The organism is Pantoea sp. Morm (assembly GCF_016643525.1).
In the GTDB taxonomy this organism is placed as follows: domain Bacteria; phylum Pseudomonadota; class Gammaproteobacteria; order Enterobacterales; family Enterobacteriaceae; genus Pantoea; species Pantoea dispersa.
Genome location: NZ_VOQX01000013.1, coordinates 1 through 56,677 on the forward strand (window position 1 = coordinate 1; position 56,677 = coordinate 56,677).

Sequence of the window (56,677 nt, forward strand, 5' to 3'; positions counted from 1 at the left end):
CGAGTGCGGTAAAACCTGAGCGGGTCCAGTCACCATAGAAGTGTGAGTAAACAAACAGTTCACACGACGGCATAGAGTTCCTCCTTAGTTATCAGCAGGTGAATAAGTCAGCCGATAATAGTGGCGGTGTGCGGCTTTTTCCAGCGATTTGTATCAACGTTGGTATAGTATGGCGTCAGAGTCTGATTGATGTCACAGGAGATTGAATATGTTGATTTATGACGTTTTTGGCCGGCACATAGGCGTTCTGCGCAAGGAGGATGGCTGGCAGGTATTTCGCGCCGACGTGACAGAAAGGAAATTTTCGCGAATGTTCGATATCGCTATTCCAGATGATATGCCAGAAGACGAAATTGCAGGCTGGCTGGGTGATATCTTTCATGAAGCTGCAACTGAGCATCATCTTGATGTGAAACGCATCGAATGAAAACCTGATTGTGTTGGGTTGTTTGCCTTTGGCATAAAGCGGACGGTGCACAAGTCCATGTCCGCTTTGAGCAAAAGCGGACATTGACCAGTCAGTTAATTCCCGTCGGGTTTGAAATGCGTATCCGCCAGCCCTTATCCGCCCCTTGTTCCATCACCTGTGTGGCGACGCCGCAATCATCTCTTTGAGTGCCGTCTTCTAATGTCGTAGTCAGCGACCATTTAATGATGGCAAGAATAAGGTCACCTGAAGGGATAAGAGTATGGATCTGGTTTCTGATAATTGGCCTTGATGCTATCAACGTGGTAAAAGCCATACGCAATGCATAAGGATCAGTTTCGATGACAACATTGCTGGGCATTCTCATCGAGGCACGGTTACTGAAAACAGACATCAATGCGTCAATATTTCCGGCATTAAATGCTTCATCAAATGCAGCAATGGTTTCAGCTGGCGATCGATGGACAGTATCGCTCCTCTCAACCGAAGCTGCGAAATTGGAAATGTATCCTGCAATTTCTTGAGGTGATTCCAGCGGCGAAAGATGTCCTGTGCCATGAACAATCATCATTGCTGCGTGAGGAATGCGAGGCAGCAGCTCTCTTTGCAACGTTTCCGGGGTATCGACCCGGTCCAGCTCTCCTGATATGACTCTTACGGGAACATTAATGGAGGCAACTGCACTTGTAATGTCTTCGCGCATGGCGATGTCGGGCCAGGCAGCCTTCGCTTCAGTTCCGGCGCTCAGACTGTCTTCAATGACCTGCTCACGGAGCGCCGGGCTAAGCGGCCTCGACGTCAGAACATTGTCGATAACAAACTCGACTGATTCACGGCTGCTATATGCACTGGTAAGCCTGTCGCGATCTTCTTTAGAAAGCATCATGGGCGAAGGAGGAGAGGGTGCAATCAGCATTAGCCCTTCAAGGCCTTGAGGCCGACGGGATGCCATCAATTGGGCAACTTTTCCTCCCATTGAGTGGCCAATCAGGATATATCGCTTTAGCTTGAGCGCGGCAATGACGCCTTCAGCATCACTTGCAAGGTCCGCAATCCGGTATCCGGACTTCGGCGCATCTGATAATCCCCAGCCACGGTGATCGATAGCTACCGTGCGATAGTGATCAGGTAACTGTGATATCACGCTCTGCCACGTTCGGGATGATCCGCCATAGTAATGCAGGAACACCAGTGCAAGCTCACCGCGACCATGTTGCTGTACATTAATACCTGTATTGTTCACTGTAATTTTCATTATTTCATTCTCCTCATGGTTTAAAATAATGTTAATTACAGTTCTTATAAATGATAATTGGCTGAATAGTGTTTACAGTCGATAACCATATTATCGAATGGTGTGCGTAATGGACAAGTTTACCAGTATGCGAATTTTTATTGCGGCAGTTGAGGAAGGCAGTTTTGCTGCGGCCGCAAGACGTTTTAAACTTTCATCAGCCATGGCAGGAAAACATGTCAGTGCTTTAGAATCCGATTTACACGTGCGGCTTATTCAGCGCTCTACACGCCGACTGAGCCTTACGGATGTTGGTCAGCGATATTATGACCGCTGCAAAGTGATTATCGAGGCTCTGGATGACGCAGACAGGGAAGCCAGTGACATTCAGGCCACTCCCCGGGGATTGTTACGCATCGCCGCCCCTCTTGCCTTCGGCGAAATGCATCTGGGGAAGATTGTGTCACGCTACCTTGAGCAATTTCCGGAAGTCAGTGCAGGTGTTGTCCTTGAGGATAAGTATATTGATTTGCTTGAGGAACGGATAGATGTAGCCATACGCATAGGACATCTGGACGATCCGACGCTTGTCACCCGACGTCTGGCACCCTGTAAAATGGTTTTATGCGCATCAACAGACTTTCCGAAAAAATACGGCATGCCTGAAACGCCAGATGATCTCTCGCGTATGCCGCGCATGGCTTTCAGCCAGGCAATTTCTGCCGGAGACTGGACAATCTATGACACAGATAACAGGCCACACACTATTGAAAGCCGTTGCCGGCTCACATCAAACAATATCCATTTGTTAATGGAAGCGGCCTTGGGCGGTACAGGGATTGTATATGGCCCCTGTTTTGTTTTTCGAGAGCACATAAGGCAGGGCCAACTGATTGAGCTGCTGCCAGATTACCGGACATCAGAGCTTACCATTCAGGCAGTGTACCCGAGTGCGATGCGCATTCCATTTAAGGTTCGCACTTTCGTTGATTTTATTGCTGATGCTTTGAAAGCGAAGCCGCTTTAAGAGTGCGGGTACTTGAACAAACATAGAATGATGCCCGCTTTTAGCACAACGCGAACGTTATTGTTCCAACATTACGTCTTTACCTTGGCTTTACAAAGCTTATTCTACCTTCAAAATAGCAACTGCCATGCGTCTGTTCAGTCAATGGCGCAGGAAAGCTATCAGACCTGAGCTGGTAGCAGTGGACAAAGCCCCCCTGTTAAGTCGGGTGATAAAATGAAGGTGGCTGGCCGGTAATCCGACGGAACATCGTCGCGAAGGATGAACCATTGTCATAGCCGAGCGACAACGCGACTTCGTTTACCGGTGTTCCCGTTAGCAGCATTGCCAGCGCGCTGACCACACAGGCTCGCTGACGCCAGGCTGAAAACGACATGCCGGTTTGCTGCTGAAAATGGCGACGAAATGTGCTGCCGCTCATAAACAGCGCGCTGGCCCAGCGTTCTGCCGGATCGTGAATGGCTGGCGCAAGTAAAAAAGCCTGACATAGCCTCAACAGCGCGGGCTGCTGCGGCAAAGGGATCTCGAGCGCGCACACTGGCATTGCCGCCACTTCAAGCAGCATTAAATCTATCAGCGCCCGATCGCGTACGCTGTCATAGCACGGCGGCAAATCCACCGCCTCCAGTAGTAGCTGCCGCAACAGCGGCGATACGGCAATCACTTCGCAGCGGCTGATGTTACGCAATCTGGACGCGCATGCGGGTTCGATATACAGGCTACGCGTCGTTACGCCTGTAAACTTGACGGCATGCAGGATTTCGGGGGGGATCCATACCGCATGCTGGGGCGGCACCACCCATTCCCCGTCACGGGTTGAAACGTGCATCAGGCCGGTTGCGCCATACAGAAGCTGCGCACGGCGGTGCTGATGTTGCGGCAGGAAAAATCCCTGCGCATAGTCGTTGCCGAGCGCTACAACATCGCGATTCAGCCGATCGAAGCCGTCAATTTTCTCGTTTCGCATATCCGTCCCCATCTGACCAGTTTGCAAGGGTAATTGAGCGCTGCGCAAATGGGAAGCGGGCCGCTGGCGCGATATGCTGCTGCCTCACTTGTAAACGGGACACCTCCTTGAACGAATTGCTGATAATAGTACTTGCCGGCTTTACTACCGGCATAACCACGGTCCTTTTTGGCTTCGGCGGCGGCTTTGTTGTCGTGCCATTTATTTATCAGTTGCTGATGCGGCAGCCGCTGCTGGCAGGAAATGCGATGCATATTGCCGTGGCCACCTCGACAGCGGTGATGATTTTCAACGCAGGCTGGGTTAGTTACCAAAACTGGCAAGCGGGCAGGCTTTCTTCAACCGTCTTGTTTCCGCTGCTGTGGTTTATCGCCACAGGCGCGGTAGTCGGTTCGTGGTTAGCGGGAATGATGAGCGAGGCGCTGATTCGCGCGCTTTTTATCCTTTATATGCTGTCGACGATTGGGGATTGTCTGTTACGCAAAGGCTTCTTCAGCGGCAGCGCGCCGCGTCGTTTATCACTTTTGACGGTTGCCGGTGGCGGTATGCTAATCGGCATGATTGCTGCACTGCTGGGCGTTGGCGGCAGCGTAATGACGGTGCCACTGTTACGACGACACGGCCATGCAATGCGCGCGTGTATTAGTGCGGCCAACCCGCTTTCCCTGCCGGTAGCGCTGTGCGGTGCGATGACATATGCGATAAGCGGCTGGCATAAAATTCAGGCAGGCGGATTTTTGGGATTTATCAGCCTGAAAATATTGGGCTTGCTCCTGGTGACCGGCTGGGCGGGTATTGCTTTCAGCCGCCGGGCTATCCCCGCCGTCCCCGATGTCTGGCACGCGCGAATCTACGTGATGCTGCTGTGCATGGTTCTGGTAGTAATAGTGCTTTAGACAAACCTTGTTTTGCTGATTTGGCTGCTGTTACAGAAGCAATAATTGTATGAACATCCGTCACTGGCACAAAGCGGACGTTCACAGCACTTCCAGCTGTCCAGAGGCATTTGACACTGACAGGCAGTATGCAGCCAGTACATTGTGTGCCATGTATTGGAATGCGTAGGTTGAGCATACTTACCGGCGGCGGCGCATTAGAGAATAGGTTTGCTACTGGCCTTTGGCGGCGCCAGCCTGCTGCTGACGCTTAGAGAGTGACTTAAACCGTACATGACGGGGAAGTAACTGACACGCTGGCCCAAACATGCATTTACCCGGCAACAGGCTAGCGAATTAAGCGCCGGTTACCGTCGGCTGATGAATCTTCATCGAATCATGCTTGCCTGGATTGCACTCCTGAGTGGTACCAGGGAGATAAAATTTTCCGTCCGCATCAGGATCGGTGCCGCCGGGACATCCCGGCCTGCCGGCAGAGCCATCAGTATTACCTCCATCTGAACCGTTTCCACCGTCAGCGCCGGATTCTCCCGCATAGCCGCCATTTCCTCCCTGACCTCCGGCTCCTCCCTGTCCAGCGCTGACAGAGCATGCAAACAGTGCCAAAAAGCAGGCCAGAAAATACTTACTCATTGTTAGCCTCTCGATTCGTAACGGGCAGCTCAGGCTGCCGCGGCGGGTAATACTCACGAAGAGATACACTACCATCCGTTTTATCTCTGCTGACTTAACAGATCATCAACACCCGTTTTTCAATAAGAAACTAAGGCCGTCAATTTACGCAGTGCCTGCTGCTGACTTCACTCTGCTTATTGCGAGGGTAATCACTGACGCCCGCGCGGGAGTCACTGGCGCTGCACCTCTTATCGTGACTGGTTCACCCAAATCAGTTGATCGGTTGCGAAGCCCAGTCGCTGGGCATAGGCGAGATAGCGTTGTTTGACTTCAGCCGGAATGGTGGGCTGACGCGACAGAATCCACAGATACCCCCGGTTCGGCCCGGCGACCAGTGCATACTGATAATCTTCATCCAGCGCAATCACGTTATAACCGCCATAAAAAGGCCCGAAGAACGAGACCTTTAGCGCGGCGACGTCAGGTTTGCCGGTGAAGTAAGCTTTGCCTTCGCTCTCGCTCCACGCTTTTTTCTCCGGATCGTAACCGCGATTCAGCACGCTGATACCGCCGTCGCTGCGTTTGCTGTAGGTGGCGGTCACATGATCTTTACCGCGTTCGAAACGGTGATCGAGGCGGGCAATTTCATACCAGGTGCCGAGATAGCGATCGGCATTAAAGTGGGTGATGGGCTGCACCCCTTTAGGTGGCGTCGGGGATTTACAGGCGACCAGAGTAACAGACAGCGCCGTGATGGCGACTAACGGCCAGATTTTCATCGCAACTCCTTTATATCTCTCAAAATCCTGTCTGAAGTATAGATAAGGATAGCGAAACCGGCGCGGTTCAAAACCTTACGCCGCGCCGGTCTGTCGATTAACGGCGTTTCTCAACCTCATCTTCTGGCGGAATCACCGGCTCATCGATAGCGATTGATTTGCCGGATTTCAGCAGCTGAATATCCAGAATCACGTAGGTCATAGTGGTAATAAACAGCGAGATGACACTGCCAATCACGCCGCTGGTGGTAAAGGTGAAGTAGTTATACATCACCACCCAGGTGAGGCAGATAAACATCGCCAGCGCCACGGTAATCGCCGACTGCGAGTAATGCGTGGTGCGCGCCCCCATTTCATTAATCTGCAGACTCAGGTTGCAGCCGCTGTATTTTTCCAGCAGCACGATAGTGTGATCCCAGTTGTGCAGGCGGCGTGCGCTGCCGCGCGCGGCGAACAGAAACAGCAGCGACAGGAACAGACCAGAAAAGGCGATCAGGACCGGTACCGCTTCCAGCGCATAGGCAATGCTTTTATGGCTTGACGCTTGTGCGACCGCGCTCAAATCCAGCGTCAGCGAGCAGCCCAGTGCGCCATACAGGAACACAAACAGCAGCAGATAGAGCGCGTTGCGTTTCCAGTCGAGCTCTGCTTCATGATTTCTCTGTAACCGCGCATCCTGCAACGCCTGTTGCAGGCGCAGTTGTTCGTCAGACGGGGAATCGATACTGGCGATCTCCTCGCCCAGTAAGCGGTGAATAAAAGGCTGATCGGCCTGATCGAGGGTGATGCGCATAAATTTTCCGCTAGCAAAATATTCGTGGCGTCAGTGTAACGTAAAACGAAGCTAATCGGGCGTCCGGTGCAGCGGCTGCGCATTTTGCCGCCGTCAACACGCACCGGGTGAAGGGGGAGCACAGCAATCCTTCGCATCCACCGATTGGCGATATCTGATTATTCGGGTAACGTGGAATTTCATACTCATACGTCAAAATTATTCCCGTACCCTACGTAGCAGGAGAGGTCAGTTATGTCCGTCCATTCGCCGCTCATCGGCATCGTCAGCGATGATGTCAGCCATCCGCACAGTATGCACATGCTCAAAGAAGTCACGCGTCAGCTCAGTGCGCGTGATCGGCTGCCGGTGCTGCTGTGCGCCGCCACGCGCGAGGATTTTCAGGCCGCGCTGCGTAACGCGTCGTCGCTGCCGCTGGGTGGACTGCTGTTCCTGAGCTCGCCGTGTCGGGATGCGCAGGAGATGGTCGCGCACCTGCTGCCGTCGCTGCGCGCGGTGCATCTGTGCCCGAACGACAGCGCGGACGCTGATGTGGTGGTTGCCGATGCGTATCACGCCGGGCAGCAGCTTGGCGCACTGCTGCTGTCGCAGGGGCACCAGCGTTTGGGCGCTATGCAGGTGCAGGCAAGTGACACGCCGCCGCGCCAGGTGCAGGGGTTTATTGCCAGCCTGCAGGCGGAAGATAAGACGCTGCACGCAGCACTGCACGCCGGCGCGCTTCACCGCGAGCAGGCTTATCAGGCGATGATGGCTTATCTGAAGAAAACCCGTGCGGCAGAACGCATCAATGCATTGATGTGCGAATACGACGAGCTGGCCTTCGGCGCACTGCAGGCCGTGCGCGACTTCGGTCAGGGCGCGCATATCTCCGTGGTGGGCTTTGATGATGCTGACGAGGCGCGCGGCTCCACATGGCACCTGAGCAGCTGGGCACCGCGCCGTGATTTACTGGTGACGGAAGCCCTCAACCGGCTGCTGGATCAGCGTCCGGACCACAGCCGCGCCTGGCAGCAGGGTGAGCTGCAGGTGCGCCATTCGCATCACGGCAAATATGTGCCTGGCGAAATGTCGCAGTGCGGCTGCGCCATCCGTCACTGATCGCTGCAAGCCTTTCCCCCCTGGGCGCCGGGCTGATTTCCACACACTGGCGCTGATCTTTGCCGGATTTTTATATCCGCGCAGGTTTTCTTTACGCCTTTTTTATATTGCCGGCGGTTAAATCAGCGCAGCAGGCGGCACTGTGGCGCGCCTTAACCTTAAAGGGAAATATCATGCCCGGCACTATTCTGGTCACACATAATCAGCATCAGTCTTCCACGCTGGCAGCCATTTACGATCGCCTGATGGCGCGACGCGGTGGCCTCTGGGTCTGCTGGGATGGACAACGTACCGTCGCTGCGCAGGAAGCGGCGCGCACGCTTAGCTTTCAGCAGGATAACGAATACGACAGGCTGCAGTTTGCGCTGACGCGCGCAGAATACGAAGAGGGCTATCACGGCTACGTACATCAGGGGTTGTGGCCGGTGTTTCACCAGCGTCCGGACCTGGCACGTTTCACCAGCGCCAGCTTCCAGGCCTATCGCCAGCTGAATGCGGCTTATGCCCACGCCATCGCCGAATATGCCATGCCGGACGATGTGATCTGGCTGCAGGATTATCACTTCATCCCAACGGTAAAAATGCTGCGTGATACCGGCTTAACTAACCGCATCGGTTTGTTTTTACATCAGCCGTTTCCGTCCGGTCAGCTGTTTGAAGCGATCCCTGACTGGCGCAGCCTGGCAGAGTCGCTGCTGTGCTGCGACCTGATTGGCTTCCAGACCGCGCAGGATATGAATAACTTTCTGCTGTGGCTGGAGAGCGAGTTTCGCGCTGAACGCTTAGGCAGGAACCGTCTGCGCGTGCACGGTCACATTATCACTACCGGCGTGTTTCCGGTCGGGATCGATCTGGCTGAGGTTCAGGCGTTACTTGAGAGCAACAGCTGCCAGTACATGGAACAGCAAAGCCGCGAACATTTGCCAGCCAACACGGTGCTGAGCGGCGGTCATCTCGACGACAGCGCAGGTCTGCCGTATCGCATCAGCGCGCTGGAAGTGCTGCTGCGCCATCATCCCGACTATGCGGGCAACATCATGTTATTGCAGCTGGCTTCTGCTGCCAGCGGACACCCGCACCGGCAGCAGGCGATCAGCCACAATCTGGAAAATCTGTGCGGTGAGGTTAATGGCGTGCACGGTATGCTCAACTGGTATCCGGTCAGCTATCTCAACCACGATTATCGCCGTGAGGAGCTGGCCGGGCTGTATCGCGCGGCGCGGGTGGCGCTGGTGACGCCACTGATGGCGGGCATGAGCCTGATGGCGAAAATGTATGCTGCGCTGCAGGATCCGGCGAATCCCGGCGTGCTGATTCTGTCGCAGTTCGCGGGTGCGGCCGAACAGATGGATGGCGCGCTGATCGTTAATCCTTACGATCCTGATGCAATGGCGGATGCCATCCATACGGCATTGCGGCTGCCGCTCAGCGACCGTCAGAACCGTCATGCGCGCTTGCTGAATAATCTGCACCGCTATGATTGTCACTGGTGGGCCGACAGCTTCCTCGCCCTGTTAATGGATGAGCCGCAGCCGGAGAGTGCGCAGCTGTGTAGCCGTCACCTGTCGGGCGCAGGCATAAGCGGGCGGTTACGTTATTGATAAGCAGGCAGGGAAAGAGCGGGGCTAATGTCGGGTGTTTTTGCCCGTATTATCACGGTTGCGAAAAATATGGGTCACGTTATCGCTACCTTTTAACGCCACCGCTTCGCCCTGTGGCGCACTTTTGCTGTTCTGCACTTCAGCAATCGCATAGCGAAACGCGCGCTGGCGGGCCGGATCGGTTTCTGATGCCGCCATCGCGCGCAGTTTTTCCAGCAGCGCGAGAGTGGTTACCGGTCCGGCTTGTTTTAACAATTGCAGCACGGCATCGCCCATGACAATGTCGGCCAGTTTTTCATCTTCACTTCTATACATAAAAGCTCTCAGTATCCGCGTTGCGTTTAGCATTGCCTGGTGCAGGTAAACCAAAGCCTAATCAACGACTGATAGTGTCGCTCTTCCTCTGTCGGAAATGTGTGACCTGCTGAGCGAAATGTTTCCCCGACAGCACCCTTAAACTTATACAACAAAAGCGCTTCTGTACAGGCGGGCGTGTTACCACTATGGCAAGCAAATGAATTCATCGAAGCCATTATTGCAGGCTTCTATAGTACTTAGTAGCATAGGTGTTCAGGCAGGGACAAGGACAGTCCTCTTCTTCATAAAGCAGGGAAACAGCATGGCCATTTATGTATTGAAGCCCTTCGACCGAAATTTCAAAGGTGAAATGATTGCGGACATCAAGCTCTGTCTGGCTGCCCGCGAATTGATTGCCGGACAGTATGAGGCCAGTTTGGGTGGCGGTGTTTACAAAAAACGCATTCCGCTCGGCGCCGGCAAAAGCGGCGGAGCCAGAGCGATTGTCGCGTTCAAATCACAAAAACACCTGTTTTTTGTTAACGGTTACGCTAAATCGACCACGAAGAGTGGCATACGTGAGATTAAAGAGGATGAGCTTAATCTCTACAGGCAGGTAGCCAGTCAACTGTTTGCCATGACGACTGAGCAGGAAAGAGCAGCGATAAAGGCGAGAAAAATGCGAGAGGTAATATGCGATGGTTGATCATCTAAAAGATCTGCAGGAAATCGCGCATGATTTTAACCCGCTGGGGGTGGTTAGCGATGAGCTTACCGAAAAAATCGATTCACGTGTCAGATTACGTGAGCTGCGTACCTCTCTGCCGGTTTTACAACTGATGTCAGGCGAGGCTATTCGTGAGTTACGTGAGCGTCATGGTCTGAGTCAGGCCATGTTAGCGGCCTATATTGGCCTGTCCCCGGCCACCGTGGTGAAATGGGAGCGTGAGGAGAAGAAGCCAAATGGCGCTGCGCTGCGCCTGCTTAACCTCATTGATAGAAAGGGTCTTGAGGTGTTGCGTTAATCATTTTTTGCGGCCACAGGATAAGGTGGCCTGACATTGCGTGATACAACGAATTTGTCGTGACGCCGCAGCCAAAATCACGCTGTGACGCTGGGTTGAAGTGATGAAAAGCAGGCATAGATCTTATGCCTGTTAGTATCTATCCCGCCGTTACCCGCCCCGGCGCTAATCGCTGCTGCCCAGAATATCCATAAATTCCTGCACTGGCCGGTCGTAAACGTTCATACTGCCGGGACGATCGCTGAGCCAGGCCACTGCCAATTCCCAACACACATCAACGTCGCTGATGCGGCAATAATGCAGCGTCGTGCTGCGCGCTTTCACTACCTGTTCGGGCAGCAGGGCAATCCCCATATTGCGCTCAACCAGACTCAGCAGGGTTTCCAGATCGCTCACTTCAAACGTCACCTTGCGGCTCAGCCCCTGCAGGGCAAAACTGTTGTCATTCACCTTGCGCGTGCCCTGGCCGGCTTCGAAATCGATGAACGACTGCTGCGCCAGTTGTGCCATGGTGACGTCCGGCTGCATCGCGGTGAACCCGGCATAATCCGCGGCGAACGCTACCACGATTTCATCGCAGGCGATGATGCGCGACGACAGCCGGTCGGAGACTTCCTCCACCGGCATAATCGCCAGATCGATCTGCTGATTGTGCACTTTTGCATTGAGCTTCGCCGATGATCCCTGGCACAGCTTGACGTCAAAATCCGGAAAGCGACGAATAAAGGTTTCCAGTAATTGCGGCAGATCGATAAACGGCGGCACGCTTTGCACCGTGCCAATCGACAGGGTTCCGGTCTTAAGCGCCACGATCGCCGCCACTTCCTGCGACGCTTTTTCGACAAAGGCACCGATGGTTCTGGCGTAATCAAGAAACACTTTCCCGGCCATGGTCAGGCGCACCTGGCGAGTAGAGCGGATAAAAAGCGGCGCGCCCAGTTCCTCCTCCAGCTGTTTGATCGAGGTGGACAAGGCCGATTGCACAATATGCATACTCTGTGCGGCGCGGGTGAAATTTTCATGTTCCGCCACGGCGATGAAGTGCCGCATCTGGCGCAATTCCATCAGTTATCTCCATAAAAGATGAATTTAATCACAATAATGAATTTTACAGATTAACCATACGCGGTAAAAATTTGTCCGGCAATCGCCTGTTCGCCGCGCGGTTTTGCAGGAAGGCAGAGTACGTCTTCTGCCCACCAGCACGGCGGCATTTAATGAGAGGAATCTGTTATGAGTTATGTTGCATCGCCAGCGCGTTATCAGACCAACATGCAGTACCGTAAAACCGGCAAAAGTGGCCTGGTGCTGCCGCTGATCTCGCTGGGGCTATGGCAGAATTTTGGCGGCGTTGACGTGTTTGAGACCGGCAGAGCGATCCTGCGCCACGCGTTTGATAACGGCATTACCCATTTCGACCTGGCGAATAACTACGGTCCGCCAGCGGGATCGGCTGAAGAGAACTTTGGTCGCTGGCTGGCGCAGGATTTTGCCCCATATCGTGATGAACTGATTATCTCCAGCAAAGCGGGCTGGGATATGTGGCCGGGTCCGTATGGTGGCCCGACCGGCACCCGTAAGCATCTGATTGCCAGCTGTGATAACAGCCTGCGCCGCATGGAGCTGGATTATGTCGATATCTTCTACAGTCATCGCGTCGATCCGAATACACCGCTGGAAGAAACCATGGGCGCGTTGGTACAGCTGCATCGTCAGGGCAAGGCGCTGTATGTCGGCATCTCTTCCCATTCGCCAGAGCTGACGCGTCAGGCCGCTGCGATTCTGGCCGATGAGAAAGTGCCGCTGTTTATTCATCAGCCCAATTACTCGATGCTAAACCGCACGATTGAGCACGGGCTGCTCGATACGCTGGCGGAGCTCGGCAGCGGTTGCATCGCCTTTTCACCGCTGGCACAGGGCATGCTAACCAATAAATATCTCAACGGCGTACCGCAGGGCGCGCGCGCCGACGGCAGCGATCCGCGTCTTTCTGCCATGCTCAGCGAAGAGAACCTGGCAAAAATTCGCGCGCTCAACGCGATTGCTGAAGCGCGCGGTCAGACGCTGGCGCAGATGGCGATCGCCTGGGCGCTGCGTGATGAGCGGGTCACTTCTGCGCTGATTGGTGCCCGCACGGTTGATCAGTTGAGTGATTCCCTGCGCGCGCTGGACAACCTGACCTTTACGGCACAGGAGCTGGTGGACATTGATCGCTACGCCACCGAGGGCGGGGTGGATATGTGGCGCGTCTCTTCGCAACTTAAATGATGCCCGGCGCCGCGCAACGCGGCGCGTTTTATCGCTGCGCCTGCTGTAACCGCACGGCGCGGCGAAATGCATTGGGTGACTGACCCGTTTCACGCTTAAAAGCATGGCTGAAGGCGCTCTCTGAGGCGTAACCCAGCGTCTGCGCTACCACGGCCACCGCCTCATTTTCCTCCTGCAACGCACGCTCTGCCAGCCGCATGCGCCACGCCGTCAGATAGGCTATTGGCGTGATGCCAACCACCTGACGAAAATACTGGGCAAAACGGGTGCGCGACATGGCACAGGCACGCGCCAGTTCGTCCAGATGCCAGTTGCGTGCCGGTTCGCCATGCAGCCGCTGTAACGCCGGTGCCAATCGCGCATCGCTCAGCGCCCGCAGCCAGCTGGCGGGCAGTGCGCTGCTGGTTTGCAAATGCGCCCGCAGAATCTGGATGAACAGTAGTTGTGCCAGCTGGGCCGTTGCCAGCTGCGATCCCGGCTGGACATGCTGGCCTTCCTGCACCAGTTGATCCAGCACCCAGCGGAATGACGCCGCCTGCGGTGACGCCGCCGGTACCTGAATCCAGGGAGGTAATACGTGGGTCAGTAAACGACCACTGGCAGGATCAAGCAGTACATGGCCACCGATATGGACAAAATCATCACCGCTGCCAATCGGCGCATGGCCTTTTCCTGCGCCATAAAACACGCTCATGGCGTCAACCGGTGGTTCGTCCGGATGGCTGGCCAGCACGAAGGCGCGTTTAGCGCTCAGCAAGCCGACGTCGCCGGTGGCAAAGTGGAACGGTTCAGATTCGCCCTCCAGTATGACCCAGCAACTGCCTTTGATAATGGCGAAGAATTTAATTTTATCGGGCGCAGGGAAACGCAGCGCCCAGCGTCCGCCTGCGGTAAAACCGCCGGTCAGCAATGATTCAGCGCGAACGAATCGCAGAATGTCGGAAAAGGGATCAAGGCTCATTTCTGTACTATCACGCAAGTAAACTGCATTTACAAGCATTCAAAATCCTCACTCCGCCGCTTAACGTAGAGCGCATCGAATGAACGATGCTTGTGATGAGGAAGAAAGATGAGTAATGACAAGGTTCTGGTTACCGGCGGCAGCGGGTTTATCGCTCAGTACTGCATTATTGCGCTGCTGCAGCAGGGCTATCAGGTGCGAACCACCTTACGTGATGCCGAACGTGAAGCTGAAGTCAGGGCGCATCTGTTGCAGGCCGGGGTGGCCGCAGGCGAGGCGCTGCAATGTGTCGTTGCCGATTTAACGGCAGACGCGGGCTGGGAAGACGCAGTGGCGGGCTGTCGCTTCGTGCTGCATGGCGCTTCACCCACCCCGACCGGCAGCCAGGTAAGCGAAGCTGACTGGGTGAATCCGGCGATTGAAGGAAATCTGCGCGTATTGCGCGCCGCGCGCGATGCAGGTGTTAAACGTGTGGTGCTGACCTCGGCGTTTGGCGCGGTCGGTATCGGACATCCAGCGGACTATCCGCGCCCCTTTACCGAGCGCGACTGGAGCGATGTCAGCGGCGATGTGTGGCCGTATCAGAAATCGAAAACCCTGGCGGAACGCGCCGCCTGGCAGTTTATCGCTGAGCAGGGTAACGGTCTGGAACTGGCCACGGTGAACCCGGTGTCGGTGCTGGGACCGGTGCTGGGTGCCGACTATTCACATTCGATTCGCATTGTGAAGGAGCTACTGGAGGGGCAGCCAGGCTGTCCTGACATCAACTCATGTTTTGTTGATGTGCGTGACGTGGCCAGTCTGCACGTGCTGGCAATGACCCACGCCGCCGCGCAGGGGCAGCGCTTCCTTGCCAGTTCGGGGCACAGCCTGCCGCTTATTGAGGTGGCGCGCACGCTCAAAACCCATCTGGCAGCAGAAGCAGAGAAGGTTTCGCTGCAGCCAATGAGTGACGCCATGGTGCGGGCGGCGGCAGCGCAAAATCCGCTGATGACGGGAATGGTAAAACTGCTGGGCGTTGATATGAACGTCAGCGCCGCTAAAGCTGGCTGGCTGCTGAACTGGCACCCGCGTAGTCCGCAGGAGGCCATTCTTGCCACCGCGCGCAGCCTGATTGCGCTGGGGCTGGTAGCAAACCACTAGTTTGACTGCGGCATTTATCATCACCCTGGTGACGCGCAGATGCTATATAAATGATAACAATTATCATATATAGCGATTGATGAGGATATCATGCCGTCTCCACAGGTGATAAACGCCGACTGCTGTATCGTCGGCGGCGGTCCGGCCGGCTTAATGCTGGCCTATTTACTGACGCGCGCCGGCCTGCGCGCGGTCGTGATTGAGAAGCACGCCGATTTTCTGCGCGATTTTCGCGGCGACACCATTCATCCCTCAACCCTGGAGATCATGCACCAGCTGGGTCTGCTCGACGCGCTGCTGGCGCTGCCGCATCAGCGCGCGGAAAAGTTACAGGCGGAAGTAGGCGGGCAGGAGATCACCATGGCCGATTTCTCCCGTCTGCCGTTGCGCTGCCGTTTTATCGCCTTCATGCCGCAGTGGGATTTCCTCACTTTCCTCGCCGCCCAGGCGGCGCACTATCCCGGTTTCACGCTGCTGCAATCCACCGGTTTTGACGATTTTCTTTATCAGGATGGCGTAATCGCAGGCGTGAAAACGTTACAAGGTCACGAAATTCACGCGCCGCTGGTGATAGGCGCTGATGGCCGTCGCTCGGCGGTGCGGCAGAAAGCCGGGCTGGTGGGTAAAAGCTTCGGTGCTCCACGCGATGTGGTGTGGTTCCGGCTGGATAAACAGCCGGACGACCCTGAGCTGGGGATGGGCCACAAGGGGCCGAAGCAAAACTTCATTGTCATTGACCGCGGCGAATACTGGCAGTGTGGATTCACCATTCAGAAAGGCGAATTCGAGGCGCTGAAGCAGGCCGGGCTCGACGCGCTGAAAAACCGCATGGCAGAGGTTGCGCCGTTCAGCGTGGCGCGCATGGCGCAGCTGCAGGAGTGGCAGCAGCTGAGTCTGTTATCCATCCGTATCGATCGGCTGGACAAATGGATGAAGCCCGGCGTGCTGTGCATTGGCGATGCCGCACATGCGATGTCACCGATTGGCGGCGTGGGTGTGAACCTGGCGATTCAGGACGCGGTGGCCAGCGCCAATTATCTGACGCGGCCGTTGCAAAACGGCACGCTCACGCTGCGCGATTTAGAGAACGTGCAGCGGCGGCGGCAGTTTCCGACGGTGGCGACGCAATTCCTGCAGATCAAGATGAGCAGCGGCAAGCGCCCGCGTACCACGCCCAGTAAGGTTCCGCAGCTCATCAGCCGCTATCCGTTTTTACGCCATCTGTTTGGCCGGTTGATTGGCATGGGCTTCCGCCCGGAACGGCCACGTCTCGCCGGAGAAAAAACGTAGCCGGGTAATTATTGCAATTGCGATGCTTTTGTAACATTAAATTAACTTTTTCGGCGGGCTATCATTAAAAAAATTGCTTAATCGGAGAGGGGGTTTAATCACTTTGTGCCTTATTTGTCGACTGATATAACCTGAACGTCAACGCGATCTCAACGAAGCGTAAATGGCGTGAGGCTGGTGAAGAGCGGGATTACGCGATGATAAAGGTTTTCTATTGATTTCAGCGGTGACACAAGGTTGGCGAAAGCCACAGGTTGATTATGGTTAAGGGGCACGACACAAACCATAAGAAACTGAGGAAAACAGCAGGTATGAAACTGGAAAACTTATCTCGCAGAAGCTTTATGGCCTTCGCCGCCGGTGGCACCGTGGCGCTGGCAGCTGGCAAAGTCCACGCCCACGATAGCAAGGTTGCAACCTATCCGGCGAATGATCCCAACCATCCGCGCGACCCTGGCCCGCACGATCCGGTGCGCGAAGCGCTGAATCCGGATCTGGTCGATCCGCCAGCAACCGACAGCGGCACATTACCCAACCTGCGCTTTTCGTTTAGCGATGCGCACGTGCGCAAGGGCAGCGGTGGCTGGACGCGCCAGGTGACGCAGCGCGAACTGGGCATTTCCACCACCATTGCTGGCGTCGATATGCGGCTGGATAAGGGGGGCATCCGCGAACTGCACTGGCACAAAGAGGGCGAGTGGGCCTACATGCTGTACGGCAATGCGCGCATCACCGCGCTGGATACCGCAGGTGGCTGGTTTGTCGATGACGTCGGCGTGGGCGATTTATGGTATTTCCCGCCGGGCGTGCCGCACTCAATTCAGGGCCTCGGGCCGGACGGCTGCGAATTCCTGCTGGCCTTCGACAACGGCAATTTCGATGAAGACAGTACCTTTCTGCTCAGCGACTGGTTCAAACATATCCCGCCCGAAGTGCTGGCAAAAAACTTTGGCGTGCCGGCTGAGGTGTTTAACACGCTGCCCTCGCCGGAAGAGGAGTACATCTTTGCCGGGCAGGCCCCGGACGGCGCGGCGGCTTCGGCGGTGAGCGGCGGGGTGAAATCGAAGCAGGTCTTCTCACATAAAATGCTGGCGCAGAAGCCGTTGACGCTGCCGGGCGGCACGGTACGCATTACTGATTCCAGTAATTTTACGGTATCGAAAACCATCGCCGCCGCGCTGGTGGAACTGGCTCCCGGCGCGATGCGCGAACTGCACTGGCATCCCAATAACGACGAATGGCAATACTATCTGGAAGGTCAGGGGCGGATGGGCGTGTTTGCCTCGTCGGGTCAGGCGCGTACGTTTGACTTCCGCGCCGGTGATGTCGGCTATGTGCCCTTTGCCATGGGTCACTATATCGAAAACACGGGTGACAAGCCGCTGCGCTTTCTGGAACTGTTTAAAAGCGATTATTACGCGGATATTTCGCTTAACCAGTGGCTGGCCAGCACGCCACCGGCGCTGGTGCGTCAGCATCTGCATCTCAGCGACACCTTCATGAATGCACTGCAGCAGGAGAAGCATCCGGTAGTGAAATAGCCCGTGGCCACGCGCAGCCGGTGCTGCGCGTTCCCTCCTGATACTGTCCACATCTGGCGTGCATATCCCGCCCGGAACCCTGTGGATAAACCTTTCGTTGCCCCGTGCCAGCAGGGCTGACCAGCAGGCGGTTATTTTCTGAACGGCCGCCAGCGCAGCGATTTCAGTTTGTCCCGACGGGCTGCTGCCTGCATCACCAGACTCATCGCGGCGGGTAAGACCGTGAGCGTCACCAGCGTCGCCACTAACAGCCCACCGATAATCGCCAGCGCCATCGGTCCCCAGAAAACCTGACGCGAGATGGGGATCATACCGAGAATCGCGGCGCTGGCGGTGAGCACGATCGGCCGTGCGCGGTGTTCGGCGGCAGCCGCAATGGCCGCGTCCGGCGGCATACCTGCATCAACGTTGTTATCCGCCTCGCTGATCAGAATCACCGCGTTGCGGATGATCATGCCAGCCAGGGCAATAACACCCAGCAGCGCCACAAAGCCCATCGGCGTGCCGGTCGGCAGCATGGTCAGCACAATGCCCGGCAGACCAAAGGGCGCCATCAGCAGGGCCAGCAGCATGCGGGAAATCCGCCGCAGTTGTAACATCAGCAGCAGAAGCATGCAGAGCAGCGTGACCGGCAGGATGGCGATCACCGACTGGTTGCCCTTGTCAGACTCCGCTACTGCCCCGTCCTCGCTCAGGCGGTAACCGGCCGGCAAGCTGGTCCTGAAGGTGGCAATCAGCGGCGTGAGGGCGGCGGAGACGGCTTCCGCGCGCAAACCCGGCGCCGTATCGGTCTGAACGGTGATAAACGGCAGGCGCTGGCGTCGCCAGATAACGGGATCCTCCAGCCCCCACTGCGGTGTTGCGACCTGCGTCAGCGGAATTTTTGCGCCCGACGGCGCGGTTAGCAGCAGTCCGGACAGGCTGCTCAGGTCATGGCGCGCCGCAGCGTTGCCCTGTAGCACCACATCAATCAGCCGGTTGCGATCGCGTACCGTGGTGATCAGCGTTCCTGACCAGAGCGTATGCAGATACTGAGCAATCAGGTCAGAAGAGAGGCCGGCTGCGCGCGCTGCCGTCTGATTCACCTGCAAAGTGATTACGCGTTCGGGCTCACCGGCGGTTTGATTGACGTCACGCGTCAGCGCTGAGCTGCCGAGCGCGGCGGCCAGCCGCTCTGCCAGCTGCTGCACCTGGCGATAATCCGGACCGCTGATGCGATAACGAATCGGCCAGCCTACCGGCGGACCGAGCTCGAGCGGCGCGACGCGCGTGGTGATGTCGCTGAAATCCCGGGCAAGCACCGCATCCAGCGAGCGCTGCAGTCGTTCACGGGCGGCCAGGCTTTTGGCCACCACCACCAGCTGAGCGCTGTTTTCATCGTCCAGCAGTACATCCATGGGCAGGTAGAATCGTATCGCACCGGTGCCGACGTAAGACGAATAGTGGTCAACATCCCGGCTGGCGGAGACAATCCGCTCAAGGCGTTGCACCTGACGCAGGGTGGCCTGCTGCGACGCACTGGCCGGCAGCGCCAGGCTTACCAGCAGTTCAGGCCGATCGGAGGCCGGGAAAAACTCGCCCTGCATATACGTGGTGCCGACGCCGGCCAGCAACAGCGCCAGCATCGCCATCGCCAGTGTCAGCATGCGGTGGCGCAGCACGCTGCTCAGCAGGCGGCGATAGAGCTGGCTGAGGCGCCCGTTTCCGGCGCGGTGCTGCTTTAGCGTGGCCGGCAACAGCCAGCTGCCGGTCAGCGGTGAAAACAGCACCGCCACCAGCCATGAGCTGATGAGCGCCATCAGCACCACCGCAAACAGGGTATAGCAATATTCGCCCGCGCTGGATGCGGCAAAGCCGACCGGAATAAAACCGGCAATCATCACCAGCGTACCGGTCAGCATCGGGAAGGCGGTGGTACTGAACGCCCAGGCCGCTGCGCCGGTGCGGGAATCGCCGGCCTCCAGCCGCGCCACCATGGTTTCCACCGTGATCATTGCATCGTCCACCAGCAGGCCCAGCGCCACGATCAGTGCGCCCAGCGAGATGCGCTGCAGGCCGATACCGGCCAGATGCATGCCGATAAACGTCATGGCGAGCACCAGCGGGATCGCCGCCGCGACCACCTGGCCGGCGCGCAGTCCCAGCGAGACAAACGAAACTGCCAGCACGATGATCACTGCCTCGCCCAGCACATCGACAAATCCGCTGACCGCCTGTTGCACTACCGCTGACTGATCGGCGATGCGCGTCATCTCAATGCCGTGCGGCAGCTGGCTGGCTTCGCTCTCCATGCGCGTCCGCAGTGCCTGACCAAACTCCAGCATGTTGCCGGTGGCGGCCATCGACACGGCCAGTCCGATGGCCGGCTGGCCGTTAACGCGAAAAAGCGGAGCAGGCGGCTCGGCGGGGCGGCGCGTGATGGTGGCGATCGCCGTCAGCGGAACATAGCGATCGTTAACGTGCAGCGTAACCGCCCGCAGGCTCGCCTCGCTGTTGAACGCGCCGCTCACGCGCAGGGCGATGTTATCGGTGGCGGTGCGCACGCTGCCCGCCGGCTCCACGACATTCTGCGCCCGTAGCGCCTCTGCTACCTGCTGCAAATCCAGCCCCATGGCGGATAGCTGGCGCGGGGAAAAGGCCACTACCAGCTGCTCTTCCTGCTCACCCAGTAGCTGGATCTTACCCACATCCGGCAGACTCATCAGATCGCGGCGAATGTCGTCCACCCGGTCCCGCAGCTCGCGCGGGGAAAAACCGTCAGCGGTGAAGCCGTAAATCGTGCCAAAGGTATCGTCAAACTCATCGTTGACCGCCGGGCCCTGCACGCCCTGCGGCAAAGCCGGGGTCACATCCTGCATTTTTTTACGCACCTGGTACCAGATGCCGGCCACCTGTGCGGGCGGAGTGTCGTCACGCAGATTGACGAAAATGACCGTGCGGCCAGCGTGCGTTTCACTCTGCACATAATCCAGCCAGGGAATTTCCTGCAGCTTTTTCTCCAGCGGATCGGTGACCAGTCTGACCGTATCGTTGATGTCGGCACCTGGCCACTGCGCAGACACCACCGCAGTTTTGATGGTGAACGCCGGATCTTCGTTGCGCGAGAGTTTTTCATAGCTGACGATCCCGGCGGCCATGATTAGCAGCATGAGAAAGGCCATCAGCTGCTGCTGCTTCAGCGCCCAGGCAGAAAGATTAAACACCGGTTTCATGCTGGTCCTCCTGGCTGCCGGCAACGCGTTCACCGTCACGCAGGCTTCTGACGCCCGCCGTGATCACCCGATCGCCCGGCATGATGCCGGCGCGAATCCATACCGCATCTGCCGTGTAGCCGGCAATCGCCACCGTGCGCCGGATAACGCAGTTTTTCACCGGGTCAAGAATAAACACCGCCGGCTGGCCTGCGTGGCGGGTAAGCGCGGTGGCCGGAATCGCCATCACCGCATCCGCCGTTGTGTCGGCCAGCGGCAGGGTGACGGCGACGCTGGCGCCCAGCACCATCTCCGCAGGAGGATTGTCCAGCGTGATGCGCACCCGCCAGCTGCGTGTCTGGGCGTCGGCCTGCGGACTGACGTCACGCAGGTGCGCTTCGGCCATCACGGACGGATTCTGCAATAGCGCAACGCGGAAGCGGGCACTGGCCCGGCGATCGAGGGTTTCAGGTGTGGCAACGTCAAATACCACGTCACGGCCAATGCCGGTCGCAACGGTAAACACCGTCTGACCAGCGCTGACCACCTGACCGGCTGCGGCGCTGACGCCCGTCACCACGCCATCGTCAGGCGCGGTGAGGTGGGTCCAGCGCAGGCTATCCTGCGCATTTTTCAATGCCGCTTCACTGCTCTGCCGCCGCGCCAGCGCAGCCTGCCAGTCGGCGCTGGCGCTATCGAGCTGAGCGCGGGCAATAGCCCCGGACGGCATCAGTAGCCGCATGCGGTGCAGATTGAGGGCCGCCACTTTTTCGGCCGCGCGGCTGCTGTTCAGCTCCGCCTGTGCGCTCGCCAGCTGATTCAGCGCGCCGGGACTGTCAAGCACGGCGAGCGTCTCTCCCTGCCTGAAGCGGCTGCCGACATCGGCGCTGCGCGTCAGAATCCGCCCCTCCAGCCTGAAACTGAGCGAGGTTTCATCGTGCGCGCGGATCTCGCCGGTCAGAGTTTGCTGCCCGGCGGGCGCGGGCGGGCCAACCGTGATGAACTTTACCGGACGCGGTGGCGGCGGCATGGGCGAACGCTTGCGGTCACAGCCGGTCAGCAGCAGGGCCGTCAGCAGCAAACAGGGCAGCAGCGGCAGCAGGGAAACCAGGTGGCGCGGGTTAAGCAGGTGGCGCACACCCTGTTTGATCAGGCAGGGAAGCTCGTCGGTCATGGCGCAATTCCTTTATCGGTATTTGCGCCATTACACCGTGCGATTATCAAGAATCCGGCGATGTTCCATCAAGAGCGTGTCAAGAAGGGCAACAACGTCAGGCGTTGCGCGGCAACAAAATCTGTACCTGCAAACCTCCCGCTGCGGGCAGCGTGGCATTAATCGTGCCGCCGTGCGCCTGGCAAATCGCCCGCGCAATCGACAGGCCCAGCCCGCTGCCGCCCGAGTGGCGGGCACGTGACGCCTCACCGCGCGCAAAGCGCTCAAACATCAACGCCAGAAACGCCGCAGGAACGCCCGGGCCGCTGTCCTGCACGATGATTTCGTAATGATCAACGGTGTTGCGCGTGCGCAGCTGCAGCTGACTGCCGCTTCCGGCGTAGCGCAGGGCGTTTTCCAGCAGGATGGTGAAAACCTGTCCGAGACGGAATGGATCGACCGGCAGCAACGTCTCTTCAGCCAGCTCTGTACCGGTGCGGATGCGCGCTTCATCCAGCTGCGGTTTGATCCACTGCAGGCGCTCGCGCAGGATATCGGCCGGGTTGCAGCGGACTTTCTCCAGCGTGAGCTGGCCGGCATCCGCCAGTGACAGCAGATGCAGCTCATCGATCAGCCGGTGCAGACAACTGAGCTGCGCCATGATCAGGGCGAGCTGACGTGAGTCAGCGCTGAACACGCCATCAAGCAGCGCCTGCAGACGCACCATGGCGGCGTTGAGCGGCGACCGCAGCTCATGCGCCATGGCGACATGCGACGTACGCAGCTCTTTGTCGTAACGCGCCAGCTGGCGCGTCATGGCGTTGAAGTTGTGCGCGAACTGCGCCAGTTCGGCGGGCGCTGCCGGTGTTGACGCCGCCTGCGCACCGAAATCGCCTGCGGTCACCTGGTCTGCCGCTCGTCTGAGCTGGCTGAACTGTGCAGAAAGCGGGCGCGCGTGGCGCAGCCCGAAATAGGCAATAAACGGAATGGTCACCAGCACCAGGATGCCGACGGTGATCCAGTCCGAGGAAGCAATGGACGGATCGGAGTAGCGTATGCCCCACCAGCTATCGATGATCTGGTGAAAGCGCGCGGGATCGCGTTCCGGATGCGCACGCAGGGCGAGAAATTCACGCAGAACCGCCGGCGGCATATGGTGCGTGATCCATAGGTATTGCACCGTGAAGCGCAGCCACATGCACAAAGCAATCAGTACCACGGTACCGATAGCCAGCGTCAGAATGCGCAGACAAAGCCAGCGCCAGAGCGTTTGTGGGGATTTTTCTGTCATGGCTGGCGGAACCGGTAGCCTACGCCGCGCACGTTGAGCAGCACGCCCGCCATACCGGCCGCCTCCAGCTTTTTGCGCAGGTTATACACGTGGGTATCAATCACCCGCTCCAGCGCGTCGCTGTCCGGCATACATTGCTCCAGCAAAAACGGGCGGCTCAGCGCACGCACCGGTGCGCGCATCAGCGTGACCAGCAGCGTGAATTCGGTTGGCGTGGTATCAACGCAAAGCACGTTACCCGAGGCCTGCGTGACGGTAACCGTCATCGCGCCGCTGTTCACCTCCAGCCCCTGCCAGCGCAGGATCTCTTCCTGCAGCGTTTTTACCGCGCTGCGCCGCAGTACTGCCTGCACGCGTGCCACTACTTCGCCGGGATGATAAGGCTTGACCACATAATCATCCGCGCCGTAGCGCAGGGCACCGATGCGATCGGGCGTATCCCCCATGGCCGTGACCATAATCACCGGCACCTCGCTGCTGCGCCGGAGTTTTGCCAGCACCTCGGTGCCGTTCAGGCCGGGCAGCATCACATCAAGCAAAATCAGATCGGGCTGCCAGCGCAGGGCCAGCTCAAGTCCGCTCAGGCCATCCGCGGCAACACGCACCGCATAATTTTCCCGTAGCAGATAGGCCTCCAGCACCTCAGCCGCGTCAGCGTCGTCCTCAATAATCAGGATATTTTTGGTCTGCATAACTCACCTTGACAGTTTCTTCATAAATCCCTGGCTGTTTGTTGACACAGCCCCGGGATACTTCGGCTTCGCGCTGCGGCTGCCCGGGCAAGGGGCGGTAAACGGACCGATAAAGAGGTGACACGATGATAACCAGAAAAACGCTGATGTACATGACCCATCTGCTACTCATGATTTCCGCTGCCGCCAGGGCGGATGGCGACGCACAGACCAGCCTGACGCTCGGCGCGGGGGCGCAATTCGCGCCACGCTACAGCGGATCGAATAAAACACGGGTGCAGCCGGTACCGATTTTCCAGGCCAGAGATGGCGCATTTTTTGCTGATGCCCAGAAAGGCATCGGGTACGACCTGCAGAGCGACAGCGGGTTTTATCTGGAACACACGCTGGGTTATGGCCTGGGCCGAAGCGATAAAGATTCAACGTGGCGCGACGGCGCCAGCCGGCTGCAAGGCATGGGAAACATCAGTGCGACGGTGAACACTGCACTGGCGCTGGGCTGGCAGCTCACGCCGTGGCTGAGTGCAGAGGGCAAAGCGGTGCTGCCGCTCAGCGATGATCAGGGCGTGAACTATCAGGCATCCGTTACGCTGGTGCCTCTCCAGCGCGACAGCGATACCGTTGCACTGCAGACGGCGGCACTGTTTGGCGATGCGCGTTATATGAATACCTGGTATGGCGTGAGCGATGTCCAGAGCAGGCGCAGCCGGTTTTCACGCTACGATGCCGGCGGCGGCTTTTATGGTGTTGCGACTACGCTCACCTGGAGCCACCAGTTTGATGCCCACTGGGGCACGCTGGTCAGCGCGGGTTACAGCTGGCTGGGCGATCGCGCCGCGGACAGCCCGATCGTGTCCCGGCGCGACCAGGTCACCGGCACGGTCGGCTTTAGCTACACCTTCTGAGAAACGTTATCGGTGGCTGCACAACGCCCGGCAGGCGCGCTGTGCAGCACGATAGCCACTACGCGGACATGCCGCCATCAATCACCAGTTCGCTGCCGGTAACATAGACACTTTCGTCCGATGCGAGGAACAGGGCAGCCGCCGCAACTTCGCCAGGATGGCCGAGGCGTTTGGCCGGTATCTGCGCGCTGAATGTCTGTCGTACCTCGTCGCTGACCTGGTCAAACATCGGCGTGTCCGTCGGGCCAGGACTAAGCGTGTTGACGCGAATGCCGCGCGGTGCCAGTTCGCTGCTCCAGGTGCGGGCATAGGCGCGCACCGCGGCTTTGCTGGCCGAATAAGCGCCATAGCCGGGATTGGCCATGCCGCCCGCAATCGATCCCACCAGCACGATGGCACCGCCTTCCGTCATGTGCTTCACCGCATGCTGTACGGTGAATACCATGGCACGCACGTTGAGGCCGAACGTGCGGTCAAAGTGCTCTGCGCTGGTCTCTTCGAGGCTGGCGGGTTCAGCCACGCCAGAGGAGTTCACCAGAATATCGAGACGTCCGGCGCGGGCCTGCACGGTGTCAAACAGACGGGCAACATCGTCTGCGCTGGTGAGGTCGCCCGCTATTGCCTCAATGCGGCCGCCAGTCAGCGTGACGGCTTCGGCCAGCAGCGCTTCGCGTCGCCCGGTGATGAAAACGTGGGCACCTTCCTGCACAAAACGGCGCGCGATGGCGAGGCCGATACCACTGCCGCCGCCGGTCACCAGCGCGACTTTTCCTTCGAGTTTCATTATGGCTGCTCCAGAATGAGAGGGGTGGACGGCTGATGATACATTTCGTATATTTAGTGTCAATTACGCACCTTATCTACATTAGATATACATAAGGAAACCCCATGCCGACTGATATCGCGGCGCTGCTGGCAGAGATCAACAGCACCCGTCCGATCCTGGAACAGGTCGCCAATAAGTGGTCGGTATTAATTCTGACCGTGCTGTGCACTGAACCCGCGCGCTTTAACGCGATCAAGCGCCGTCTTGATCCGATTACCCACAAGGCACTGACGGAGGCGTTGCGCCGGCTGGAGCGTAACGGCCTGATTAGCCGCCGCGTGATCGCCTCGTCCCCGGTGGCGGTGGAATATGCCATTACGCCGCTGGGCCAGACGTTGCAGGATCCGTTTGTTGCGCTGGTGAAGTGGGCCAGAGAGCAGGGCGATGCGATTGAAAAGGCACAGGTTGTCTATGATCAACGTCGTGCCAGCGAAGAATAAAGCGTGGCGGCCGCCGGCTATTCAGGCGGTCTGTTAATCGCATGCTCAACATGGTTTGCCGTTCTTCTCCTCGCCGCTGAATTAGCCCACATAAAAACGGAATTATTAAATTCGACTCGCCGGAATTTAATTACGTCATTTCAGGAAATTTCACGCTGCGTTATTATTTGTGTGCAGGAAAAAACGGTTAAAAATTTTGAATGGGTAAAGCAAATGATTTCAATAACACCTCTGCAGGTTTGCGCTACAGTATTAGCACTTGATTATTTGAGGATGTTTCCATGAAATTTTTGAAAAAAACGGCGCTGCTTTCTCTGGTGGCATTATATGTTCCCCTGTCACATGCTGCAGCGACGGAATATAACCTTGACCCGCAACATACTTCCGTGGTGATCGCATGGAATCACTTTGGTTTCTCTCATCCGACTGCTGATATTTCTGATGTTTCCGGTCAGCTGGCTTTTGACAAAGAAAACCCGGAAAAGTCACAGGTTAATGTGACCCTGCCGTTAAAAACGATTGACACGCATGTGCCAGCGCTGACCAAAGAGTTTCTGGGTAATGAGTATTTTGACGTTAAAAAATATCCTCAGGCCACCTTCCACAGCACCCATGTGGAAAGCAAAGGCGATAATAAATATGATGTGCAGGGTAATTTAACCATCAAAGGGATCACTAAGCCGGTTGTGCTGCACGCCACGCTGAACAAGCAGGATATGCATCCTATGGTTAAAAAGCAGGCGATCGGTTTTGATGCTACCGGCGTCATCAAACGCTCGGATTTTAAAATCGATAAATATGTTCCGGCCGTGGGCGACGAAGTGACGATTACGCTCTCTACCGAGGCGTACGCCAGATAATGCATTGCGCGCTTAATCGCGCGCTTTTTCTCAGCATCAACCTGCGGCGCTATGCGCGTGTTCAGCGCGAGTTGTACTTCTTCCCTGGGTGCAGCATCACTGCCTGCCAGCGCATTTCTCGTCAGCACCCTCTGACGCTTTGCCTCATCACCTGCCTGCAATTTCAGACCTTTAGCAATAAAGCCGAAAAAAACCACCAATTCATACCCTTGCGATGACCGCCAGCACTGCACCTGATTACCTGATGGGTTTTTACCCTGCTAACAGCGGCCAGTGAACTATATTTTTACCCACTGAAGTACGAAATCATGAGTTTAGCAGATAACCGGCACGATAACGGTTACTGATTTTGGTGACTTATCTGACAACCACGGTTGTTAGCTGAACAGAAGGGAATATCATGCCATTACTTCCTGGTGAGTTATCTGGTGCGCCGACATGGGTGCCTGCTGTATTGCTCGTCACACTCTCGCTACTGCTGGGTTTTCTGGCCCGCTTTCTTCTTCTCAGGTTTATCCGCTACTGGCAAAGCCGCGATCGCAAGCTGTTTAAATCGCTGGAAAAGCATCTGCGGGGATCATTATTTTTATTCATTCCATTACTGCTGATCAATATGGGGATGAATTATGTGCATCTCGATCCTGGCTCACTGAGCTTTATCGCCACCACGCTTAATATCTTTATCATCTTATCGTTCTGTTCCATTTTAATTCGTCTGATTAACGTAGCGCAGGATATGTTGTTTATTCGCTACGATATCAACCTGTCTAACAACCTGCGCGCGCGTAAAATTCGTACGCAATTAATCTATGTTAAAAAAGTGGCTATCGTCATTCTGGTACTGTTTTGCCTGAGTTTAATTCTGCTCAACTTCCCTGGTGTTCGTAAATTCGGCACCACCATCCTCGCGGGTGCCGGGGTAGCAGGTATCATTATTGGTTTCGCTTTGCAAAAGTCGCTGGTGAATCTGTTTGCCGGCATTCAGATTGCTTTCACCCAACCGATAAAAATTGACGATGGGTGGTGGTCGAAAAGGAGTGGGGCTGGATTGAGGAAATCAATCTGACCTATGTTGTGGTGCGCATCTGGGATTTACGCCGTCTGGTGCTGCCCATCACCTATTTTACCGAGAATGCATTTCAGAACTGGACGCGAAATAATGCACAGATATTAGGGTCTGTGTTTCTCTATGTTGATTATTCGATGCCGCTGGCGCCGCTGCGTGAGCATTTTGAAAAAATCCTCAATGAGACGCGGCTCTGGGATCGCGAAACTCAGGTACTGCAGGTAACCGATACCACGGAAAAAACTATGACCATCCGTTTACTGATGACCGCGCAGAACTCACCGACGGCATGGGATTTACGCTGCTACGTCCGCGAGAAAATGATTGAATTCATTCAGCAGAATTACCCGCAGAGTCTGCCGCAGGTGAGAGCCACCCTGACCGACGCCGACAAAGCATAGTTCAGGCTGGCGATGGGGCATTGCGCGGTAACTGCTCAGGTTGCCATTGCTATCCGGCGTTATTATCAGGGCCCTTGTCGGGGCCCTGAACAGGGCGTTTTCTCCGTCCGTTTTTACTGACTCTTTTCCTTATCCGCCTCCGCTGCCTTTGGCAGATCTTTACGCAGTTTTGCCACCTGATCCGCGCTTACCGCAGGTGCCTGATTGCCCCAGCCGTTACGAATGAATGTCACCAGATCCGCCACCTGCTGATCGTTGAGCCGCCAGGCAAAATCAGGCATAGCCAGCCCGGTGACCGCCTCCTTCGTGACAGCCATTTTGCCGCCGCGCAGTACAATGCTAATCACCGATGAAGGATCATCACTCAGGATTGCTGAGTTACCGGCAAGAGAAGGGAAGGTTTTGGCGTAGCCTTTGCCATCCAGGCGGTGGCAACCTGAGCAGTTATCCATATACAGCCGTGAACCAGGTACGCTGATGTCTCCCCGGATAAGTGCGGCAGTAGTGGTATCGGCGGATGGCGCAGACGGCGCATCAGGGGCGGAAGCCGGCAGTGACTTCAAATAGCTCGCCACCGCAGCAAGATCGGCCTGGCTGAGATATTGCGTGCTGTGCTCTACCACATCCGTCATAGAGCCGAACGCGGCTGAGGTGTTGGTACGACCGGTTTTCAGGAATAACGCAATATCTTCATTTGACCAACTGCCGAGTCCCGACTTCGCGTTGCCGGTCAGGTCCGGCGCATGCCAGCCCTCCAGTGTCCCGCCGGTCAGGTACGTTTTACCCTGCTGATCTAACGATTTTTCCTGATAAGCAATGCCACGCGGGGTATGACAGGTGCCGCAGTGACCCAATCCCTGCACCAGATAAGCGCCACGATTCCACTCCGCACTTTTGGTGGTATCCGCTGCGTAAGCGTTATCGTCGTGGAAAGCCAGATTCCACAGGGCCAGTGGCCAGCGCATATTCAGTGGCCATGGAATATCGCTTTTTCTGTTTTCCGCGTAAACCGCCGTTACGCCATGCATCATGTAAGCATACAAAGCATGCATATCTTCATCGTTAACTTTGGCATAAGCCGTATAAGGCATCGCTGGATACAAATGGCGCCCGTCTTTCGCTATTCCCTGACGTAATGCTTTAGCAAAGTCGTCATAGGTATATTCGCCAATACCGGTGGCTTTATCCGGGGTGATATTGGTCGAATAAATTGCGCCAACCGGCGTCATCATTTTTAATCCGCCGGTAAAGCTCTCTTTTCCGGCAATCGAGTGACAGGCAACGCAATCTCCGGCAGTGGCAATATATTTACCCTTGCTGATGAGTTCCGGAGAGACATCTTCCGCTGCAGAGGATAAAGCACAGAATAGTGTTAATAAGGACAGCCATTTCAAACAGGTCATTTTCATCTTCTTATCCTTATCCCCTTAAGCCTGAACCATTGGGCCTGGATTTTTCAGGTAAATCGTTTTGATTGCGTTAGCTGAAAATAGCGTGGTTGCGCCGACGATTCCCGTGGGGTTGTATGCATGGTTTTGTGGGAAGCAACTGGCACCGGCCACGAAAACGTTGGACACGTCCCAACACTGCAGATATTTATTCACCACGCTGGTCGCCGGGCTGTCACCCATTATGGCGCCACCGGTGGTATGGGTAGATTGATAAGGACGAACATCGTAATGCGTAGATAAGTTTTTGAAGCCCATGTCGTAAGAATCTGGCCCGATAGCCTTAATGATATTTTCCGTTTTGCCTGCCATGAACTGGGTCATTTTGAGTTCATTCTGCTGCCAGTCAAACGTCATTCTTAATAAAGGCAGCCCATAACCATCGGTATAGGTCGTGTCAAGGTCAAGATAACATTGCTTATAAGGCATGACAGATGAACTGACGCCAATGCTCATATTATGCAGGTAGCTATCCCTGATTGCTTTTTTCCAGCCGCTGCCCCATTTAGGCGCATTTTTAGGCGTGACAGTTTGTTCAATAGGCCGGGCGCCGGTAACATGCGCAGAGACCGTACTGCCACCAATAAAGCCTGCAGCAGAGTGATCGAAGTTTTCACTGTTGTAATTATCAATATAGGCGCCTGACGCACCGGTGGCGGCAAAATGGTTAAAGTAGGTCTCTTTATTGAAGAACAGTTTTGCGCCGCCTAACATTTGATAGGCATAATTCCTGCCAACCACGCCTTCGCCTGTCTCGGGATTATAAGGCTTACCGATTTTAGACAGTAAAAGCAGCCGGACATTATGCAACTGGAAGGCGCTGAGGATAACCATCGCGGCGGGTTGTTCGACTTCACTGCCATTTTCATCAATATAGGTTACGCCAGTGGCCAGTTTCCCCGTGTTGTCTTTATTGACGCGAAGCACATGTGATTTACAGCGCAATTCAAAGTTATCGTATTGCTTAAGGGCGGGGATAACGCTGGTTTGTGGCGACGCTTTAGAATAGTTATAGCAACCGAATTTCTCACAAAAACCACAATAGTTACAGACGCCCAGCGCAACGCCGTACGGGTTGGTATATGCCTCAGTGCAGATGGCGGCGGGACCCGGGAAGGGATTGTAGCCCAGTTCTTTCGCGGTTTTTTCAAATAGCATGGCTGAATACTGGTAAAGCAACGGTTTGGTCGGGAAAGGATTCGCGCGTTGCGCTTCAAAGGGGTTGCCACCTTCGATGATATTGCCATTCAGATTCCCGGCCTGGCCTGAAGCACCACAAATTTTCTCAAACTTATCAAAATAGGGTTCTATTTCACTGTAGCTGAAAGGATAGTCCTGCAGCGTCATACCCTCAGGAATAAAACTGGCGCCATATTTTTCAGTTACCACGGTTTTCAGCCGGAGATCCGCTTCCAGTGGCCGCCAAAGCAGACCATTCCAGTGTACGCCAGCACCGCCCACGCCGTCGCCGGGTAAAAAAGAGCCCATGCGGCGATAAGGTAAAGCGGTATCTTTCGCGGTATGCCTTACCGTCACGCTCTCTTTGGATATGTTCTGAAAAAGTTTTAGCCTGACACCATATGTCAGCTCATCAATGATACGGGGATAGGCAAAGTCAGGGTAAGTATCTCGCTGTTCTCCCCGTTCAAGCGCAACAATTTTTAATCCGGTTGAGGCTAATTCTATCGCCATCAACGAACCAGCCCAGCCAAAGCCAACAATAACTACATCTACAGGTTCTTTTTTAATCGTCATTTTTTTGCACCATATTTGCCAGAAATACTTACAGGGCCTAAAGGATAAGGTTTATCTGGGTTCTCTATAACCTGAATAAAGTCCGCGCGCGCGCCCGGAAAACCAATCAATTTCCAGGATGCCATGGTTTGATTACCGCCATGCACCGGATCGGCTAAATAACCTTCTTTAGTGTTCTGTAGTAACTGAGAGAAAAATAACTTGCCGGAAATAGTATCAAGCACGATTTTTCCCGACTCCAGATCGTGTAAAATCGCTTGCTGTTTTTCTTTGCTCAAATCAGCGAAGTTATTCTGGAAATTTTCACGGCAGTATTTGTTCAGGTTGATAATTCCCCGGCGGTAAATTTCCCGTGGCACCAGATTAGTCTGGTATCCCATCTCAGGAATCGACTCCTGAAATGGCGGGCTCATATACCACAGGTAACCATAGCCATAAGGCAATTCCATTTGCTTATCGATGTAAACGGGCACGCCTTCACTCACCGCACCGGGGCCGCATTCGTCTTCAGGAATCAGCAGGTCCGTTGCGGATAAAATAAATCGCCATTCGTCATTATTAAAAAATACCGGAACGTAGTGATAGGTCTCACTTTTTTCTGTAGCCGGAGCTGCAGAAGCCATCGCGCTCACTGCTGTGGTGCCTGCAATCGCGGTGAAGGGGATGACAGAAAGGGTTTTCTGCAGAAATGACCTTCTGGATGTTTTGATTGGTTGCTCTTTTGATTTCATTCAAATGATTCCTGAGTACAAAGACATGGCGCTTTGCACTACTTGCTTTTGCCCACCCCCTTTCTTTCCCAGGGGAATAATAAATAACTTCAACTAATTGTTTTTCTGTATTCAATCCTCTGGCCATGCGGCAGCCCGATCTCTCAGGGATCGATGCATGCTGTAAGCAGTCTTACGGGATAGTCGTTGCGATTTTACATGGTGAAACAGTGTTGTACCATATGAAACAAGGTCATTTTGTCACCCTATTTGTAACGAAGATATACATGCGTGGTGGGCGAATTGTTATGAAATGGTCGTTTTCATTAACATCCGGTACCGGGTATACGTCCAGCGGACATCAGGCAGCACGGCAGCGGCAGGGGACGGCAGTCTATTTCTGGCATAAAAAAATGCCCGCAGAGCGGGCATAACAAAAAACTACAGGAAAAATTCTCGTCGCAACGCTTGAGCTGTGTGTTGCGTCACTATAATAGCAACGAAAATTCTCCCCTGCTGACAATGTTCGATGAGTTAATTTTGTTGCCGGGATTCACAGCGCACGCTTCCGTCGCCATTTCTCCCGTTCGCGATGAGCTATTTCCGCTGTCCATGTTAACCCGCCCAGCGCGACTGGCGGATAATCCGGCAAAAATTCATCGGGCGAAATGCCGGTTGCTTATCAGCGATGACGTCAGCTTTCACGTTGCCGAAAGTCGTCGCCGGTTTGTGTTGAATGCCTTCATAAAATGCCTGGATAATTTCTTCTTTAAACTGTTCCGGACGGGGATGCTGCTGCACCACGGCTTCACGTTGCTCATCGCTGAAGTGATCATAGTCAATACCCAGCACATCCATCTCAACGCCGGCCGTCACCAGGGCGATTTCCCCGGCCATAAATTGCGGAATGCCGGGCGTCGTGTGCAGGGCAATCGCCGTCCACACTTTATCAATGTCCGCCTGGGCAACCCCGTAATGTTGCAGAAAATCGCGCGCCGCATTGGCGCCATCGACTTCAAAGCGCTTATCGCAACTGCAATGCTGTTGCGTCAGGCCCACATCATGGAACATGCAGCCAACGTAAAGCAGCTCGGCATCCACTTTGACGCCCAGTCGCTGACCTGCCAAAGCGCCCCAGTAAAAAACGCGGCTGGAGTGATGAAATAACAGATCCGATTCGATGTCACGTACCAGCGCGGTAGCATCGCGCGCCATTTTGCTGTCCGGGATACGAATGCCGTTAATAGTAAAACTCATGGTGATGTCTCCGCTTAGTGAAGTTGCGTTCAGCATAAAGCCGCGCGACAATGTCATGAATCTCTGTTTAACGATGATTTCTGACATTGCGATTTAAGCGGACAGCCAGACAATGACTCACCATCACATTACCCTTTTGGCCGTTCCCGGCGCCCAGTTGCTGGATATTTCCGGGCCGCTGGATGTGTTTGCCGAGGCAAATCGGCTGCTGCATCGTCAGGTGTATCAGCTCAGCGTGATGTCGCTGCAGCACACCAGCATCCGCTGCTCGTCTGGTGTCCGGCTGGAAGCCGACGTTGCGCTAACTGCGGCGACACAGCATCGCGCCGATACCTTTCTGGTTGCCGGAGCACCTGACGCCAGCCAGATGCAGCTTTCCGCCAGTGAGTGCCAGCAGATTATCGCGCTCTGTCAGCGCAGCCAGCGTTACGGCTCGGTGTGTACCGGGGCGCTGCTGCTGGCGCAAACGGGTTTGCTGAACGGCAGGAAAGTCACTACTCACTGGGCGTGTGCGGAACGGCTGGCATTACTGCTACCCGATGCACAGGTCGAAGCCGATGCGCTATATGTGGCGGATGGTGCATTACGCACGGCAGCGGGGGTGACGTCCGGACTGGATCTGGCGATGCGGCTGGTGGAAGAGGATCTCGGGCGCGAGCTGGCGCAGGAGGTGGCCGCCAGCCTGGTGATGTTCTTCCAGCGCCCGGTGACACAGGGACATTTTGTGCGTAAACAGCAGGTGTCCCTGGCCGGACGCAGCGCCTTTCAGGAGATGCAGCGCTGGGCAATCGCGCATCTGGCACAGATTCGCGGGCTGGAAGACCTGGCGGCGCACATGCACCTCAGTACGCGGCATTTAGCGCGTCTGTTTCAGCAGGAAATGCAGATCCAGCCTGGCGCATGGCTGGAGCAGACACGCATCAGCCACGCGCGGGCTTTGCTGGATGCCGGTGAGCTGCCGCTCAAAGCGATCCCGGCGGCCTGCGGCTATCACAGTGCCGATGTGATGCGCCGCGCGTTTGTCAAAGTAACCGGCATGACGCCGTCGCTGTATCGCAAAATGTTCCCGCCGCCGCGCTGAGTCTGCACCACTGTCTGTATTCTCGTCCGGCTGCGCCATCCAGCCGCTTATTCCAGCGTGTTGCTTTCCAGCTTATGCGTTGCAGTCCCGCGCGTTGACCACCAGCAGAGCAGCGAACCGAGGCAAACCATCGCCGTGCCTTGCCAGAAGGAGAGGGTCAGGCTGGAGTTAAGGATAAAAGCGGCTATCAGCGATGAAATGATAGGGATAAAGTAGGATGCTGCGGCTAACAGCGTGACATTGCCGTGCAGAATGCCGACGTTCCACGCCGCATAGCCAAGCCCCATCGCCATCGCTGCCAGCGCCAGGCTGATGCACGCCTGCAGTGAAAACACCACGGGCGGCTGCGGTGATAGCAGCGATTTCAGCCACAGCGTCAGCGCAGTTAAGATAAAAAACAGCGTGATGCCGTTACTGCCTTTAGCGCTATTTTTTGTCACCACACAATAAACCGCCCAAATCGTCGCACCGCCCAATGCCAGACCATAACTGAGCGGATTATCCATCACGTTGTCGATCATTTCGCCCAGTGAAAATCCCCGATCGCCGCTGAGTACCCGACAAATACCGGCGACGGCCAGCAGGAGGCCGGGAATAATCAACGGGCTGGTCTTTTGCCGGTTAACCATCACCGTTAAAACGATGGTCATCGCCGGCCACAGGTAATTAACCATGCCGACTTCAATCGCCTGATGGCCGCTATGAGTAAAACCCAGCGACAGCGACAGGCAGAGCTCATAGCAGACAAACAGCAGGCTGCCGAGCAGCAAATAGCGTCGGGGAAACTGGCGCAGGTCAGGAAAACCCACGGTGAGCAGCAACAACAGGGCGCTGGCGCTATAAATCAGCGCGGCACCGGTTACCGGACCAAAACTTTCACTAACGCTTTTTATTAATCCTACAATCGTGCTCCACAGCAGAATGGCCAGCAGACCAGTCAGGGTAGCTTTACTCTGCGGCATTACCCGTTACCTCAATGTGTGAAAAATCGCGGCGTGCTCGCCAGTGTGGCTGCTGGCGGGGACGCAGACAAGATGAATCTGCAGGTTGCCGATGTGGCTGGCCGGAAAGCGCACCCGCCTGCAGGCAAAAATTTGAAAAAATATCCTTATTAAAATCAGTGTAATAGAGTAGTGATGTAAATCTTCGCTAAAAAATATCTTGCTATTAAATAGCGCACTATATAAATTCAGTCTCAGTTCAGAACACGACCATCAAGTCATTATCATTTAAGTAGCGCGCGATATAATCGCAAAAAATATTAAAGGAGTAACACCATGAAATTACAACACTCTCTGCTTGCCATGGCGATGGCTACTGCGTCGGTAAATAGCTTTGCTGACGCACCACAACCTGAACGTCACGTGCAACAGTTTTTACAGGCGCTGAACAGCAGCGGCGGCAAACCGATTGAGCAACTGTCACCGCAGGCGGCGCGTCAGGTCCTGATTGATGCGCAGAAGGGCGTAACGCTGCCGCCGGCCGATGTCACTGAAAAAACCATTCAGGTAAACGGCCAGCCCATTAAGCTGAATATCGTAAAACCGCAGGGCGCACAGGGTACGCTGCCGGTATTTATGTTCTTCCACGGCGGCGGCTGGATCCTCGGTGATTTCCCGACCCACGAACGTCTGGTGCGCGATCTGGTGGTGGAATCTGGCGCTGCGGCCGTGTTTGTGAACTATACGCCGTCACCCGAAGCGCATTATCCGCTGGCCATTAATCAGGCTTATGCGGCGACACGCTGGGTGGCGGAACACGGTAGTGAAATTGGTGTTGATGGCAAGCGCCTGGCGCTGGTTGGTAACAGCGTCGGCGGTAACATGGTGGCGGCGGTCGCGCTGCAGGCTAAACAGCAGCAAACGCCAGCAATTCGTTATGACATCATGCTGTGGCCGGTAACCGATGCGCGCTTTGATACCGCTTCGTATCACCAGTTTGCCAACGGATATTTCCTGTCGCGGAATATGATGAAATGGTTCTGGGACGCCTACACCACCAAACAGAGCGAGCGCGACAATATCCTGGCTTCGCCGCTGCGCGCCACGAAAGAGCAGCTGCAGGGCTTACCGCCAACGCTGATTCAGACGGCAGAACTGGATGTGCTGCGTGATGAGGGTGAAGCCTTTGGTCGCAAACTGGACGCCGCCGGTGTGGATGTCACCGTGACGCGCTATAACGGTCTGATTCATGACTACGGTCTGCTCAATCCGCTGAGCGAGGTGCCGGCAGTCCGCACTGCGATTCGCCAGGCGGCGGAAGAGCTGAAAACCCATCTGCAGTAAGCTTCAGGCCAGGCGCGGCGGCGTCTGGCCCGTTCATTTATCCTCGCGTCACTTCCACTTCATCTCACCGGTATTCACCTTCGCGCTCAGCTCCAGCGAGCTGACATCCGCTAAGGTTGGCCACGCCTGTTTCATTGCCTCAATCACCGCCGCGGAGCCTTTGTGCTGTTGCAGCGCCCGCTCAAAACTTTGCAGATAATCCAGCGTAAAGGTGACCGCTTTATCGCCCGCCGGACGCGCACCCAGATAGTGGCCGGGGATCACCACCTGCGGCTTCAACTGCTGCATTTCTCGCAATACCTGACGCCACTCTGCGCGGCTGGCTGCGGTCTGGGTGTCCGCGGTCCAGACATGAATGCCTGAGTCCACTACTGTGCCACCGAGTATTGCCTTACTGGAGGGAATCCACACGTAGGCTGATTTTTCTGCCGCGTGGCGCAGCTCGATGCGCTCACCATCGACGCTAAACCGCGTCTGGTGGGTAATCTGTGGTACATACAACTGGTGCGGCGCAGCGCCGTTCATCTGCGGTCCCCAGTACTGCAGCTTGGCATCTTTGGTCGCTTCGATATGTTCCACTACCAGCGGCGAGGCGACAATTTTGGCCTGCGGGAACGCCTGCACCAGCGGCTCAAGACCGAAGTAGAAATCCGGATCGCCCGAGGTGATCACGATGTGGGTCAGCTGCTTGCCGCGCGCTTTAATCAGTTCCACCAGCTTCTCGCCATCTTTGGGGCTGAACTGCGCATCAAACAGAATCGCTTCATGCGGACCGGAGACCAGCGTCGACGAGACCGGAAAAATTCCCTGTTCCTGTGGGTTATACACGTCTAACTGCAACGGGGCGGCAAAAGCCGGCGCGGCGGCTAAGGTGACCAGCAGCGCGAGTGATTTCATCTTCATGGCATCTTCCTTTTTACGGCAACGTGCCGTCACTGAAAGACGCTATTGTAAGCAAATCGCCAGCTGGCAGAATTCCCGCAATCAGATATGATCAGTTGCATAAAACGATCAGATGGAGCCTGCATGGACAGAGTGACGGCAGCGCGAGTGTTTAACCGGATTTGTGAGTTGGGAAGCCTGAGCGCGGCGGCGCGCGCGCTGGATATTTCGCGCCCGATGGTCAGTCGCTATCTTGATGAAATGGAGAAGTGGGCAGGCGCACGCCTGCTGCACCGTTCTTCACGGCGGCTGACCATTACCCCTGCGGGTGAGCAGATTTTGCATAAGACACGCGCGCTGGCCCGGCTGGCCGACGAGATTGAACAGCAGGGCGATGAGGGCAAACCGCAGGGCACGTTGCGCGTGGCCTGTGCACATTCAACCGCCACATACATTCTTGGACCGATGATTCCGGCGTTCTTCGCGCGTTACCCGGCGGTGCGTATTGAGCTGGAGATCAATAATCAGCCGGTCAGTCTGGTGGGTGAGCGCATCGATGTGGCTATTCGTATTACCGACGATCCGGAGCCCGGCGCCATAGCCCGCAGGCTGGGTGAATGTGCCTCGGTAGTCTGCGCCGCGCCGGCCTATTTAACGCAGCGGGGCGAACCGCAGACGCCAGCGGATCTGGCACAACATAATTGCCTGCACTACAGCCGCTTTGCCGGGCAGCGCTGGCAGTTTCACGATGCGCAAGGCGAGGCGGTTTCCGTGGTGGTGAGCGGCAATTTCAGCGCCGGTATTTCATCCGTGTTATGTGATGCCGCTATCGCCGGCTGTGGTGTTGCCATGGTGCCGGCAATGGAGGCGCAGGCTGCGCTGGCCAGCGGTCAGTTACGTTGCGTGCTGCCCGGCTTTCAACCGCGCACCTTAGGCATTTATGGCCTGTATATGTCGCGCGAACGCCAGCCTGCGGTATTACGGGTATTTCTGGATGCGGTGATGCAGCAGTTGCGAAACCTCTGAATCATCACTGTGACAACGTCACTGGTGCCTGTCACGCGCTGTATATGTTACGTAACACCGTTTCAACCACCTGAACCGTGGCGTGAAGCGACAAATCCACCGCACAACTGCTACTATGCGCCGCGCCGCGGCAGTTGAGCAGCGCGCCGGGTTCCACTTTCACTCTTTTTTACCTGCTTAACGGCATGGGGTAGCATCGTAATGTTTCACGATTTAGGCATCATCAATCTCTGGACTTTCCTGGCGGGCGCGCTGGTGATCATTCTATTACCCGGACCCAACAGTCTGTATGTGCTGCGCACCGGGATGAGTCGTGGGGCAAAGCCGGCCTGTCAGGCGATAGCCGGGGTGATGGCGGGCGATTTAATTTTGATTTTCCTCGCCTGGGCGGGCGTCGCGACGCTGATCCGTACCAGTCCGCATATTTTTATGGTGGTGCGTTATCTTGGTGCCATGTTCCTGCTGTATCTCGGCGTGAAGATTATCATCGGCGCGCTGCGCAAACGCAGCGGCGATCAACCGGCTGAAGCGGTAAAACAGGAAAACTATTTCCTGCGTGCGCTGCTGCTTGGCGTAACCAATCCCAAGGCGATTCTGTTTTACGTTTCGTTCTTCATTCAGTTTATCGATCCGCGCGTAACCCATACCGCGCCGGCGTTTGCCACCCTGGGGGCGCTGATTCAGGTGATCAGTTTCAGCTACTATTCCCTGTTGCTGGTGGCTGGCGCGGTGATGGTACGCTATCTGCGCAGCCGCACCCGCCTGGTCAAGCTGGCGAACATGCTGACCGGCATGCTGTTTTTTGGCTTCGCCGTGCGGTTGGTCAGCGCGCAAAGCTAACCCTTCTGACGCACGCCACGGCAGCAACGCCGCCTCCGCCTGCTGCACCCTAAAATGGCAACGCGATGATGCAGCGGTGCGCACAGTTTGTGCGCATTGCCTGCATCGGTATGGATGCCGCATCCATAAGTATTCCATCTTGTATCCCAGACCGTATCCTATCTGGCCCGGCGCATAACGGCCGCGCACTTCACGCTATTCTGGCACGCAAACTGCACTCCTCCCGGTAGCCAATTAACCCGGGAGAACGATCATGTTTGATGCACTGCTGGATGAAGATGCCACCCAGCTGGCGGCGCGGGTGCGCGACGGCGAGGTTTCCGCGCGCGAGTTAACCCAGGCGACGCTGGATCGCCTGGAACAGCGGGAGCCGCTGATACAGGCGTTTTGTACGCTGACGCCGGAGCGGGCGCTGGCACAGGCAGAGCAGATCGACCGCCGTCGTGCGCGCGGCGAGCCGCTGGGCGCACTGGCGGGTGTGCCGCTGGCGGTAAAAGATTTGATCTGTACCGCCGGTGTGCGAACCACGTCAGGATCGGCCGCCTACGCCGATTTTATTCCCGAAGAAGATGACATCACCGTTGAGCGCCTGCTGGCGGCGGATGCCATCCTGCTGGGCAAGACCACCGCGCCGGAATTTGGCTACAGCGGTGTCGGCCATAATCCCCTGTTTCCCTCACCGCGTAATCCCTGGGATGTGAGCAAAACGCCGGGCGGATCGAGCGCGGGATCCGGCGCGGCGCTGGCGGCGCGGCTGTGTCCGATTGCGCTCGGCAGTGATGGCGGAGGATCGGTACGTATCCCGGCGGCCCACTGCGGTGTCTATGGACTCAAGGCCTCGATGGGGCGGGTACCGCTGTGGCCGGGCTGCCGCGATGAGCGTTATCCTGGCGTTTCCAGCTGGGAATCGCTTGAACATATCGGTCCGATGACGCGTAGCGTGCGCGACAGCGCGCTGATGATGTCGGTGATGGCCGGTCCGGACATGCGCGATCGGCACTCCATCCCATGCAGCGATGTTGACTGGCTGGCCAGTCTGGATCGGCCACTGCAGGGGTTGCGCATCGCTTTCAGCGCCGACTTTGGCTATATCGCCGTCGATGCGGAAGTGCGCGCCGTGGTCACCGCGGCCGCGCGTCGTTTCGCTGCGGCGCTGGGCGCAGAGCTGGAAGAGGTGGATCCCGGCATCGCTGACGAAAGCGCCAGCTTTGCTGCGCTGGTGGCGTTCGAAAGCGATCTGAGCGGCATGCGCCAGATGCAGAGCGAGCTGGGTGCTACGATGTCACCGCACCTGAGTGCCATGCTGCAGCGCGACTGGCGCGCGGAGCATTTCACCGACGCCAATACCACGCGCAAAAAGCTCTGCAACCAGCTGTGGCGCTTTATGCAGCGCTACGACCTGCTGCTGTCACCGACGCTGGCGGTGCCGCCGTTTGCGCTGCACATGCAGGGCCCGGAAGTCATTGATGGCCGCATGGTGCGCAGCGATCACTGGCTGTCGTTCTGCTTCCCGTTCAATTTTACCGGTCAGCCTGCCGCCTCGGTGCCTGCCGGCTTCACGGCCAGTGGTCTGCCGATCGGTATGCAAATTGTGGGTCGTCATCTGGACGATGGCCTGGTGCTGGCGGCCAGTGCCGCTTTTGAGCGCATCCAACCATGGAATCATCACTATCCTGCTGCTATTGGAGTTCTCCATGAGTAACAAATCTTCCCCTGCGCTGGAGCAGGAGTTCGAGCATGAGCCGGTGCCGCTTAGCCATCGCCACTCGACGGGTTCGGTGTCGGCGGTGTGGTTTGGCTTTCCGATGATCCTTACCAATGCGCTGTTCGGCGGCATTATCACCTGGCATCTTGGCTTCTGGCCGGCACTGCTGGCGATTTTGCTGGGTAACCTGGTGCTGTTTGCCTATGTCGGCGCACTTAGCTGGTTCGCCGGGCATACCGGTATGAACTTCGCGCTGCAGGCGAAGCGGACCTTTGGCACCAAAGGCTATATCCTGGTGTCCGGCTTTCTTTCTACAGTGGTGATAGGCTGGTACGCCTTCCAGACCGGCCTGACCGGGACGGTGATCAACCAGACTTTTGGCTGGAACGCGCTGGCGGTCACCGCGTTTGCCATGGTGCTGTATACCGGCGTCACCTTTCTCGGGGTGCGGGCACTGTCGGTGCTGGGAATGATTGCCGCTCCGCTGTTTGTGGTGCTGGGGCTGGTGGCGCTGTGGCTGGTGAGCAAGGATCATGATTTCACCACGCTGACCCAGTGGCAGGGCAGTCCGGCAGCCGCTGGCGCCATGAGCATGGGCACGGCGGTCACCATGGTGATTGCCGGCTTTGCAGATTCCGGCACAATGACAGCGGATTTTACCCGCTGGTCGAAGGACGGCAAATCAGCGGTGATCGCCGCGTTTTCCGCGTTCCCGCTGGCGAATGTGATTTCCTATCTGTTTGGTGTGGTGATTGTCGCCGTCGGCGCGGCGGTCGATCCGCTCAGCAACGGCGGTAACTTCCTGCCGCTGCTGATGGGGCACGGCATGCTGCTCTCCGTCATTGCCTTTCTGTTTGTGTTTATCAACCTCGGTTCGGTGTGCACGCACTGCCTGTATAACGGCGCGGTCGGTTTCAGCCATCTGTTCAGCAGCAAAATGCGCCTGTGGACGCTGATCCTCGGGGCCATCGGTGGCGTGCTGGCGCTGGCCGGCGTGTGGTCCTGGTTCCTCGAATGGCTCAGCCTGCTTGGCATGGTGGTGCCGCCGTTTGGCGCAGTGATGATTGTTGATCTGATCTTTATGGCAAAAATCAGCGAACAGCGTCAAACCCGGCGCCTGCGCGGCAGCGCGTTCGCCGCCTGGGCCATCGGCAGCCTGTGTGCGGTGATGGCCCACCTCGAATTCCCGCAGTTTGGTGAAGCGGTTATCGGGCTGGTCACCGCGGCACTGAGCTATACGCTGATCGTGAAATGGAAACCGGAAAGCAGCACGGCGGTAATGGAGAAAAGCAATGCCTGATTATATCGTTGATTCAACCCCCTATCCGTGGCCGTTTGACGGCAACTGCACGGTGCAAAACACCGCGCTGCTGGTGATTGATATGCAAACCGACTTCTGCGGCAAGGGCGGCTATGTTGACACTATGGGTTACGATATCTCCCTGACGCGTGCCCCCATCAAACCGCTGCAGCAGGTGTTAGCGCGCATGCGCGAATCCGGCTTCCCGATCATCCATACCCGTGAAGGCCATCGTCCGGACCTGAGCGATCTGCCGGCCAACAAGCGCTGGCGATCGCGGCGGATGCAGGCGGAGATTGGTGCACCAGGGCCCTGTGGCCGCATTCTGGTGCGCGGTGAGCCAGGCTGGGAAATCATTCCCGAGCTGGCGCCGCTACCGGATGAAGTGATTATTGATAAACCCGGCAAGGGCTCTTTTTACGCCACCGACCTTGAGCTGATTCTGCACAGTCGCGGTATCCGCAACTTAATCATCAGCGGCATCACCACCGACGTTTGCGTGCATACCACACTGCGCGAAGCCAACGATCGCGGTTTTGAATGTCTGGTGCTGAGCGACTGCTGCGCGGCGACGGAGTTGAAGCATCATGAAGCGGCGCTCAGCATGATTCATATGCAAGGCGGTATATTCGGCGCAGTGGCAGACTCGGCAACGCTGCTGGCCGCGCTGAACAGCCCGGCAGCGGCACGGGTGAGCTAATCCGGCAACGGACGCGAACGGCGGGCTGGCCAGGCGTTGAGGTGCCGGGCCAGCCACAACCGCACACCAACCCTGCGCGGGCGTGATGATGCAGTCTGACCGGCCTCCGCCGGTCATGGCCAACCTCAGCCGACGTTGCCGGCAATCGTCAGATAGTCGGTATACATTTGCGGTGCGCCGGAGAACGAGGCCATGGTGCGCCATTCATCATACATACGCTCGCTCTCCTGATGGTTTTTCACAAACGTCAGCGATTTTTCGGTTGAGACGTCCATCGCCGGATGGAAGCTGTTGAGCGAGTCGAGGCTCTCGATCACCAGCATCACCGCATACTGCTCACTTCGATTACCGCCGGTGCCCTTCAGCATGTGAAACTTCCAGCCGGGATAGTCATCAATGCGCGCGACGTTCTCAATCATAAAGCGATCAAAGTCGGCAGCCGTCACGCCAGCGCGCAGCGCCAGATGATGTAAACCGACCACGCGCGCCACGGCAGGTTGGGCATCGGGCTGAAAGTTTGGGCCGGGCGGCAGTGAGCTGTGGCGGTTTTCTGCCAGCAGCGAGAACGTGGAGAAGAGCGTTGGTAGCTCCCCGTAGGTGGCAAAGTTTTTCCACTCCTCAAGCAGCGCGCACGCCTCGGGCCGTTGTTGCCAGAAGGCGATGGCCTCAGCCGTGAGTGCTCCTGTGGGGGTGATGTAGCGGTCATAGTCTGCCTGGCTGGGAGCCTGATACAGCATCAGGTATTGTTCCTGGCGTTCGCCGCGCAGGCCTTTTAACAGCGACCATTGCCAGCCCGGATAAGCAGGAATCTGCGTGCCGCGCGCCTTGAGAAAGGCTTCGAAGGTCGCGGCATTAACGCCTTTCTTCAGATTGAGCCCGACGTAGTGCAGGCTGAACACCGGTTGCGTTGAGGTTGTCATAGAAACTCCTTGTGAATATGACAGGGCAGAGGCGCTACTTCGCTGTCAGAGCGAAACGCGCCGCGAAAGTCACCAGCAGCAACATCACGATGCCGGCGCTGAGCGTGGTGGTCAGGGACGTAAGCTGGGCGCTAAAGCCAATCAGCGCCGGGCCCAGCAGTAGCCCGGAGTAACCGCACAGCGTGACAGCCGGTATGGCGTAATGCGCGGCGACAGTGCGCTGGTTACCCGCCGCGTTGAATAAAATCGGCACGATATTGGCCAGACCGATACCCACCAGCACAAAGCCGAGCAGGGCGCTCCACAGCCAGACGGAGAAAATCGCTAATGCCAGCCCCCCGCTGGCGACGAGACCGCCCCAGGTGAGCACGCGGCGACTGCCATAGTGATTAATCAGCCGATCGCCAAACAGGCGCAGCGTGGCGACAGCCGTGGCGTACAGCGTGAAGCTGAAACCGGCCAGCTGCATCGACATGGCGCGTTCACTGTTCATAAACACCGCTGACCAGTCGAGCATGGCGCCTTCGGTGAGGAACAGCAGAAAACACAGCAGGGCAATCAGCACCACGTTACGGTGCGTCAGAGCGCGCAGCGTACCGCGCGTTGGTTTTGCATCCGTGCGGCGACGGGGCAACAGGGCGGTATGGCTCATCATCAGCAGCAATAAAATCAACGCACACAGCGGCAGCAGCGCCAGCAGGGGCGCAACCTGCAGCCACAGCAGCAGACTCACCGCGCCGGCGCCAGCAATGCTGCCAAGACTGTAAAAGCCGTGAAAGCCCGACATCTTGCTGACCCCGGCCTCGCGCTCCACGATCACCGCCTGATAATTCATGCTGACATCCATCAGTCCGTTGATCGCACCGAAGAGCAACAGCGCGCCCGCCATCGGCAGCGGTGCGTTTAGCAGCATCAGCAGCGGCAGATCCAGCGCCAGTCCGGCACCGCACAGCAGCAGCAGCGTGCGACAGCCAAAGCGGGCAATCAGCGCGCCGGTAAAGGGCATAACTGACATGGAGCCAGCGGCGATACAGAACAGCAGCAGCCCCAGCATGCCGTCATTGATCGCCAGTTGCGCTTTGGCGAAGGGAATAAGCGGCGCCCAGGCGGCCATGCCCAGTCCGGCGATAAAAAATAGCGTGCGCGTCGCGCGCTGCTGGCGCAGGTTAAGCAGATTACTGTTCATCATCACATCCCGGTGTAGTACGGCGTTTCATTGCCTGGCCTTATCCATGGTCGGGCTACAGGTAAACTGCAGCCTGTGCAGAAGCCCATAAAAACGTAATTAATGTTTAACAGTAACAAGACTTGTCCTGGAAATGACGTAACGTGTTCAGGTGGCTGTATTCAGTAGAGTTTATTTATGGCATACACGGAAGGCATTTTAAAAAAAGCGCGATGTGGGATGGAAACGGTAATGACGGATAAAGTCAACGATGACAAGAATTAATTTAATGAGCTGAAATATATGGTAATTATCCTGAGGTAATACAAGCATCTCGCGCATTGTGTAGCGGTGCAACTTATTGCGCGATAAATCGCACCGCTATCTACCTGGATGAATTACCTGCACATTGCTTAACTGAACAGCAGCGTTAATGTTCTTAATCGGCAATTAAAAATATAAATTTAGCTAATGATTGCTCAGCGTATTTAACAACCTGCAACCGTCAGCACCAGGTCTCTTCACTTACTCATCCAGCTGTAAATAGCAGACGCGCAGGCGGTGCCCGTCCGGGTCCAGCGCGGTAAAGGTGTAGCCAAAGTCCATGCGCACCGGCGATTGAATGATGGTGATTTCGCGCAGCACGCCCCATTCGTGATAAAGAAAATCGACATCGTCTTTACGCGCGGTTTTAAACACAATTTCGCTACGCGCTGCACTGGCGGGCAGAGAGAGTGCGGGTTCAACGGTATACTGCGACCAGATACCCAGTTTAAAGCCGCTCTCAAACACAAACATGGCAAAGGTCGGGCTGAGTTCTGCGGGTTTGATGTCGAACAGCGCGGCATAAAAGTCAGCACTTTTCACGACGTTGGGCACATAAATAATGGTCATGTTAGCGGTAAGCATGGTGATCTCCTTGTGTGTTTACCGCTGCATAGTAGGGGGAGGCTGTGACAGATTTTGTCAGGAGTCGATGGGTTAACTGATAATTTTCAGATCGGCTTTACGGTGCTTTTTCTGTTCCTGATAGAAATTCTCATGGGGTCCGATATCCAGCAGATACAGTTCCAGTTTATTTTCCACCCAGCTATAACCCAACAGCGTCAGGCGGTTATTCAGCTGAAATTTGTGCACGCGTAAAAAGTTTAAGTCACCTCTCTTGAGCTCACCGATTTCAGGCGCATCAACAATCCTGTCGATCTCATCCTCGACGATGGCACGCTGTGTATCGGGCAATTTATCGAGCGTTTTTTCAAAGCGGCGTGTTTGATAAACCTCGATGCTATTTTGTGGTTTTGGATCGGGGTGTTCGGCGGACATACGGCGAAACCTTCTGATTATCGACTTCAGCCTGGGCGATCAATACTTCAGCGATGAAGCTATACGGTAAGTCCGGATTATCCTCAGCAATCCGGCCGATCTTCGCCCAATGCTCAATCTGCTTTGGAATGCTGCGGCTGGCGGCTTCAGCGTGAATTTTTACGTCGCTCACGAAGTCATCGTCTAAACGAATACTTGTGGCCATGAATATTACCTCGCGGATGAAAGCGGTGATGGACTGACTGTTGTAATGTTGAGTTGCGATTACTGCTGCACGCGGCTAAGTATGCGACATTTTGTCGCTTATGGCAACTTTATGTCGCTAGCGTGTCGCGCTGTCCACCGGGTGACGCAAATGGTGATAATCCCGCCAGCGTTTCAGCAACTGATGACGCGTGCCGGGATAGAGTTCGCTGGTGACGCTGATCGCTTCAATGCGGTCGACGCGGAAATTGCGGAACTCCTGGCGCAGTTCGCACCAGCCGCACAGCAGGCGCACGCGTTCAAAGTAGCCAATCACCACCGGCCAGATGGTGCGGGTGGAGAGGTTATCCTGCAGATCTTTGTAGCGCAGGCTGATCTTGCTGCGCTGATGGATTGCCTGGCGAATCTGCGGCAGATGGGTTTCGAACAAGGCTTCGCCCTGGGAGGCGATCAGCAGCGACTGGTGATCGATACTCTGCGTAAGATGGGACGGAATCACAGCCTGGACTTTGGCCAGCGCATGGCGCGCGGCGGACTTAAGCTCATCGTCGGTGTGTCGGGTGACCCAGTTGAGCCCAAGCACCAGCGCATCAATCTCCTGCCGGGAAAACATCAGCGGTGGCAAATGGCCGTCGGATTTCAGCAAATAGCCAACGCCCGCGCTGCCCTCAATCTCTACGCCCTGCTGCTGCAAACTAAGAATGTCACGATAGACGGTGCGCACGCTGATGTGCAGCTGTTCGGCGATACGCTGCGCGGTCAGCGGATAGCGATGACAGCGCAGCAATTGCAGCAGTTCGGGAAGCCGCTGAGTTTTAGACATGATACGCCAGCCTTAAGCGAAGAACGCGCGCCGGCAGGAATCAGGCGCGCAACAGTCGGCTTAATGTAGCCAAATCCGCCGTGCTTTGCAGCTCGCTGATAGCCAGTAACTGCTGCTGGCGCGCCGGCACTTCATGGCGCAGCGCCTGACGCAGTTTGGCCGCCACATCTACGCCATCCGCCAGCGACTGCTGCCGCGTGCGGCGCTGCTGCAGCTGACGACCCTCTTTCAGCGTCAGCGTGACGAGATGAAAACGCCGCGCCGGGTTGAGCGCATCGGGCGGCGCGGACGCATCCGGCGTGCGACGCACTTTGGCCGCCAGCGGCATCACCGCCGGATTGAGTGCACCTTCGGCAAAATCTTCCAGCCGTAAATCGTCGTACATCAGCATGGCGGCAATCACGTACTCCAGGCTAAAGCGTGCTTCGATGCCGTTAGCCGGCACGCGAACTGCCGCCGCGATGTCACCACCCGGCGGGAAGGCGACCGTGATGTCATCAATATTTTCCAGCAGTGAGTCCAGCGAGTGACCTTCCGCCAGCCAGGCGCGCCGCAGCAGACGTGCCGCTTCGGCAGCGCTGTGAGTTCCGGCGCAGGTGGGGAAGGGTTTGAACTCCAGACCGGGGGTACTGATGCGCCACGGCGCGCCCCAGTTTTCCACCAGCCGTTGCGGCTGCGCCTCGCCGTTACTGCTGGCGGCGAGAAACGCGTCGAGCACGCCTTCATGCCGGCCATCGAATTTCGCCAGCGTCAGCTGCGCCGCCATCACCGCACGCTCTGCCGCCAGTCCGGCGTGCAGCGGCTTCACCGCTGAACCAAACTGAGCGCGCAGTCCGCTGGCCTGGGTCGCCGCGATGCCGAGCAGCGTGGCGCAGTCGGTTGCATTAAGCTGCAGCAGACGTGCCAGCGCGGCCGCCGCCGCCAGCGTGCCCAGCGTGGCCGTGTTGTGATAACCCAGCGCGTAGTGCTGCTGGCTGGCGGCCAGTCCCAGCCGGCCAGCCACTTCCACGCCGATGACATAAGCATCAAGGAACGCTTCGGCAGTGGCGGGCTGCTGCTGCTGCCAGGCAAACAGCGCGGGCAGAATCGCCACGCTGGGATGGCCGCGAAAATCGGCATGGAAATCATCGTAATCCAGCGCATGGCCGGCATAGCCCAGCAGTAACGCCTGTGAGCGTACGCTGCCGTCGCCATAAACCTGTCGCAGCGCCGGTAAGCCGCTGTCCGGGACCTGCTGCTGTAACACCGGCCAGCTCACAGCCAGAAAATCCTGCACGCCAGTGCGCGCGGCATCACGTGCCGCCGCATCCGGCTGGCTTTGCAGGATGCGCTCAGCCAGCGCGTGGCTCAGGTTCATGCCTGCTCCAGACTGCGCAGCGCCGCCACGGCGAGCTGTGCGAGGTAGCGTGAGGTGGGCAGCAACACCGCATCATTGATGCGAAAAGCCGGATGGTGCAACGCATAAGGTTCGCCAGTGCCGATCATCACAAAGGCGCCGGGCAGCTGTTGCTGATAAAAAGCAAAATCTTCGCCGATCGGGCTGGCTTCCACCACGCGCGCCTCAAGTCCGCTGGCGGTGGCCTGTTGCAGAGCAAAATCCGCCCAGTGCGCATCATTCACCACCGCAGGCGGACCGGCGTGCCAGTTAAACTCAACCTCTGCGGCAAAAGCCGCACCGAGGCCGAGCACGATTTCGCGGAAGCGCTGCTCCAGTCGCTCACGCGTGGACTGAGAGAAGGTGCGCACCGTGCCTTCCAGCCAGGCGCTGTCAGGAATGACGTTCCAGGTGCTGCCGCTGTGCAGCTGGGTGATCGACACCACCGCGTTGTCAGCGGAGGGGGCGTTACGGCTAATCAGCGTTTGCGCCGCGGAGACAATCTGTGCCGCGATAACGATCGGATCGTTGCCCTGATGCGGTTTGGCAGCATGGCTGCCGGTGCCGGTGATGCGGATATCGAAGCGATCCACCGCCGCGGTCAGCGCACCGGCTTTGCTACCCACCACGCCAGGCGGCAGCGACGGATCGTTATGAATGCCGAAAATCGCCACCGCCTCCTGCAGCGCGCCGGTGGCGATGACATCCGGCGCGCCCTGGCCGGTCTCTTCGGCGGCCTGGAACAGAATCCGCACGCGGCCGGGCAGCGTTGCCTCCTGCTGCTTAAGCAGAATCGCCGCGCCGAGTGCAGCGGAAGCGTGAAAATCGTGGCCGCAGGCATGCATCACGCCGGGACGCTCCGAACGAAAAGCGACGTCCGACTGCTCTTCAATCGGCAGCGCATCAATATCCGAACGCAGCACAATCAGCGGTCCCTGTGCCGGACCGACCTCTGCCACCAGACCGGTTTTCAGTGGCAAATCAACGATGCGAATCTGGTGCTGTTCCAGCTGCTGGCGCAGGCGGGCGGTAGTTTCAAACTCCTGATTGGAGAGTTCCGGAAAACGATGCAGTTCGTGGCGAAAGGCGATCAGCTGCTCGCCCAGCGCTGTTTCATTCAGTTGGCTCATGCCTGGCTTCCTTGTGATGCCGCCTGGCGCGTCAGCCAGGCATCGTGCGCGGTTTCATCCAGCACTTTTTTCATATATTGCGTGATGTGGCCTTTGCCGAGATCGGTGGTGTGCATGAGCACAAATCCGCGCTTGCGATACATATCAATCAGCCACGGATGGCTGATGGCGGTACCGAGCGAAACCGCCGGTGCGCGTAACTGGCCGCGTAAAATTTCCTGCTCCAGGCGATCCTGAACCTGGCGGCCAAACTGCTGCCCCGCATAGTCCGGGTGGGCGCCAAACCAGCCGATGTGCGGCAGGCCGAACGGACCCGGCAACGGGCCCCATGGATAACGCACGGTGACCGAGGAGACCATCACGCCCTGGGCATACAGCGCATACACGCCGTGGCTTTGCAGATGCCGCAGCGTTTTCTCGCGGTCAGCGGTGGCCGCATCAAATTTGATCCCCAGCGCCAGCGTGGGCGCATAGGCGGCATGCATCAGCGCCTGATAAGTGTCCACTTCGTCTTCTGTGACCTGACGAAACTCAAGTGTCATAGCTATCCCCGGAAAACCGCCCGGTGGGCGATAAAGAAAGAAGGCTCAGAGTAGCAGTAAAGCGCTGACGGCCTATATGTGAAATACGGATAAGCTAATGCAAATTTGTGAAAATGAAATGGCGGCTTTTTCATTGCACAAATCGCCATTTACCGTAGTATGCATAAAATACATAGCGCTATAACTATTTCGCATTAATCCTCTGAAATATAACAATTTTGTTATGGCGTTTTTCCTAATCAGGGTGACAACGTGTTAGCGATTAAATCTCCGCGTGCCTACGCACACGAACCGGGACTGCGTGCGCGCACCGGTGAATTCATTAAACCTTATGCTACGCATATCCGTATTTTCACCTCTCCGCGCGCCTGGCAGGCGGTTAATCCGCAATTAACGCAAAGTCTGGAAACCTGTGGTATTCGCTGGGAAATCGAGTATTTGCACGGCGAATGCACCGATGCGGCCATTGATACGCTGAAAAGCAATCTGCAACAGCAGCAGGCTGAACTGCTGCTGGCAATTGGCGGCGGGCGCGTACTGGATGCGGCTAAAGCGGTCGGCAGCCAGTTACCGGAAATCACCGTCGTCAATTTCGCCACCGTCGCGGCGACCTGTGCCGCCTGGTCGCCGGTGGCGATTATTTATGACGCGCAGGGCGGCCACGTGCGCAGCCAGCCGCTGGGCAAAATGCCTGAACTGGTACTGGTAGACAGCGAAGTGATTGCGCAAAGTGATGTGCGTTACCTCAAAGCGGGCATTGTCGACGCGCTGGCTAAATACTACGAGTTCTCTCCTTATCTGCGGCACAACCCCCACGATCTCGCCCTCGATCTTAAAGTGATGACCGCGCAGCGCGCGCTGGATGTCTATCGCCAGCACGGTGCCGCCGCCGTGCTGGCCAACCAGCAACAGCGCGTGACGCCAGATCTGGTGAAGGTGATTGATGCCAGTATTGTGCTGGCCGGCCTGGCCAACAGCGTGCGTGACGTGCTGCCAACGCCAGGCTTTGCCCATGCCATTCATAACCGTCTGACCCATCAGCCGGAGCTGCACCACTGGCTGCACGGTGAAAAAGTCGGTTACAGCCTGCTGGTGCAGTCGCTGATTGAGCACGACGGTGAGCCGGACGCCGCGCTGCTGGCGCTGCTGCGGCAGTATGATATGCCGCTGACCTTAGCGCCGCTGCACGGCGATCGTCGCGCAGCCATCAGAAGCATTGCTGAACAGATCAAATTCCCGGCGGCCAGCGCCGAACGTTTGCCGTTCCGCATCAGCGCGGATGCCTTAGAGCAGGCGCTGCTGGCGACCGAGAACGCCTTTTAATTGTTATCGACCCTTTTATTGACCAGGAAAAAATATGGCTACTTCATCTTCACGCCGCATCCGTTTAGGGCTGTTTGTGCAACCGGTTGGACAGCACGTGAGCGGCTGGCGGCTGACGGAAAATCTGGGCGATCCGACGGATATTGACTGGCTGATCACCATCGCGAAAAAAGCCGAAGCCGGTAAGTTTGATCTGTTCTTCGTGGGTGATGCACTGGCGACCAGCATGTATCGTCTGCCTTCCACCATGGCGCGTCTGGAGCCGTTAACGCTGCTGTCGGCGCTGGCGGTCAACACCAAGCGTATTGGCCTGGCGGCGACCGCCTCGACTACCTTTAGCGACCCGTTCACCATGGCGCGCAGCTTCTCGTCGCTGGACCACATTAGCCGCGGCCGCGCCGCCTGGAACGTGGTGACGTCGTTCTCTACCGATGTGGCGCGTAACTTCAGCCGCAGCGATATGCCTAATCATGCGGAGCGCTATGCGCGCGCGCGTGAATTCCTCGATGTCACCTATAAGCTGTGGGACGGCTGGCAGGCGGGGGCGGTGCAGCCCAACAAAGAGACCGGTCAGTACTTCATTGATGACAAAATTCAGCCGATTAACCACGTCGGCGAGCACTTCCAGGTGCAGGGTCCGCTGAACATTACCCGCTCACCGCAGGGGCGTCCGGTGATTATCGAAGCCGGTTCTTCCAGCGATGGGCAGAAGCTGGCGGCAGAGACTGCCGAGGTGATTTTCACCGCCTCGGCCAGCCTGGAAGAAGCACAGAGCTTCTACCGTTCGCAGAAAGATCAGGTGATTGCCGCCGGACGCAATCCGGATCACGTGGTGATCATGCCTGGCGTGATGCCGATCGTTGGCCGCACGCGCGAAGAGGCCAAAGCGCTGTGGAAAGAGCTCAACACGCTGGTTGATATCGACAACGGTCTGCGTCAGCTCTCGCTGCGCTTCAATATGGATCTGAGCCAGTATCCGCTCGACGGTCCGGTGCCGGAAGTGCCGCTGGGTGAAGGCAACCAGAGCCGCGTGAAACTGATGACCGACATGGCGAAACGTGAAAATCTGACGCTGCGCGAACTGGCCGCGGTAGCCGCCGGATCGCGTGGTCATCGGGTAATCGTCGGTACCGCGCAGGATATTGCCGATGACTTTGAGCTGTGGCTCAACGAGGGCGGCGCCGATGGTTTCAACATCATGCCGGCGATCATGTCCGAGCAGCTTGATTTGTTTGTGGAGCTGGTGATTCCGGAACTGCGCTGTCGCGGTCTGTTCCGCGAAGAGTACGAGTTCGCCACGCTGCGTGAAAACCTCGGCCTGCCGGTGGTGTGAGAGACAGACAGGAGCGAAACATGATCACCCTATCGAAGCGCGTACAGTCTGTGTCGCTCTCGGCTAACGCGGCGGCACGTCAGCTGACGCGCCAGCTAAAAGAGCAGGGCGTGGATATTCTTGACCTCATCACCGGTGAGCCGGATTTTGATACGCCCGCGCACATCCGTGCCGCCGCCAGCGCCGCGATGGATGGCGGTGAAACCCGTTATACGCCGACCAATGGCACCACCGCGCTGCGTAAAGCGGTGCAGGCCAAACTGGCGCGCGAGAATCAGCTGCAGTACGCGCTGGAGCAAATCTGTATCGCCAACGGCGCAAAACAGATCATCTTCAACGCGTTTGCCGCGACGCTAAACGACGGCGACGAGGTGATTGTGCCCACGCCATACTGGCCAACTTTTCCGGACAGTGTGCGTTTCAACGGTGGCGAGGCGGTGCTGCTGCCTTGTCCGCTTGAGCAGCAGTACAAGCTGCAGCCGGCGCAGCTGGCGCAGGCGATCACTGAGAAAACCCGCTGGCTGGTGCTGAACAATCCCGGCAATCCCTCTGGCATGGTGTACAGCGCACAGGAGTTGCAGGCCCTGGCGACGGTGCTGCGCGATCATCCCAATGTGCTGATTATGCTGGATGAGCTGTACGAACATATCCTGTTTGACGATCGTCAGCACGTTAGCCTGCTGCAGGTGGCGCCGGAGCTGGCTGAACGCATTTTGCTGGTGGGAGGCGTGTCGAAAACCTATGCCATGACCGGCTGGCGCATTGGTTTTGGTGCCGGGCCGCAGCCGCTGATTGATGCCATGGTAGTGGTGCAGTCGCAGAACAGTTCTGGTGCCAGCGCCATCAGCCAGGCGGCGGCGGTTGCGGCCTTTAACGGTGGGCTCGATTTTCTGCCCCCGCAGCGCGCCGCGTATCAGGCGCGACGCGATGTCATTGTGCAGCAGTTGCAGCAGGTGGCCGGCATTGAAGTGCTGCAACCTCAGGGCGCATTTTTTGTCTTTTGCCGCTGTGCTGGCCTGCTGAGCAAAACCCGGCCTGACGGCGCCGTACTGCATGACGAACAGGATGTGCTGAATTATCTGCTGGAGAGCGGTGTGTCCGGCGTGGCGGGCAGCGCTTACGGCCTGTCGCCGTATTTCCGTTTGTCGATCGCCACGGATATCGATAGCGTGCAGGAGGCGGGTAAACGCATTGCGCGCGCCTGTGCAGCGTTAATCTGACGGGCGGGTGTGGGAAGGCGTAATAGCCTGATCACCTCGCGGCACACTGTATGAAAGGATTGCATGAAAGCATTTCGGGTGCCGCGATTCAGGGGCGGTGATGCGGCAATTAGCCGGTTCCGCCCCGATTTCCGGCGACTGGATTAAATCAGAAAATCATCCAGCGAACCGCCAGCGTCAATCGCTGACTTTATCGGCGAGGGAGTACGACCCTGACCGGTCCAGAATTTCTCATTACCCTGTTCGTCGGTAAATTTATACTTCGCCGGACGCGGTGCACGTTTTGCTTTGCTCTTCGTTTCACCCTGGTTTAATTGCGCCAGTTCATTAATTGTAATGCCGTCTTTGCGCAGCATCTCTTTATATAACGCCAGCTTCTCTTCTTTTTCGCGCTGTGCAGCACTCTCTGCAGCCGTCTCTTCGCGGCGTTCGGCGACCACCACGGCAAACTTCTCCAGCATTTCATTTAATACCGCAACCTCAATATTACGTGCTTCAGCACGCAGCGTACGAAGATTGTTCAATGCCTTGAGTGCATCGCTCATGTATAAACCCTTATTACTGATACCACTGATTTGAAAGCGTGCATTCTACGGCAATTTTATTCAAATGGAAATATTCACCCGCCGACAGATTTGTCCGGAAATATGCCCCGACCTGTACAGTTTTTGATTGGGCGTAAAGATTTTTGTCTCTTCATTGATTACGCATAAACATGTTAGCGGCTGATTTAATATTACTCGCCACCTACGTTAAGCCGTTCATTTAACATCGCGGCATCTCACACAATATACGTCACGGCGATTTACAGCTTAATAAATGGCGCCATGTTAACAACGCAGCGATTGCTGCAGGATTAAAAGCATAACTGGTCCACCTTAGCGCAGAAAAGGAAACTTTATAAACACCTTTCCTATCGGCAGCGTAATTATAAATCAATGGCGGTGACCGGGTACGTAGCTGGTACATGCGTGGTGTTCAGATGCCAGATCAGGATGCAGGCACAGCCGTTCAGGCGGGGAGGCCGTAGCTCACGCACCGGTTGACTGAGATTAAGGATGATTTCAGGCGTGATAGTTTCCTGTAAAGCAGCCTCAGGGCCGTTACTCCCTGAAGCATAAGATTTTTTCGCAGTGTAAAGGCGTCAGAAAGGGCGTAACAATTTCTTGCAATGTTAATCTTAATGCGTATATTTCTCATTTGCTTTCTTAACTATATGCTCACCACAAAATAACGATAAGCCGATTGAGGAATATTATGTCTTGCAAAGAGATGCGCGTCCGGGACGCAGGTCTTGCGCCGCAGCGCGCGCTGCGCCTGTCACTGCTGGCAGTGCTGGTTGCCTCGGGTGTCGCTCAGGCGGCCGATACGCAAAACAGTGAGGCCACCCTGACCGTTGATGCCAGCGCCAGCGCGGAAGCGCAGCAGACGCAGGCCGCAGCGGATTACAGCGTGCCGGTGACGCGGGCCGGCACCAAAATGGCGCTGACCGCACGTGATATTCCCCAGTCGGTCACCATCGTTAGCAAGCAGCGCATGCAGG

At 56.7% G+C, this 56,677-nt stretch carries 55 protein-coding genes and 1 pseudogene (1 of these 56 cut by a window edge); 27 read left to right on the plus strand and 29 right to left on the minus strand.

All coding sequences use genetic code 11. From position 1 onward, the window contains the following. The first annotated feature begins 208 nt into the window (after positions 1–208). A complete protein-coding gene (locus FT726_RS06820) occupies positions 209–427 on the plus strand; it encodes a hypothetical protein (protein ID WP_288423427.1) in 219 nt (72 codons plus the stop codon). A 91-nt stretch (positions 428–518) separates the two neighbouring features. Here FT726_RS06820 and FT726_RS06825 read toward each other — a convergent pair whose 3' ends face one another. After that, entirely contained in the window at positions 519–1,682 is a 1,164-nt protein-coding gene (locus tag FT726_RS06825) for an alpha/beta fold hydrolase (RefSeq protein WP_021508981.1), read from the minus strand. A gap of 109 nt (positions 1,683–1,791) precedes the next feature. On the opposite strand from FT726_RS06825, the gene FT726_RS06830 reads away from it, so the two are divergent. Then, the gene (locus FT726_RS06830) at positions 1,792–2,688 is read left to right on the plus strand and encodes a LysR family transcriptional regulator (protein ID WP_346302600.1); all 897 of its coding nucleotides are present in this window, start codon (positions 1,792–1,794) and stop codon (positions 2,686–2,688) included. A 199-nt stretch (positions 2,689–2,887) separates the two neighbouring features. Here the strand turns inward: FT726_RS06830 and FT726_RS06835 are convergent, their stop codons facing one another. Continuing rightward, positions 2,888–3,655 carry a helix-turn-helix transcriptional regulator gene (locus FT726_RS06835; RefSeq protein ID WP_021508983.1) on the minus strand — a complete coding sequence of 256 codons (768 nt, stop codon included), beginning with the start codon at positions 3,653–3,655 and terminating at the stop codon, positions 2,888–2,890. Positions 3,656–3,762: 107 nt separating this feature from the next. Here FT726_RS06835 and FT726_RS06840 point away from each other — a divergent pair, with 107 nt between their 5' ends. Next, the gene (locus FT726_RS06840) at positions 3,763–4,551 is read left to right on the plus strand and encodes a sulfite exporter TauE/SafE family protein (RefSeq protein WP_021508984.1); all 789 of its coding nucleotides are present in this window, start codon (positions 3,763–3,765) and stop codon (positions 4,549–4,551) included. A gap of 336 nt (positions 4,552–4,887) precedes the next feature. Here FT726_RS06840 and FT726_RS06845 read toward each other — a convergent pair whose 3' ends face one another. From FT726_RS06845 to FT726_RS06855, 3 genes are all read right to left on the minus strand, one after another. Next, positions 4,888–5,184: a hypothetical protein gene (locus FT726_RS06845; protein WP_072208578.1), complete on the minus strand. Its 297-nt coding sequence runs from the start codon at positions 5,182–5,184 to the stop codon at positions 4,888–4,890. A 230-nt stretch (positions 5,185–5,414) separates the two neighbouring features. Further along, positions 5,415–5,945: an outer membrane lipoprotein Blc gene (gene blc, locus FT726_RS06850; protein ID WP_058775967.1), complete on the minus strand. Its 531-nt coding sequence runs from the start codon at positions 5,943–5,945 to the stop codon at positions 5,415–5,417. Positions 5,946–6,042: 97 nt separating this feature from the next. Beyond that, positions 6,043–6,738 carry a hypothetical protein gene (locus FT726_RS06855; protein ID WP_058770282.1) on the minus strand — a complete coding sequence of 232 codons (696 nt, stop codon included), beginning with the start codon at positions 6,736–6,738 and terminating at the stop codon, positions 6,043–6,045. Between the two features lie 234 nt (positions 6,739–6,972). Between FT726_RS06855 and FT726_RS06860 the strand changes: the two genes are divergently transcribed. Then, entirely contained in the window at positions 6,973–7,836 is an 864-nt protein-coding gene (locus FT726_RS06860) for a substrate-binding domain-containing protein (protein ID WP_288421492.1), read from the plus strand. A 173-nt stretch (positions 7,837–8,009) separates the two neighbouring features. Continuing rightward, complete coding sequence (locus FT726_RS06865) at positions 8,010–9,437, plus strand: trehalose-6-phosphate synthase (protein WP_346302601.1); 1,428 nt, start codon at positions 8,010–8,012, stop codon at positions 9,435–9,437. A gap of 24 nt (positions 9,438–9,461) precedes the next feature. Here FT726_RS06865 and FT726_RS06870 read toward each other — a convergent pair whose 3' ends face one another. After that, positions 9,462–9,752 carry a hypothetical protein gene (locus FT726_RS06870; protein WP_021508990.1) on the minus strand — a complete coding sequence of 97 codons (291 nt, stop codon included), beginning with the start codon at positions 9,750–9,752 and terminating at the stop codon, positions 9,462–9,464. A gap of 304 nt (positions 9,753–10,056) precedes the next feature. Here FT726_RS06870 and FT726_RS06875 point away from each other — a divergent pair, with 304 nt between their 5' ends. Beyond that, positions 10,057–10,440 carry a type II toxin-antitoxin system RelE/ParE family toxin gene (locus FT726_RS06875; RefSeq protein WP_282996207.1) on the plus strand — a complete coding sequence of 128 codons (384 nt, stop codon included), beginning with the start codon at positions 10,057–10,059 and terminating at the stop codon, positions 10,438–10,440. Next, positions 10,433–10,759: a DNA-binding transcriptional regulator gene (locus FT726_RS06880; RefSeq protein ID WP_211726866.1), complete on the plus strand. Its 327-nt coding sequence runs from the start codon at positions 10,433–10,435 to the stop codon at positions 10,757–10,759. The genes FT726_RS06875 and FT726_RS06880 overlap by 8 nt, the downstream gene beginning before the upstream one ends. A gap of 165 nt (positions 10,760–10,924) precedes the next feature. Here FT726_RS06880 and FT726_RS06885 read toward each other — a convergent pair whose 3' ends face one another. Further along, positions 10,925–11,824: a LysR family transcriptional regulator gene (locus tag FT726_RS06885; protein ID WP_166719433.1), complete on the minus strand. Its 900-nt coding sequence runs from the start codon at positions 11,822–11,824 to the stop codon at positions 10,925–10,927. Positions 11,825–11,992: 168 nt separating this feature from the next. Between FT726_RS06885 and mgrA the strand changes: the two genes are divergently transcribed. Further along, the gene (mgrA, locus tag FT726_RS06890) at positions 11,993–13,027 is read left to right on the plus strand and encodes an L-glyceraldehyde 3-phosphate reductase (RefSeq protein ID WP_346302602.1); all 1,035 of its coding nucleotides are present in this window, start codon (positions 11,993–11,995) and stop codon (positions 13,025–13,027) included. Between the two features lie 28 nt (positions 13,028–13,055). Here mgrA and FT726_RS06895 read toward each other — a convergent pair whose 3' ends face one another. Further along, positions 13,056–13,988 carry an AraC family transcriptional regulator gene (locus FT726_RS06895; protein WP_233209802.1) on the minus strand — a complete coding sequence of 311 codons (933 nt, stop codon included), beginning with the start codon at positions 13,986–13,988 and terminating at the stop codon, positions 13,056–13,058. Between the two features lie 108 nt (positions 13,989–14,096). On the opposite strand from FT726_RS06895, the gene FT726_RS06900 reads away from it, so the two are divergent. From FT726_RS06900 to FT726_RS06910, 3 genes are all read left to right on the plus strand, one after another. Then, on the plus strand, positions 14,097–15,131 hold the full coding sequence (locus FT726_RS06900) for an aldehyde reductase (RefSeq protein WP_288421502.1): 1,035 nt from the start codon (positions 14,097–14,099) through the stop codon (positions 15,129–15,131). Positions 15,132–15,221: 90 nt separating this feature from the next. Continuing rightward, positions 15,222–16,421, plus strand: a complete 1,200-nt coding sequence (locus FT726_RS06905) for an FAD-dependent oxidoreductase (protein WP_211726861.1) — start codon at positions 15,222–15,224, stop codon at positions 16,419–16,421. Between the two features lie 344 nt (positions 16,422–16,765). Beyond that, the gene (locus FT726_RS06910) at positions 16,766–17,962 is read left to right on the plus strand and encodes a cupin domain-containing protein (RefSeq protein WP_346302623.1); all 1,197 of its coding nucleotides are present in this window, start codon (positions 16,766–16,768) and stop codon (positions 17,960–17,962) included. Between the two features lie 131 nt (positions 17,963–18,093). On the opposite strand, the gene FT726_RS06915 is transcribed toward FT726_RS06910, so the two are convergent. From FT726_RS06915 to FT726_RS06930, 4 genes are all read right to left on the minus strand, one after another. Then, positions 18,094–21,174 (minus strand): efflux RND transporter permease subunit, encoded by a 3,081-nt coding sequence (locus FT726_RS06915; protein WP_346302603.1) that lies wholly within the window; start codon positions 21,172–21,174, stop codon positions 18,094–18,096. After that, positions 21,158–22,327: an efflux RND transporter periplasmic adaptor subunit gene (locus FT726_RS06920; protein ID WP_141495899.1), complete on the minus strand. Its 1,170-nt coding sequence runs from the start codon at positions 22,325–22,327 to the stop codon at positions 21,158–21,160. Before FT726_RS06920 ends, FT726_RS06915 begins: the two co-directional genes overlap by 17 nt. A 97-nt stretch (positions 22,328–22,424) precedes the next feature. Next, positions 22,425–23,597 (minus strand): cell wall metabolism sensor histidine kinase WalK, encoded by a 1,173-nt coding sequence (locus tag FT726_RS06925; protein WP_288421508.1) that lies wholly within the window; start codon positions 23,595–23,597, stop codon positions 22,425–22,427. Beyond that, positions 23,594–24,289 carry a response regulator transcription factor gene (locus tag FT726_RS06930; RefSeq protein WP_288421510.1) on the minus strand — a complete coding sequence of 232 codons (696 nt, stop codon included), beginning with the start codon at positions 24,287–24,289 and terminating at the stop codon, positions 23,594–23,596. The genes FT726_RS06925 and FT726_RS06930 overlap by 4 nt, the downstream gene beginning before the upstream one ends. 125 nt (positions 24,290–24,414) lie before the next feature. Here FT726_RS06930 and FT726_RS06935 point away from each other — a divergent pair, with 125 nt between their 5' ends. Next, positions 24,415–25,194, plus strand: coding sequence for a MipA/OmpV family protein (locus FT726_RS06935; RefSeq protein WP_136547327.1), 780 nt, complete (start codon positions 24,415–24,417; stop codon positions 25,192–25,194). A gap of 58 nt (positions 25,195–25,252) precedes the next feature. On the opposite strand, the gene FT726_RS06940 is transcribed toward FT726_RS06935, so the two are convergent. After that, positions 25,253–25,981: a 3-oxoacyl-ACP reductase family protein gene (locus FT726_RS06940; protein WP_346302624.1), complete on the minus strand. Its 729-nt coding sequence runs from the start codon at positions 25,979–25,981 to the stop codon at positions 25,253–25,255. Between the two features lie 101 nt (positions 25,982–26,082). Here FT726_RS06940 and FT726_RS06945 point away from each other — a divergent pair, with 101 nt between their 5' ends. From FT726_RS06945 to FT726_RS06960, 4 genes and pseudogenes are all read left to right on the plus strand, one after another. Continuing rightward, complete coding sequence (locus FT726_RS06945) at positions 26,083–26,460, plus strand: helix-turn-helix domain-containing protein (RefSeq protein WP_021509005.1); 378 nt, start codon at positions 26,083–26,085, stop codon at positions 26,458–26,460. A 3-nt stretch (positions 26,461–26,463) separates the two neighbouring features. After that, positions 26,464–26,745, plus strand: coding sequence for a hypothetical protein (locus tag FT726_RS06950; RefSeq protein WP_346302604.1), 282 nt, complete (start codon positions 26,464–26,466; stop codon positions 26,743–26,745). Next, positions 26,742–27,320, plus strand: a complete 579-nt coding sequence (locus FT726_RS06955; RefSeq protein ID WP_222952139.1) for a YceI family protein — start codon at positions 26,742–26,744, stop codon at positions 27,318–27,320. The genes FT726_RS06950 and FT726_RS06955 overlap by 4 nt, the downstream gene beginning before the upstream one ends. A gap of 400 nt (positions 27,321–27,720) precedes the next feature. After that, positions 27,721–28,787, plus strand: a pseudogene (locus FT726_RS06960) (mechanosensitive ion channel family protein). 113 nt (positions 28,788–28,900) lie between these two features. On the opposite strand, the gene FT726_RS06965 reads toward FT726_RS06960, so the two are convergent. From FT726_RS06965 to FT726_RS06980, 4 genes are all read right to left on the minus strand, one after another. Then, positions 28,901–30,196 (minus strand): cytochrome c, encoded by a 1,296-nt coding sequence (locus tag FT726_RS06965; RefSeq protein ID WP_346302605.1) that lies wholly within the window; start codon positions 30,194–30,196, stop codon positions 28,901–28,903. Positions 30,197–30,214: 18 nt separating this feature from the next. Continuing rightward, entirely contained in the window at positions 30,215–31,990 is a 1,776-nt protein-coding gene (locus FT726_RS06970) for a GMC family oxidoreductase (RefSeq protein WP_346302606.1), read from the minus strand. Continuing rightward, complete coding sequence (locus FT726_RS06975; protein ID WP_288421524.1) at positions 31,987–32,721, minus strand: gluconate 2-dehydrogenase subunit 3 family protein; 735 nt, start codon at positions 32,719–32,721, stop codon at positions 31,987–31,989. Before FT726_RS06975 ends, FT726_RS06970 begins: the two co-directional genes overlap by 4 nt. 594 nt (positions 32,722–33,315) lie before the next feature. Then, entirely contained in the window at positions 33,316–33,957 is a 642-nt protein-coding gene (locus FT726_RS06980; protein WP_058759077.1) for an HD domain-containing protein, read from the minus strand. A gap of 112 nt (positions 33,958–34,069) precedes the next feature. On the opposite strand from FT726_RS06980, the gene FT726_RS06985 reads away from it, so the two are divergent. Beyond that, entirely contained in the window at positions 34,070–35,038 is a 969-nt protein-coding gene (locus tag FT726_RS06985; RefSeq protein WP_346302607.1) for an AraC family transcriptional regulator, read from the plus strand. A 47-nt stretch (positions 35,039–35,085) separates the two neighbouring features. Here FT726_RS06985 and yddG read toward each other — a convergent pair whose 3' ends face one another. Continuing rightward, complete coding sequence (yddG, locus tag FT726_RS06990) at positions 35,086–36,000, minus strand: aromatic amino acid DMT transporter YddG (protein WP_282996508.1); 915 nt, start codon at positions 35,998–36,000, stop codon at positions 35,086–35,088. A 342-nt stretch (positions 36,001–36,342) separates the two neighbouring features. Between yddG and FT726_RS06995 the strand changes: the two genes are divergently transcribed. After that, a complete protein-coding gene (locus FT726_RS06995; RefSeq protein ID WP_369974302.1) occupies positions 36,343–37,323 on the plus strand; it encodes an alpha/beta hydrolase in 981 nt (326 codons plus the stop codon). Positions 37,324–37,371: 48 nt separating this feature from the next. Here FT726_RS06995 and FT726_RS07000 read toward each other — a convergent pair whose 3' ends face one another. Next, positions 37,372–38,226 (minus strand): Vmh family MBL fold metallo-hydrolase, encoded by an 855-nt coding sequence (locus FT726_RS07000; protein ID WP_282996510.1) that lies wholly within the window; start codon positions 38,224–38,226, stop codon positions 37,372–37,374. A gap of 123 nt (positions 38,227–38,349) precedes the next feature. On the opposite strand from FT726_RS07000, the gene FT726_RS07005 reads away from it, so the two are divergent. From FT726_RS07005 to FT726_RS07025, 5 genes are all read left to right on the plus strand, one after another. Continuing rightward, a complete protein-coding gene (locus tag FT726_RS07005) occupies positions 38,350–39,231 on the plus strand; it encodes a LysR family transcriptional regulator (RefSeq protein WP_346302608.1) in 882 nt (293 codons plus the stop codon). Positions 39,232–39,432: 201 nt separating this feature from the next. Then, positions 39,433–40,071: a leucine efflux protein LeuE gene (leuE, locus tag FT726_RS07010; protein WP_058770263.1), complete on the plus strand. Its 639-nt coding sequence runs from the start codon at positions 39,433–39,435 to the stop codon at positions 40,069–40,071. Positions 40,072–40,324: 253 nt separating this feature from the next. Further along, positions 40,325–41,773 (plus strand): amidase, encoded by a 1,449-nt coding sequence (locus FT726_RS07015; RefSeq protein WP_346302609.1) that lies wholly within the window; start codon positions 40,325–40,327, stop codon positions 41,771–41,773. Further along, on the plus strand, positions 41,766–43,076 hold the full coding sequence (locus FT726_RS07020; protein ID WP_021509019.1) for a cytosine permease: 1,311 nt from the start codon (positions 41,766–41,768) through the stop codon (positions 43,074–43,076). The genes FT726_RS07015 and FT726_RS07020 overlap by 8 nt, the downstream gene beginning before the upstream one ends. Further along, complete coding sequence (locus FT726_RS07025) at positions 43,069–43,776, plus strand: cysteine hydrolase family protein (protein WP_021509020.1); 708 nt, start codon at positions 43,069–43,071, stop codon at positions 43,774–43,776. Before FT726_RS07020 ends, FT726_RS07025 begins: the two co-directional genes overlap by 8 nt. Positions 43,777–43,901: 125 nt before the next feature. Here FT726_RS07025 and FT726_RS07030 read toward each other — a convergent pair whose 3' ends face one another. The 9 genes from FT726_RS07030 to FT726_RS07070 all read right to left on the minus strand — a co-directional run bounded on the left by FT726_RS07030 (position 43,902) and on the right by FT726_RS07070 (position 51,258). Beyond that, positions 43,902–44,696, minus strand: coding sequence for a hypothetical protein (locus FT726_RS07030; protein ID WP_282996512.1), 795 nt, complete (start codon positions 44,694–44,696; stop codon positions 43,902–43,904). A 34-nt stretch (positions 44,697–44,730) separates the two neighbouring features. Beyond that, complete coding sequence (locus FT726_RS07035) at positions 44,731–45,885, minus strand: MFS transporter (protein WP_288421551.1); 1,155 nt, start codon at positions 45,883–45,885, stop codon at positions 44,731–44,733. A gap of 501 nt (positions 45,886–46,386) precedes the next feature. Beyond that, the gene (locus FT726_RS07040) at positions 46,387–46,770 is read right to left on the minus strand and encodes a VOC family protein (RefSeq protein WP_058759086.1); all 384 of its coding nucleotides are present in this window, start codon (positions 46,768–46,770) and stop codon (positions 46,387–46,389) included. Between the two features lie 72 nt (positions 46,771–46,842). Further along, positions 46,843–47,184, minus strand: coding sequence for a type II toxin-antitoxin system RelE/ParE family toxin (locus FT726_RS07045; RefSeq protein ID WP_021313439.1), 342 nt, complete (start codon positions 47,182–47,184; stop codon positions 46,843–46,845). Beyond that, the gene (locus tag FT726_RS07050; protein ID WP_071813632.1) at positions 47,147–47,389 is read right to left on the minus strand and encodes a ParD-like family protein; all 243 of its coding nucleotides are present in this window, start codon (positions 47,387–47,389) and stop codon (positions 47,147–47,149) included. Before FT726_RS07050 ends, FT726_RS07045 begins: the two co-directional genes overlap by 38 nt. A gap of 117 nt (positions 47,390–47,506) precedes the next feature. Beyond that, a complete protein-coding gene (locus tag FT726_RS07055) occupies positions 47,507–48,211 on the minus strand; it encodes a YafY family protein (protein WP_166710439.1) in 705 nt (234 codons plus the stop codon). A 40-nt stretch (positions 48,212–48,251) separates the two neighbouring features. Continuing rightward, entirely contained in the window at positions 48,252–49,568 is a 1,317-nt protein-coding gene (locus FT726_RS07060) for an MmgE/PrpD family protein (protein WP_346302610.1), read from the minus strand. Further along, positions 49,565–50,716 (minus strand): amidohydrolase, encoded by a 1,152-nt coding sequence (locus FT726_RS07065; RefSeq protein WP_058775941.1) that lies wholly within the window; start codon positions 50,714–50,716, stop codon positions 49,565–49,567. Before FT726_RS07065 ends, FT726_RS07060 begins: the two co-directional genes overlap by 4 nt. Next, positions 50,713–51,258 (minus strand): GNAT family N-acetyltransferase, encoded by a 546-nt coding sequence (locus FT726_RS07070; RefSeq protein ID WP_021509027.1) that lies wholly within the window; start codon positions 51,256–51,258, stop codon positions 50,713–50,715. Before FT726_RS07070 ends, FT726_RS07065 begins: the two co-directional genes overlap by 4 nt. Before the next feature lie 252 nt (positions 51,259–51,510). Between FT726_RS07070 and FT726_RS07075 the strand changes: the two genes are divergently transcribed. From FT726_RS07075 to FT726_RS07085, 3 genes are read left to right on the plus strand one after another with little or no spacing between them, the layout of a single operon-like run. Next, positions 51,511–52,581: an iron-containing alcohol dehydrogenase family protein gene (locus FT726_RS07075; RefSeq protein ID WP_346302611.1), complete on the plus strand. Its 1,071-nt coding sequence runs from the start codon at positions 51,511–51,513 to the stop codon at positions 52,579–52,581. A gap of 34 nt (positions 52,582–52,615) precedes the next feature. Further along, on the plus strand, positions 52,616–53,914 hold the full coding sequence (locus tag FT726_RS07080; RefSeq protein WP_058759091.1) for an LLM class flavin-dependent oxidoreductase: 1,299 nt from the start codon (positions 52,616–52,618) through the stop codon (positions 53,912–53,914). A gap of 20 nt (positions 53,915–53,934) precedes the next feature. Further along, on the plus strand, positions 53,935–55,134 hold the full coding sequence (locus FT726_RS07085) for an aminotransferase class I/II-fold pyridoxal phosphate-dependent enzyme (protein ID WP_346302612.1): 1,200 nt from the start codon (positions 53,935–53,937) through the stop codon (positions 55,132–55,134). A 143-nt stretch (positions 55,135–55,277) separates the two neighbouring features. On the opposite strand, the gene FT726_RS07090 is transcribed toward FT726_RS07085, so the two are convergent. Then, the gene (locus tag FT726_RS07090) at positions 55,278–55,679 is read right to left on the minus strand and encodes an H-NS family nucleoid-associated regulatory protein (protein ID WP_021509031.1); all 402 of its coding nucleotides are present in this window, start codon (positions 55,677–55,679) and stop codon (positions 55,278–55,280) included. Between the two features lie 712 nt (positions 55,680–56,391). Here FT726_RS07090 and fhuE point away from each other — a divergent pair. Then, positions 56,392–56,677 carry the 5' end (the start) of a ferric-rhodotorulic acid/ferric-coprogen receptor FhuE gene (gene fhuE / locus FT726_RS07095; protein ID WP_346302613.1) on the plus strand. It continues 1,913 nt past the right edge of the window, so 286 of the gene's 2,199 nt are visible here — the first part of the coding sequence; it begins with the start codon at positions 56,392–56,394; its stop codon lies beyond the right edge, outside the window.

Excerpts from the sequence above, each read along its gene's own strand:
- FT726_RS06820 (WP_288423427.1), top strand. The coding sequence starts at position 209 with ATGTTGATTTATGACGTTTTTGGCCGGCACATAGGCGTTCTGCGCAAG.
- FT726_RS06825 (WP_021508981.1), bottom strand. The coding sequence starts at position 1,682 with ATGAAAATTACAGTGAACAATACAGGTATTAATGTACAGCAACATGGT.
- FT726_RS06830 (WP_346302600.1), top strand. The coding sequence starts at position 1,792 with ATGGACAAGTTTACCAGTATGCGAATTTTTATTGCGGCAGTTGAGGAA.
- FT726_RS06835 (WP_021508983.1), bottom strand. The coding sequence starts at position 3,655 with ATGCGAAACGAGAAAATTGACGGCTTCGATCGGCTGAATCGCGATGTT.
- FT726_RS06845 (WP_072208578.1), bottom strand. The coding sequence starts at position 5,184 with ATGAGTAAGTATTTTCTGGCCTGCTTTTTGGCACTGTTTGCATGCTCT.
- blc (WP_058775967.1), bottom strand. The coding sequence starts at position 5,945 with ATGAAAATCTGGCCGTTAGTCGCCATCACGGCGCTGTCTGTTACTCTG.
- FT726_RS06855 (WP_058770282.1), bottom strand. The coding sequence starts at position 6,738 with ATGCGCATCACCCTCGATCAGGCCGATCAGCCTTTTATTCACCGCTTA.
- FT726_RS06860 (WP_288421492.1), top strand. The coding sequence starts at position 6,973 with ATGTCCGTCCATTCGCCGCTCATCGGCATCGTCAGCGATGATGTCAGC.
- FT726_RS06865 (WP_346302601.1), top strand. The coding sequence starts at position 8,010 with ATGCCCGGCACTATTCTGGTCACACATAATCAGCATCAGTCTTCCACG.
- FT726_RS06870 (WP_021508990.1), bottom strand. The coding sequence starts at position 9,752 with ATGTATAGAAGTGAAGATGAAAAACTGGCCGACATTGTCATGGGCGAT.
- FT726_RS06875 (WP_282996207.1), top strand. The coding sequence starts at position 10,057 with ATGGCCATTTATGTATTGAAGCCCTTCGACCGAAATTTCAAAGGTGAA.
- FT726_RS06880 (WP_211726866.1), top strand. The coding sequence starts at position 10,433 with ATGGTTGATCATCTAAAAGATCTGCAGGAAATCGCGCATGATTTTAAC.
- FT726_RS06885 (WP_166719433.1), bottom strand. The coding sequence starts at position 11,824 with ATGGAATTGCGCCAGATGCGGCACTTCATCGCCGTGGCGGAACATGAA.
- mgrA (WP_346302602.1), top strand. The coding sequence starts at position 11,993 with ATGAGTTATGTTGCATCGCCAGCGCGTTATCAGACCAACATGCAGTAC.
- FT726_RS06895 (WP_233209802.1), bottom strand. The coding sequence starts at position 13,988 with ATGAGCCTTGATCCCTTTTCCGACATTCTGCGATTCGTTCGCGCTGAA.
- FT726_RS06900 (WP_288421502.1), top strand. The coding sequence starts at position 14,097 with ATGAGTAATGACAAGGTTCTGGTTACCGGCGGCAGCGGGTTTATCGCT.
- FT726_RS06905 (WP_211726861.1), top strand. The coding sequence starts at position 15,222 with ATGCCGTCTCCACAGGTGATAAACGCCGACTGCTGTATCGTCGGCGGC.
- FT726_RS06910 (WP_346302623.1), top strand. The coding sequence starts at position 16,766 with ATGGCCTTCGCCGCCGGTGGCACCGTGGCGCTGGCAGCTGGCAAAGTC.
- FT726_RS06915 (WP_346302603.1), bottom strand. The coding sequence starts at position 21,174 with ATGAAACCGGTGTTTAATCTTTCTGCCTGGGCGCTGAAGCAGCAGCAG.
- FT726_RS06920 (WP_141495899.1), bottom strand. The coding sequence starts at position 22,327 with ATGACCGACGAGCTTCCCTGCCTGATCAAACAGGGTGTGCGCCACCTG.
- FT726_RS06925 (WP_288421508.1), bottom strand. The coding sequence starts at position 23,597 with ATGACAGAAAAATCCCCACAAACGCTCTGGCGCTGGCTTTGTCTGCGC.
- FT726_RS06930 (WP_288421510.1), bottom strand. The coding sequence starts at position 24,289 with ATGCAGACCAAAAATATCCTGATTATTGAGGACGACGCTGACGCGGCT.
- FT726_RS06935 (WP_136547327.1), top strand. The coding sequence starts at position 24,415 with ATGATAACCAGAAAAACGCTGATGTACATGACCCATCTGCTACTCATG.
- FT726_RS06945 (WP_021509005.1), top strand. The coding sequence starts at position 26,083 with ATGCCGACTGATATCGCGGCGCTGCTGGCAGAGATCAACAGCACCCGT.
- FT726_RS06955 (WP_222952139.1), top strand. The coding sequence starts at position 26,742 with ATGAAATTTTTGAAAAAAACGGCGCTGCTTTCTCTGGTGGCATTATAT.
- FT726_RS06965 (WP_346302605.1), bottom strand. The coding sequence starts at position 30,196 with ATGAAAATGACCTGTTTGAAATGGCTGTCCTTATTAACACTATTCTGT.
- FT726_RS06970 (WP_346302606.1), bottom strand. The coding sequence starts at position 31,990 with ATGACGATTAAAAAAGAACCTGTAGATGTAGTTATTGTTGGCTTTGGC.
- FT726_RS06975 (WP_288421524.1), bottom strand. The coding sequence starts at position 32,721 with ATGAAATCAAAAGAGCAACCAATCAAAACATCCAGAAGGTCATTTCTG.
- FT726_RS06980 (WP_058759077.1), bottom strand. The coding sequence starts at position 33,957 with ATGAGTTTTACTATTAACGGCATTCGTATCCCGGACAGCAAAATGGCG.
- FT726_RS06985 (WP_346302607.1), top strand. The coding sequence starts at position 34,070 with ATGACTCACCATCACATTACCCTTTTGGCCGTTCCCGGCGCCCAGTTG.
- yddG (WP_282996508.1), bottom strand. The coding sequence starts at position 36,000 with ATGCCGCAGAGTAAAGCTACCCTGACTGGTCTGCTGGCCATTCTGCTG.
- FT726_RS06995 (WP_369974302.1), top strand. The coding sequence starts at position 36,343 with ATGGCGATGGCTACTGCGTCGGTAAATAGCTTTGCTGACGCACCACAA.
- FT726_RS07000 (WP_282996510.1), bottom strand. The coding sequence starts at position 38,226 with ATGAAGATGAAATCACTCGCGCTGCTGGTCACCTTAGCCGCCGCGCCG.
- FT726_RS07005 (WP_346302608.1), top strand. The coding sequence starts at position 38,350 with ATGGACAGAGTGACGGCAGCGCGAGTGTTTAACCGGATTTGTGAGTTG.
- leuE (WP_058770263.1), top strand. The coding sequence starts at position 39,433 with ATGTTTCACGATTTAGGCATCATCAATCTCTGGACTTTCCTGGCGGGC.
- FT726_RS07015 (WP_346302609.1), top strand. The coding sequence starts at position 40,325 with ATGTTTGATGCACTGCTGGATGAAGATGCCACCCAGCTGGCGGCGCGG.
- FT726_RS07020 (WP_021509019.1), top strand. The coding sequence starts at position 41,766 with ATGAGTAACAAATCTTCCCCTGCGCTGGAGCAGGAGTTCGAGCATGAG.
- FT726_RS07025 (WP_021509020.1), top strand. The coding sequence starts at position 43,069 with ATGCCTGATTATATCGTTGATTCAACCCCCTATCCGTGGCCGTTTGAC.
- FT726_RS07030 (WP_282996512.1), bottom strand. The coding sequence starts at position 44,696 with ATGACAACCTCAACGCAACCGGTGTTCAGCCTGCACTACGTCGGGCTC.
- FT726_RS07035 (WP_288421551.1), bottom strand. The coding sequence starts at position 45,885 with ATGATGAACAGTAATCTGCTTAACCTGCGCCAGCAGCGCGCGACGCGC.
- FT726_RS07040 (WP_058759086.1), bottom strand. The coding sequence starts at position 46,770 with ATGCTTACCGCTAACATGACCATTATTTATGTGCCCAACGTCGTGAAA.
- FT726_RS07045 (WP_021313439.1), bottom strand. The coding sequence starts at position 47,184 with ATGTCCGCCGAACACCCCGATCCAAAACCACAAAATAGCATCGAGGTT.
- FT726_RS07050 (WP_071813632.1), bottom strand. The coding sequence starts at position 47,389 with ATGGCCACAAGTATTCGTTTAGACGATGACTTCGTGAGCGACGTAAAA.
- FT726_RS07055 (WP_166710439.1), bottom strand. The coding sequence starts at position 48,211 with ATGTCTAAAACTCAGCGGCTTCCCGAACTGCTGCAATTGCTGCGCTGT.
- FT726_RS07060 (WP_346302610.1), bottom strand. The coding sequence starts at position 49,568 with ATGAACCTGAGCCACGCGCTGGCTGAGCGCATCCTGCAAAGCCAGCCG.
- FT726_RS07065 (WP_058775941.1), bottom strand. The coding sequence starts at position 50,716 with ATGAGCCAACTGAATGAAACAGCGCTGGGCGAGCAGCTGATCGCCTTT.
- FT726_RS07070 (WP_021509027.1), bottom strand. The coding sequence starts at position 51,258 with ATGACACTTGAGTTTCGTCAGGTCACAGAAGACGAAGTGGACACTTAT.
- FT726_RS07080 (WP_058759091.1), top strand. The coding sequence starts at position 52,616 with ATGGCTACTTCATCTTCACGCCGCATCCGTTTAGGGCTGTTTGTGCAA.
- FT726_RS07085 (WP_346302612.1), top strand. The coding sequence starts at position 53,935 with ATGATCACCCTATCGAAGCGCGTACAGTCTGTGTCGCTCTCGGCTAAC.
- FT726_RS07090 (WP_021509031.1), bottom strand. The coding sequence starts at position 55,679 with ATGAGCGATGCACTCAAGGCATTGAACAATCTTCGTACGCTGCGTGCT.